At 63.5% G+C, this 56610-nt stretch carries 53 protein-coding genes, 5 tRNA genes and 1 pseudogene (2 of these 59 only partly in view); 37 read left to right on the top strand and 22 right to left on the bottom strand.

Going from position 1 to position 56610, the window contains the following annotated elements; translation table 11 throughout:
* Positions 1–133: the 5' portion of a GNAT family N-acetyltransferase gene (locus AC3G7M_RS14355; RefSeq protein ID WP_489212793.1), read on the bottom strand. 470 nt of this gene lie to the left of the window's left edge; the window shows 133 of its 603 coding nt (coding positions 1–133); its start codon is at positions 131–133; the stop codon falls past the left edge of the window.
* Between the two features lie 31 nt (positions 134–164).
* Entirely contained in the window at positions 165–1277 is a 1113-nt protein-coding gene (locus AC3G7M_RS14350) for an ABC transporter substrate-binding protein (RefSeq protein ID WP_489212792.1), read from the bottom strand.
* A gap of 187 nt (positions 1278–1464) precedes the next feature.
* Between AC3G7M_RS14350 and AC3G7M_RS14345 the strand changes: the two genes are divergently transcribed.
* Positions 1465–2055, top strand: coding sequence for a tyrosine phosphatase family protein (locus tag AC3G7M_RS14345; protein WP_489212791.1), 591 nt, complete (start codon positions 1465–1467; stop codon positions 2053–2055).
* 36 nt (positions 2056–2091) lie between these two features.
* Here the strand turns inward: AC3G7M_RS14345 and dgoD are convergent, their stop codons facing one another.
* Positions 2092–3243: a galactonate dehydratase gene (gene dgoD, locus AC3G7M_RS14340; protein ID WP_489212790.1), complete on the bottom strand. Its 1152-nt coding sequence runs from the start codon at positions 3241–3243 to the stop codon at positions 2092–2094.
* 298 nt (positions 3244–3541) lie between these two features.
* Between dgoD and AC3G7M_RS14335 the strand changes: the two genes are divergently transcribed.
* The 3 genes from AC3G7M_RS14335 to AC3G7M_RS14325 are packed head-to-tail and all read left to right on the top strand — an operon-like array spanning position 3542 to position 6680.
* Entirely contained in the window at positions 3542–4261 is a 720-nt protein-coding gene (locus tag AC3G7M_RS14335) for a class I SAM-dependent methyltransferase (protein ID WP_489212788.1), read from the top strand.
* Positions 4258–5262 carry a glycosyltransferase family 2 protein gene (locus AC3G7M_RS14330; RefSeq protein ID WP_489212786.1) on the top strand — a complete coding sequence of 335 codons (1005 nt, stop codon included), beginning with the start codon at positions 4258–4260 and terminating at the stop codon, positions 5260–5262. Before AC3G7M_RS14335 ends, AC3G7M_RS14330 begins: the two co-directional genes overlap by 4 nt.
* Before the next feature lie 2 nt (positions 5263–5264).
* The gene (locus AC3G7M_RS14325) at positions 5265–6680 is read left to right on the top strand and encodes a hypothetical protein (RefSeq protein ID WP_489212784.1); all 1416 of its coding nucleotides are present in this window, start codon (positions 5265–5267) and stop codon (positions 6678–6680) included.
* 77 nt (positions 6681–6757) lie between these two features.
* Here the strand turns inward: AC3G7M_RS14325 and AC3G7M_RS14320 are convergent, their stop codons facing one another.
* The 11 genes from AC3G7M_RS14320 to AC3G7M_RS14270 form a co-directional block, all read right to left on the bottom strand.
* Positions 6758–7339: a hypothetical protein gene (locus tag AC3G7M_RS14320; protein WP_489212783.1), complete on the bottom strand. Its 582-nt coding sequence runs from the start codon at positions 7337–7339 to the stop codon at positions 6758–6760.
* 276 nt (positions 7340–7615) lie between these two features.
* On the bottom strand, positions 7616–8578 hold the full coding sequence (locus AC3G7M_RS14315) for a hypothetical protein (protein ID WP_489212782.1): 963 nt from the start codon (positions 8576–8578) through the stop codon (positions 7616–7618).
* Between the two features lie 8 nt (positions 8579–8586).
* Positions 8587–9534, bottom strand: a complete 948-nt coding sequence (locus AC3G7M_RS14310; RefSeq protein WP_489212781.1) for an MvdC/MvdD family ATP grasp protein — start codon at positions 9532–9534, stop codon at positions 8587–8589.
* Positions 9534–9707, bottom strand: a complete 174-nt coding sequence (locus AC3G7M_RS14305; RefSeq protein WP_489212780.1) for a hypothetical protein — start codon at positions 9705–9707, stop codon at positions 9534–9536. The genes AC3G7M_RS14310 and AC3G7M_RS14305 overlap by 1 nt, the downstream gene beginning before the upstream one ends.
* Positions 9708–10277: 570 nt before the next feature.
* On the bottom strand, positions 10278–11012 hold the full coding sequence (locus tag AC3G7M_RS14300; protein ID WP_489212779.1) for an aspartate/glutamate racemase family protein: 735 nt from the start codon (positions 11010–11012) through the stop codon (positions 10278–10280).
* Between the two features lie 6 nt (positions 11013–11018).
* Complete coding sequence (locus AC3G7M_RS14295) at positions 11019–11843, bottom strand: ABC transporter permease (RefSeq protein ID WP_489212777.1); 825 nt, start codon at positions 11841–11843, stop codon at positions 11019–11021.
* 3 nt (positions 11844–11846) lie between these two features.
* Complete coding sequence (locus AC3G7M_RS14290; RefSeq protein WP_489212776.1) at positions 11847–12758, bottom strand: ABC transporter permease; 912 nt, start codon at positions 12756–12758, stop codon at positions 11847–11849.
* A gap of 24 nt (positions 12759–12782) precedes the next feature.
* Positions 12783–14066 (bottom strand): ABC transporter substrate-binding protein, encoded by a 1284-nt coding sequence (locus tag AC3G7M_RS14285; RefSeq protein ID WP_489212775.1) that lies wholly within the window; start codon positions 14064–14066, stop codon positions 12783–12785.
* A 30-nt stretch (positions 14067–14096) separates the two neighbouring features.
* Complete coding sequence (locus AC3G7M_RS14280; RefSeq protein ID WP_489212774.1) at positions 14097–15086, bottom strand: ABC transporter ATP-binding protein; 990 nt, start codon at positions 15084–15086, stop codon at positions 14097–14099.
* Between the two features lie 224 nt (positions 15087–15310).
* Positions 15311–16993 carry a 3-dehydroquinate synthase gene (gene aroB, locus AC3G7M_RS14275; protein WP_489216054.1) on the bottom strand — a complete coding sequence of 561 codons (1683 nt, stop codon included), beginning with the start codon at positions 16991–16993 and terminating at the stop codon, positions 15311–15313.
* Positions 16994–17187: 194 nt separating this feature from the next.
* Positions 17188–18051, bottom strand: a complete 864-nt coding sequence (locus tag AC3G7M_RS14270) for a DMT family transporter (protein ID WP_489212773.1) — start codon at positions 18049–18051, stop codon at positions 17188–17190.
* Positions 18052–18158: 107 nt separating this feature from the next.
* On the opposite strand from AC3G7M_RS14270, the gene AC3G7M_RS14265 reads away from it, so the two are divergent.
* The 3 genes from AC3G7M_RS14265 to AC3G7M_RS14255 are packed head-to-tail and all read left to right on the top strand — an operon-like array spanning position 18159 to position 20380.
* Positions 18159–18878, top strand: coding sequence for a helix-turn-helix transcriptional regulator (locus AC3G7M_RS14265; protein WP_489212771.1), 720 nt, complete (start codon positions 18159–18161; stop codon positions 18876–18878).
* The gene (locus tag AC3G7M_RS14260) at positions 18875–19807 is read left to right on the top strand and encodes a tyrosine recombinase (RefSeq protein ID WP_489212769.1); all 933 of its coding nucleotides are present in this window, start codon (positions 18875–18877) and stop codon (positions 19805–19807) included. Before AC3G7M_RS14265 ends, AC3G7M_RS14260 begins: the two co-directional genes overlap by 4 nt.
* Positions 19808–19852: 45 nt before the next feature.
* Positions 19853–20380: a DUF3833 family protein gene (locus tag AC3G7M_RS14255; RefSeq protein ID WP_489212767.1), complete on the top strand. Its 528-nt coding sequence runs from the start codon at positions 19853–19855 to the stop codon at positions 20378–20380.
* Here the strand turns inward: AC3G7M_RS14255 and AC3G7M_RS14250 are convergent.
* The 7 genes from AC3G7M_RS14250 to AC3G7M_RS14220 all read right to left on the bottom strand — a co-directional run bounded on the left by AC3G7M_RS14250 (position 20367) and on the right by AC3G7M_RS14220 (position 26913).
* Positions 20367–21542: an acyltransferase family protein gene (locus AC3G7M_RS14250; RefSeq protein ID WP_489212766.1), complete on the bottom strand. Its 1176-nt coding sequence runs from the start codon at positions 21540–21542 to the stop codon at positions 20367–20369. The genes AC3G7M_RS14255 and AC3G7M_RS14250 overlap by 14 nt on opposite strands.
* Positions 21543–21701: 159 nt before the next feature.
* Positions 21702–22916: a GGDEF domain-containing protein gene (locus tag AC3G7M_RS14245; protein ID WP_489212765.1), complete on the bottom strand. Its 1215-nt coding sequence runs from the start codon at positions 22914–22916 to the stop codon at positions 21702–21704.
* A gap of 115 nt (positions 22917–23031) precedes the next feature.
* The gene (gene proB / locus AC3G7M_RS14240; protein WP_489212763.1) at positions 23032–24183 is read right to left on the bottom strand and encodes a glutamate 5-kinase; all 1152 of its coding nucleotides are present in this window, start codon (positions 24181–24183) and stop codon (positions 23032–23034) included.
* Complete coding sequence (gene obgE, locus AC3G7M_RS14235) at positions 24180–25226, bottom strand: GTPase ObgE (protein ID WP_489212761.1); 1047 nt, start codon at positions 25224–25226, stop codon at positions 24180–24182. Before obgE ends, proB begins: the two co-directional genes overlap by 4 nt.
* Before the next feature lie 101 nt (positions 25227–25327).
* Positions 25328–25594 carry a 50S ribosomal protein L27 gene (gene rpmA, locus AC3G7M_RS14230; RefSeq protein ID WP_489212760.1) on the bottom strand — a complete coding sequence of 89 codons (267 nt, stop codon included), beginning with the start codon at positions 25592–25594 and terminating at the stop codon, positions 25328–25330.
* A 28-nt stretch (positions 25595–25622) separates the two neighbouring features.
* Positions 25623–25940 carry a 50S ribosomal protein L21 gene (rplU, locus tag AC3G7M_RS14225; protein ID WP_489212759.1) on the bottom strand — a complete coding sequence of 106 codons (318 nt, stop codon included), beginning with the start codon at positions 25938–25940 and terminating at the stop codon, positions 25623–25625.
* Between the two features lie 211 nt (positions 25941–26151).
* Positions 26152–26913 carry an SDR family oxidoreductase gene (locus tag AC3G7M_RS14220; RefSeq protein ID WP_489212758.1) on the bottom strand — a complete coding sequence of 254 codons (762 nt, stop codon included), beginning with the start codon at positions 26911–26913 and terminating at the stop codon, positions 26152–26154.
* A 225-nt stretch (positions 26914–27138) separates the two neighbouring features.
* Here AC3G7M_RS14220 and AC3G7M_RS14215 point away from each other — a divergent pair, with 225 nt between their 5' ends.
* The 30 genes and pseudogenes from AC3G7M_RS14215 to AC3G7M_RS14070 all read left to right on the top strand — a co-directional run bounded on the left by AC3G7M_RS14215 (position 27139) and on the right by AC3G7M_RS14070 (position 56365).
* Positions 27139–27699 (top strand): type 1 glutamine amidotransferase domain-containing protein, encoded by a 561-nt coding sequence (locus AC3G7M_RS14215; RefSeq protein ID WP_489212757.1) that lies wholly within the window; start codon positions 27139–27141, stop codon positions 27697–27699.
* A 75-nt stretch (positions 27700–27774) separates the two neighbouring features.
* On the top strand, positions 27775–29208 hold the full coding sequence (locus AC3G7M_RS14210; RefSeq protein ID WP_489212756.1) for an NAD(P)H-hydrate dehydratase: 1434 nt from the start codon (positions 27775–27777) through the stop codon (positions 29206–29208).
* Between the two features lie 87 nt (positions 29209–29295).
* Positions 29296–29380, top strand: a tRNA-Leu gene (locus tag AC3G7M_RS14205).
* A gap of 120 nt (positions 29381–29500) precedes the next feature.
* Positions 29501–30826 carry a trigger factor gene (gene tig / locus AC3G7M_RS14200; protein WP_489212754.1) on the top strand — a complete coding sequence of 442 codons (1326 nt, stop codon included), beginning with the start codon at positions 29501–29503 and terminating at the stop codon, positions 30824–30826.
* Between the two features lie 215 nt (positions 30827–31041).
* The gene (gene clpP / locus AC3G7M_RS14195) at positions 31042–31686 is read left to right on the top strand and encodes an ATP-dependent Clp endopeptidase proteolytic subunit ClpP (RefSeq protein ID WP_489212753.1); all 645 of its coding nucleotides are present in this window, start codon (positions 31042–31044) and stop codon (positions 31684–31686) included.
* Positions 31687–31944: 258 nt separating this feature from the next.
* Positions 31945–33198 (top strand): ATP-dependent Clp protease ATP-binding subunit ClpX, encoded by a 1254-nt coding sequence (gene clpX / locus AC3G7M_RS14190; protein ID WP_489212752.1) that lies wholly within the window; start codon positions 31945–31947, stop codon positions 33196–33198.
* A 107-nt stretch (positions 33199–33305) separates the two neighbouring features.
* Positions 33306–35684 (top strand): endopeptidase La, encoded by a 2379-nt coding sequence (gene lon / locus AC3G7M_RS14185; RefSeq protein ID WP_489216053.1) that lies wholly within the window; start codon positions 33306–33308, stop codon positions 35682–35684.
* A 199-nt stretch (positions 35685–35883) separates the two neighbouring features.
* Positions 35884–36204 (top strand): HU family DNA-binding protein, encoded by a 321-nt coding sequence (locus AC3G7M_RS14180; protein WP_489216051.1) that lies wholly within the window; start codon positions 35884–35886, stop codon positions 36202–36204.
* Positions 36205–36370: 166 nt separating this feature from the next.
* Positions 36371–36445, top strand: a tRNA-Val gene (locus AC3G7M_RS14175).
* Between the two features lie 290 nt (positions 36446–36735).
* Positions 36736–36812, top strand: a tRNA-Asp gene (locus AC3G7M_RS14170).
* A 255-nt stretch (positions 36813–37067) separates the two neighbouring features.
* The gene (ndhC, locus tag AC3G7M_RS14165; protein ID WP_489212750.1) at positions 37068–37433 is read left to right on the top strand and encodes an NADH-quinone oxidoreductase subunit A; all 366 of its coding nucleotides are present in this window, start codon (positions 37068–37070) and stop codon (positions 37431–37433) included.
* Positions 37434–37438: 5 nt separating this feature from the next.
* Entirely contained in the window at positions 37439–38011 is a 573-nt protein-coding gene (locus AC3G7M_RS14160; RefSeq protein WP_489212749.1) for a NuoB/complex I 20 kDa subunit family protein, read from the top strand.
* Positions 38004–38651, top strand: coding sequence for an NADH-quinone oxidoreductase subunit C (locus AC3G7M_RS14155; protein ID WP_489212748.1), 648 nt, complete (start codon positions 38004–38006; stop codon positions 38649–38651). The genes AC3G7M_RS14160 and AC3G7M_RS14155 overlap by 8 nt, the downstream gene beginning before the upstream one ends.
* A gap of 3 nt (positions 38652–38654) precedes the next feature.
* The gene (locus AC3G7M_RS14150; RefSeq protein WP_489212747.1) at positions 38655–39878 is read left to right on the top strand and encodes an NADH-quinone oxidoreductase subunit D; all 1224 of its coding nucleotides are present in this window, start codon (positions 38655–38657) and stop codon (positions 39876–39878) included.
* A 2-nt stretch (positions 39879–39880) separates the two neighbouring features.
* Positions 39881–40492: pseudogene (locus AC3G7M_RS14145) on the top strand (complex I 24 kDa subunit family protein); the annotation flags it as partial.
* A 176-nt stretch (positions 40493–40668) separates the two neighbouring features.
* Positions 40669–41991: an NADH-quinone oxidoreductase subunit NuoF gene (nuoF, locus tag AC3G7M_RS14140; protein ID WP_489216050.1), complete on the top strand. Its 1323-nt coding sequence runs from the start codon at positions 40669–40671 to the stop codon at positions 41989–41991.
* Positions 41992–41996: 5 nt separating this feature from the next.
* Positions 41997–44051 carry an NADH-quinone oxidoreductase subunit NuoG gene (gene nuoG, locus AC3G7M_RS14135; protein WP_489212746.1) on the top strand — a complete coding sequence of 685 codons (2055 nt, stop codon included), beginning with the start codon at positions 41997–41999 and terminating at the stop codon, positions 44049–44051.
* Between the two features lie 6 nt (positions 44052–44057).
* On the top strand, positions 44058–45065 hold the full coding sequence (gene nuoH / locus AC3G7M_RS14130; RefSeq protein ID WP_489212745.1) for an NADH-quinone oxidoreductase subunit NuoH: 1008 nt from the start codon (positions 44058–44060) through the stop codon (positions 45063–45065).
* Positions 45066–45110: 45 nt separating this feature from the next.
* The gene (gene nuoI, locus AC3G7M_RS14125) at positions 45111–45599 is read left to right on the top strand and encodes an NADH-quinone oxidoreductase subunit NuoI (RefSeq protein WP_489212744.1); all 489 of its coding nucleotides are present in this window, start codon (positions 45111–45113) and stop codon (positions 45597–45599) included.
* Positions 45600–45608: 9 nt separating this feature from the next.
* Entirely contained in the window at positions 45609–46325 is a 717-nt protein-coding gene (locus AC3G7M_RS14120) for an NADH-quinone oxidoreductase subunit J (protein ID WP_489212743.1), read from the top strand.
* 1 nt (position 46326) lies between these two features.
* On the top strand, positions 46327–46635 hold the full coding sequence (nuoK, locus tag AC3G7M_RS14115; protein ID WP_489212742.1) for an NADH-quinone oxidoreductase subunit NuoK: 309 nt from the start codon (positions 46327–46329) through the stop codon (positions 46633–46635).
* A 3-nt stretch (positions 46636–46638) separates the two neighbouring features.
* Positions 46639–48561 carry an NADH-quinone oxidoreductase subunit L gene (gene nuoL / locus AC3G7M_RS14110; protein ID WP_489212740.1) on the top strand — a complete coding sequence of 641 codons (1923 nt, stop codon included), beginning with the start codon at positions 46639–46641 and terminating at the stop codon, positions 48559–48561.
* Positions 48562–48566: 5 nt separating this feature from the next.
* On the top strand, positions 48567–50144 hold the full coding sequence (locus AC3G7M_RS14105) for an NADH-quinone oxidoreductase subunit M (RefSeq protein ID WP_489212739.1): 1578 nt from the start codon (positions 48567–48569) through the stop codon (positions 50142–50144).
* Positions 50144–51568, top strand: a complete 1425-nt coding sequence (gene nuoN / locus AC3G7M_RS14100) for an NADH-quinone oxidoreductase subunit NuoN (protein ID WP_489212738.1) — start codon at positions 50144–50146, stop codon at positions 51566–51568. Before AC3G7M_RS14105 ends, nuoN begins: the two co-directional genes overlap by 1 nt.
* Positions 51565–52344, top strand: coding sequence for a biotin--[acetyl-CoA-carboxylase] ligase (locus AC3G7M_RS14095; RefSeq protein WP_489212737.1), 780 nt, complete (start codon positions 51565–51567; stop codon positions 52342–52344). The genes nuoN and AC3G7M_RS14095 overlap by 4 nt, the downstream gene beginning before the upstream one ends.
* Positions 52345–52350: 6 nt before the next feature.
* The gene (locus AC3G7M_RS14090) at positions 52351–53160 is read left to right on the top strand and encodes a type III pantothenate kinase (protein ID WP_489212736.1); all 810 of its coding nucleotides are present in this window, start codon (positions 52351–52353) and stop codon (positions 53158–53160) included.
* Between the two features lie 17 nt (positions 53161–53177).
* Positions 53178–54830, top strand: a complete 1653-nt coding sequence (locus AC3G7M_RS14085; protein ID WP_489212735.1) for a ribonuclease J — start codon at positions 53178–53180, stop codon at positions 54828–54830.
* Between the two features lie 209 nt (positions 54831–55039).
* Positions 55040–55114 (top strand) — tRNA-Val (locus tag AC3G7M_RS14080).
* A gap of 340 nt (positions 55115–55454) precedes the next feature.
* On the top strand, positions 55455–56195 hold the full coding sequence (locus AC3G7M_RS14075; protein WP_489212734.1) for a response regulator transcription factor: 741 nt from the start codon (positions 55455–55457) through the stop codon (positions 56193–56195).
* A gap of 80 nt (positions 56196–56275) precedes the next feature.
* Positions 56276–56365, top strand: a tRNA-Ser gene (locus AC3G7M_RS14070).
* Between the two features lie 31 nt (positions 56366–56396).
* Here the strand turns inward: AC3G7M_RS14070 and AC3G7M_RS14065 are convergent.
* A protein-coding gene (locus AC3G7M_RS14065) for a type II toxin-antitoxin system PemK/MazF family toxin (RefSeq protein WP_489212732.1) crosses the window boundary here: on the bottom strand, positions 56397–56610 show its 3' portion. It continues 140 nt past the right edge of the window; only the last 214 of its 354 coding nucleotides appear in the window; its start codon lies off the right edge, out of view — the gene reads right to left on this strand; its stop codon occupies positions 56397–56399.

Genomic DNA, 56610 nt, shown 5'->3' with positions numbered 1-56610 from the left:
CGCCGAGATAGCGCATCGTCTCGGCGTCGGCATTCTGCGCCGCGAAGGCATCGTGATCGCTGTCCCGCCAGAAGCGGAGGTGCAGGCGCTGCGTGCGCAGTTCTGGCCAGGGACCGGGTGCTGACTCCGTCATTACCCTGTCTTGCCCTGGCCTGATCCTGGGATCAACCGACCTTGACGTCGCGCGTCCAGATGTCCGACAGGGCTTTCTTGGCGGCATTGGTCTGCGCGAGGCTGGCGAATTGCACGGCCTTATAGGCGTCCGGCGAGGGCAGTTTCGCCAGCATCGCCGGCGGAATGCTGCCGGCCGCCAGCAGGGCATTGAAGCGAATCGGATGGGCGTATTGCGCCAGGAAACCCAACTGCCCCTCGTCACTGTACAGGAATTCCTGCCACAGCCGGGCTGCCTGCGGATGCGGCGCGAAGGCGCTGATGGCCTGGGCATAGAAGGCGCCGAAGGGCGCGGCGTCTTCCGGCACCACCACCTCGATCGGCGCCATTTGGGCGGCATTGTCGCGCGAGGTGAGATTGAGATAGTCCCAGCGCAGCACGATGGGCGTCTGACCGCTGACGAGCGAGGGCTCGGTCACCGCGATGGGGTTCAGATTGCCGGCGCGGGCCAGGCGGGCGAAGAAATCGACGCCGGGTGCGATGGTCTTGACGCTGCCGCCGGCGGCCAGGTTCGCGGCCATCACGGCCGCAAACGCGTCCCCCGAGCCGAGCGGGCTGCCGTCCATCGCCACCATGCCGCGATACTCGGGCTTCAGCAGGTCGCGCCATGTGCGCGGGACGCGGGCGACGACCTTGCGGTTGACGGCGAAAGACATGATACCGAAATAATCGCCCACCCAATGGCCCGCGGGGTCGCGCGCATCGGCCGGAATGTCATGCCAGGTCGATACCTTATAGGGCGCCAGCAGTTTTTGCTGCGTGCCGAGCACGGCAAAGGTCGGCGACAGATCCATGCAGTCCGGTGCGCGTGCGGCCCCGCGCAGGCTGCGCACGGCCTGCAGCTCTTCGGCCGAACTGCCCTCGGAATTGCTGTCGTCGATGGCGATGCCGTAGCGCGCCGAAAAGGTCTTCATCAGCGGCTCGAATGCCCAGTTATGAGACAGGGCGACAAGGTTGAGCGCGCCTTCGCGCCGGGCGGCAGCGATCAGTGCGGGAGAGATCGGGCTTGCCGCCGCCCGGGCACGATCTGAGAACGGCACGGCACCGGCAGCCAGAGCAAGGAAAGAGGCGCTTGCGCCGAACAGGTTGCGCCGGGATATCGCCATGAGGTCGGTCCGTCCGTCAGAGATGAGGGCGGACTTATGACCCTAAGATGATGACGGCTCGGTGATGGTTATGCGTCGGGCGTGAGTCGTCTCGATGCCGTGATGGCGGCTGACCGCCGCTGCTCTGGCGCCCGACGCGAAATCGCCCCATGCTTCGGCCATAGAGACCGGATAGAGACGCTTGGCGATGACTGGAAACCCTTCTTTTGGCATTACCCTCTGCGGCATCGCGGAACTGGGCGATCACGCGGCTTTGGGCGCGACCCATGTGCTCTCGATCCTCGATCCCGATTATCCCGAGCCTGAGGCTTTCGGCCAATATGGCGAACATGCCCGGCTGGAGCGGCGCTTTCATGACATCATCGACCCGACGCCGGGGATGGTCTTGCCGGATGCGGCGGATGTCGCCGCGATCCTCGGCTTCGGGCGACAGCTGCAGGCCGAGCCGTCACCGGCCACGCTTCTGGTCCATTGCCATGCCGGCATATCCCGCTCCACCGCGTCCATGGCGCTGATCCTGGCCCAGGCCATGCCTGACCGCTCGGCTGTGGACATCCTGACGCTGGTTCACAGCATCCGGGAAAAGGCCTGGCCCAATCTTCGCCTGATGGAGCTGGGCGACCAGGTTCTGGGCCGTCAGGGCAGTCTGGTCGAGGCGAGCTTCGCCTTGTACCACCTGCAGATCGAAAAGCGCCCGCACCTGGCGGAATTCATGGCGAAGGATGGACGAGGACGAGAAGTGGCCGGGGCCGGGTTGCGCGACCCCTTGCAAGCGTGACAGCGCCCCGTCTCGGCGGGGGTGCTCAGGCCGGGTTTACCATTCGGCGAAATTGCCGTCGGGCAGGCGGAAGATCGGATTGCGCCAGCCCTTGAAGTCCCGCGCCAGTTCGCGGATCAGCGCTTCGTCGACGTCGATACCGAGACCGGGGCCGGTCGGCGCCTGCACGAAACCACCCTCCAGCGCAAAGACGGACGTGTCGGTGAGATAGGTCAGCAGATCGAAGCCCCCGGTATTGTAATGGATGCCGAGGGACATCTCCTCAATGACGAAATTGGGCGTGGAGACCGCCACCTGCAGGCAGGCGGCAAAGGCGATCGGTCCCAGCGGGCAATGGGGGGCGAGGGCCACGTCATAGGCTTCCGCCTGGGCCGCGATGCGGCGCACCTCGGAAATGCCGCCGGCATGGGACAGGTCGGGCTGGATGATGTCGACGATGCCGCGTTCCAGGAAGGGCTTGAAGTCCCAGCGGGTGAACAGACGCTCGCCCAGAGCGATCGGAATCGTCGTCATCCGCGACAGCTGCTCCAGCCCCTCGATATTCTCGGAGAGCAGCGGCTCCTCGATGAACAGCGGCTCGATCTCCTCCAGCCGTTCGGACAGGCGGCGGGCCATCGGCTTATGCACGCGGCCATGGAAGTCGAGGCCGATATCCAATCCTTCCGCCTTGACCGCGGCGGCGCGCTCGACCACGGCATCGAGATCGCGGGGCGAGGCGAGCCAGTTGAGTTCCGAGGTCGCGTTCATCTTCAGCGCGCGAAAACCCTGCGCCTTGCGGGCGCGGGCGGCTTCCCTGACTTCATCGGGCCGGTCACCGCCAATCCAGGCGTAGCATTCCACCTTGTCACGGACCTTGCCACCCAGGAGCTGCCAGACCGGAACGCCCAGCGCGCGGCCCTTGAGATCCCAGAGGGCCTGATCGAGACCGGATAGAGCGCTCATCAGCACCGGACCGCCGCGATAGAAGCCGCCGCGATAGGCAACCTGCCAGATATCCTCGATATTGGCGGCGTCGCAGCCGATGAAGCGGTCGCGGAAGGAGGCGAAGACGCCTTCGACCGCTTCGCCATGGCCTTCCAGGCTCGCCTCACCCCAGCCGACGGCGCCGTCGCGCGTTTCCACGCGGACAAACAGCCAGCGCGGCGGCACGGCGAAGGTCTCGATACGGTCGATGATCAGGGGCTGCACGGATCGGCACTCCATATGGTCCGACCATTCCTAGCGTGAGCGACGATCCCAGCCAAATGGTCATCTTGGATGGCTTGGCCTTATCGCCGGCATAGGTTGCCGGCTGCGGGTCGACCGCGGCTGAGCGGCAATACGGCCGGGACGGGGACGGGCCGGCGTTAAAAGAGGAGAATTGCCAGGGCAAAATAAAATAACGGCCTTGCATCATCAATCATTGCATGAGAGTGAGACATTCTGCAGCTGTAAATAAACTCGCATCGCAAGCGAGGATGATCTGAGGGAAAGGCGCGGTCTTTTAATGCTGAGGCGAGTGTTCGGACGGTCCGCTGCCACGGCGCCGCTGGCGCTGCAACCAGGCAGCGTTCCCGATTTGGCGCCCTTGCTGGCCGCAACAGGGCCGTATCGCCCTGTCTTCGCGGTGCCCGAGAGCGCCGGGCACCGTCTGATCGCGCAGTGGCCTGTCGTCGGTGATCTGGTGCAGACCGAACCCAAAGGGTTCCTGCGGCCGGCCGACGCCCTGACGCTCTACGATATTGCCCGTTACACGGCGGGGACTGTGCTTGAGGTCGGCAGCGCCTGGGGCCTGTCGGCCACCATCCTGTGCCTGGCGGTGAAGGCGCGCGGCCATGGCAAGGTTGTGTCGATCGAAATCGATCCGGCGTTCCAGCGCCTGACCGGTCAGGCTTTGCGCAGGCTCGGTCTGCATCGCTGGCATGAGATGCGCGGCGGCGACGGAACCGCCCTCTTGCAGCAGGCGGCAATGCGAGGCGAGCGGTTCTCTGCCATTTTCATCGATCACGATCATGGCGCCGAAGCGTCGCGCCAGGCCTGCGCGCTTCTGCCTGATCTGCTCGCGCCGCGCGGTTTCATGCTTTTCCATGACTTCAACGACACCCTGAATGAAACCGGGGAATATGGCGTCTATGACGCCGTGTGCCGCATGCTGCAGGATAGACCCGACCTTGCCCTTTACGGCACGCCGGGGTGCTGCGCGCTCGTCGGCTGGAGGCAGATGTGAGCCTGAGCGTTTCGATCATCATGCCGGTTTACAATGGCCGCGCCTATCTCGAGGATTCGATCGGTAGTGCCGTCATCCAAAGTCTGCAGCCTGACGAGATTATCATCGTCGATGACGGCTCCTCGGATGGATCGGCGGATTTTGCAGAGACAATCGAGACGCCATTTCCCAAGCATGTCCTGCGGGTCGCCAATGGCGGCCAGTCGCGCGCGCGCAACATTGCGGCCGCACAGGCGAAGGGCCAGCTTCTCGCCTTCCTCGATCATGACGATATCTGGCATCGCCGCCATCTTGAGCGTCTGGCAGCCCCTTTTGACAGCGATCCCGATCTTGGCTGGTCTTACAGCGATATCGACGAGATGGATCACGACGCGCAGCTCGTCCATCGCCAATTGCTGCGGGTGCTCAATCCTGAAGCGGAGCATCCCAAACGCAGTCTCTACAATCTTCTCGCCGATGACATGTACATTTTCCCCAGCGCTGCGGTGGTGCGGGCGGATGCCTTCAGGGCGGTCGGCGGGTTCGATGAGCGCCTGGCCGGCTATGAGGATGATGATCTCTTCCTCAGGCTGTTCCGGGCCGGCTGGGGGAATGTCTTCCTTCCTGAGAGCCTGGTGCGCTACCGCCGCCACACATCGAGCAGCGCCTTCAGTGACCGGATGTGGAAAAGTCGCGACATTTACGCGGCAAAGCTCATGGAGGCATTTCCAGACGATCGCGACTTGTCGCGCTTCTGGGTGCGGGACCTCATCGCACCACGGTTTTTCAGGGCGGGCCAGTCGGAATATGTGCGCCACATGGCCCGTGGCCGCTATGAGCTTTGTGCCTTGGCGCTGGATGTCGTGCGCCGATACTCGGCCCTGTCGAAACCAGGTTTGCGCCGACGCTTCCGTCAGGCACTGATCTTGCGGCTGATGGAGCATCCGAAGCTTTTTTCGATCCTGTTTTACCTGCTCCGGCGCGACCCCCGTTTCCGCAGGCGCCGGACACAGGTGGTTTGAGTGTGGAGGCCAATGCTGTGCCAGACCGCGTGACGACGACGACGACCGCGACACGGCGGATTGCCTTTCCACGCGGTCGTTGGATTCGGTTCTCGTTTGAATGCGATGCGCGCACCAGGGCGACGCTTACCCGGCTTCATCACCGTCTCAGCTACGTCTGCGGCCTATCGGCCGTCCGTGTGCTGGCGGCGCTGGCCGGGCTGATAGGGCTGGTATTGCTGCGCTGCCCGACCGTGCTGACGCGAGCGAGCTTCTGGGGCGAAGATGGCTGGGTTTGGTACCCAAGCTGCTACATCCATGGCTGGCGCTGCCTGCTCATCGACCATACCGGGTATCTGCAGACGATTTCGATGCTCGTGGCGCTGCTAGCGCAGCCGTTTCCGCTCTATGCCGCACCGACGATCTTTGCCCTTGCGGCGCTTATCGTGCAGGCCGCGCCCGGCGCTTTCCTGATGTCATGGCGCATGGCCGAGGCCATCCCATCCGGCTGGGTCCGTTTCCTGCTCGCGATCCTGCTCGTCGTCGTCCCCGGGATGACCGAGGTCTATGTCAATCTGACCAATGCCCAGTGGCATCTGGCACTTTTGGCGCTGCTTGTGCTGACCGCAACGGTGCCGACCAGCAAGGCAGGGCGGTTGTTCGATACTGCCATCCTTGCTCTGAGTGGGTTAAGCGGTCCCTTCGCTGTCTTTCTGGCGCCGGTCGGCTGGCTGTGGTGGTTCGGCCACCGTAACCGCTGGTCTTTCTGGCGGGCCTGCATGATCAGCGCTGCGGCTTTGATCCAGCTGAGTCTGATCCTGCTGCATGGCGCAACGCGCAATCCCGGCGGCCCAGGCCTCGGCGTAAGCCTGCGTGATTTCGAATCGATCATTCTCAACACGATTCTGGTCGGCACCATTGGCTGGCACAGCCTGTTGCGCAACGGCTGGGGGCCGGGCTTTGGCTGGCTCTATGGAGACAATGCGGCAGCGCTTGGCCTGTCGACGCTGATCCTGCTCGCGGCCTTCACCCTGGCGGTTTTGGCCTGCCGCCGGAGCCGGCCGGTTTTGCCGGCCTTCCTGCTCTTCGTCGCGCTCGAATGCGTGGCGACCCTGATCGACGGCCTGCCGGCCAATCGGGAGCCCCTGTGGCACGAAATCGCCACCTCGCTGACCAGCCGCTATTCCTTTCATCCAATTCTCGCCTGGATCGCAGTCCTGGTCGCTCTGGCGGGCGACCGTTCTCTAGGGCTGCGCAGTCTCGGGCGCGTCGGACTTGCGACGGTGCTGCTCTTTGCCGTGCCCGGGGATTTCCTGTTGCAGCCGCTGCCACCACTGGGCTTTCCGCAGGAAGCCCGCGCCTTCGAGCAAGCGCGGCCCGGTACCGTCATGCGCTTTCCGACGCGGCCCTTTCTTTATATGCAGCTGACGAGACACTAGAGGCAGGCTGCTGAGTCGCAGGTGCAATACCGGCCATCACGCCGCTATTGAGCCTGCGGGTCGGTCGTTGGCGCGCCTCAGCGCCCGACCCGCGCCTGGAGATGCGCCGGATAGCGGTCGCCCTGCACCGTGATCTTGGCCAGGGCAGTCTCGATATCGCGCAAATCCTCCGCGCTCAGTGCGACGGAGGCGCCACCGATATTCTCGGAGAGCAGCGGCTCCTCGATGAACAGCGGCTCGATTTCCTCCAGCCGTTCGGCCAGGCGGCGCGCCATCGGATTATCGCCGCCGATCCAGGCATAGCATTCTGCTTTGTCACGGACTTTACCGCCGAGGAGCTGCCAGACCGGAACGCCCAGCGCGCGGCCTTTGAGATCCCAAAGTGCCTGATCGAGCCCCGAAAGCGCGCTCATCAACGCTGGGCCGCCGCGATAGAAGCCGCCGCGATAGGCGACCTGCCAGATATCCTCGATATCGGCGGCGTCACGGCCGATGAAGCGGTCGCGGAAAGAGGCGAAGACGCCTTCAACCGCTTCGCCATGGCCTTCCAGGCTCGCCTCACCCCGGCCGATGGCGCCGTCGCGGGTTTCGACGCGGACAAAGAGCCAGCGCGGCGGCACGGCGAAGGTCTCGATACGGTCGATGATCAGAGGCTGCACGGATCGGGACTGCTTATGGTCCGATCATTCCTAGCCCGAGGGGGCGACCCGGCGAAGAGCGGGGCGGGATGGCGGGGCCGAAGGTGGCGCATGGCGGGAGGGCAATCGAGAGGCCGGTTTCGACCCAACCAAGACATTGTGGGGGGCACCGCCAATGTCTGGTACGGCTGGGAGCGGAAGGACTGTTTTGGACGCGAAAGTGGACCTTCTTCCATAGATTTTGAGCTGCGCAGAAGTAGCGCTTCCTAGCCGAGTACTAACGAGGTGACTAGATAACTATCGTGAGGTGCAAGCGTCACTACTGCTCGACGCGGGTAATCCAGACCATGCTCCCTTCTTCGGCACCTTTCGGTGTTCCGGCTTGCGCGGCTGGTGAATATTTGCCGCAGAAGCCGGCGCTGCTTTCGGTTCTAACTGTGCAGCCTCCAGAGCATCCACACGGGAGATCAGGCCTTTGATCGCCGTGGCATCGGCATCTGCCTTTTGCTCCGCGCCGATAGCCCGCGTGAGGGAGGTAAGAGCGTCGCGTAAAGGGGCGAGGCCCAACCCGTCCAATTGCGGAAAGCGGGTAACATCCACCCTTACTAAAGCCTCTGTAGTTCGTCCGGACCGAAACGTTGTCGAAACCGCACCGAACGAGAACAGAATGATTGCGAGGGCTGCGAGAACCTGCGCTCCCCGAACAAATTGCGCCACATGGTCGTTGTAGGCGGTATTCATCGAGGCGCAGTACAGAAAACCGCGCGCCCGTTCCGCAGCATTGTAGGGTTTGAACTCCCCAGACGTGAGGTTGATGACCGCACCAAGATGGAGGGCCTCCCTCTCCCGGACCCACAAGGCTCTGGCGGCAGACACATAGCTTAACAACATGAGGGTTGCCGAGAGTGCCAGGAGGATGATCGGAATAGTACGCTCGACCCGTGTGAATGCCTGACCGTGTAGGACAAAGACGAAAATGGACGCGAGCGACGGCGTGATGAGCCCGATGGCTGTGAATGTCCACTGCGCCTTCTGCTCCAGCTGGCCCCGCCGCTGCTCCGCCGCGTCGAAGATCGCCTGGCAGAACTTGACGCAGTGCTCCTCTTCCTCTTTCTTCAATCTTTTGGTTGGAAAGACGCTAAGCGGGGCGCCAATTGTACCGAAGGGAACTAACGGCTGCCAGAAATATCTGAGTAATTTTCTTCCAAATGTTTTACTTCCCTTCGACGTTGGCCAATCAGGCGCGGGGGGCGTCGCCATGAAACTCATTACTCACCTTCGGCGTCGTAAAGCACCTCGACAAGAGCCGACCTAATCGGGAACCCCAACGCATTTTCGAGCCAGGCCCATTCCCCGGTTGGGTTCACCTCGAGGAAGACATAGTCGTTGTCAGGTGTCTTGATGAAGTCGAAGGCGCCATAGACCAGGCCTAGTTGCGCAAGCATTTTTCTGCACCGCATCTCTATACTGGCAGGAAGGACCGAGGAAGCATAGGTTACGGGCAGATTTGGATCTCTCCAATCCACTGCGTTCCCAATTCCTCCTATATTCGCGACGTAGAGGTGGCGGCCCACGAACGTTGCACGCACGTCTGCACGTCTAGGTATCTCCTCTTGTAGCAGAAGCGGACAAAGACGCACCGCCTCTGCATCCAATTCTTCGGCAAGAACCCGGCGGGTGAGGATTGAATGCCGCGCCTCTCCATCATAAAACAAGCCATGATAGATCGGTTTGCATATCGTCCCGTGAGGATTAGATGATGCAAATTTTCGGAGAACGTCGACGTCAGCCGACACAACCGTACGGGGGACTCGGAAGCCGAGCTCATGGGCCACTCGTAGCTGCAACAGCTTGTGCTCGGCCACGCGGACATTCTCGATCGGGTTAACCCAGGTAATTCCAGGGTTGAATACCAACCCAGAAAAAAAGTGGCGCATCTCGCCAGCCACAAACGCCTGCTCAGAATGCGTCATCTCGGCGGCGGCCGACGGACAGATCGAACGCCTGTACCAGACGGAGCTGACGTCGCGCAAGCATACAGACCTTTCGCCTGCACTCAGGCGGCCTTCGATACCGTTACTGCTTAAGGTGAACGTGGCGGCTGACGGTGACAGCTCCTCTGAGTTCATCCTGAAATATGGAAGTTCCCTGTTCAGCAACTCTACGATCAGAAAGTCAGCGGTCAGATCCTGATTGGACGTAACGATTAGGAGCATCAGGCGGTCTTGGAAATCTCGGAGTGGTCGGTCCCTTCACGGGTGGCGGTCACCGCGGTCTCTCCGAATCGGCTGGACAAGCGGTAGGCGCTTTCCCCTTGGTCGGTCCCCTCCATGGTCTTGCTCATACTGGTCTCGCCGAAGCGCGAAGCTTGGATGCCTACAATCTCCATCTGGTCGGCTCCCTCCCTCGTTTCGGTGAGCGAGGTTTCCCCGAACCGCGAGGCGCCTATCTGACGTGCCGCCTCTCGAGAGACCACAGGTTCGCCAGTATCGGTCTCGATCCAGATCTGCTTTTCGGCGTGGTAGGAGTGATTCGGGGCCGGTCCCGAATCCGCAGGGAGTTGCGTGGCGCCTCGCAGTATGAACGGCTTCACTAACATTATCCTGACCTCTGGTCTGAAATAGCAAATGCTAAGGTTGGCTTGGCGCCATATTACAGTCATTTGCAGGGCAGTGCGATGGGTCTCGGACTCGTCGGTGAAGGTGGAGCGTTAACGGGCAAAGTCGATCTGCGCCTGCCAATTAAGCGACATTTCAAAACCGCCAGAATGGCTCAACCAAACGGTGTGTGGGAAATCCTTCACCTCTGTGATCGGTTGTGCCTCACGAAAGTCATCCCGGGCGAATGTCCGCTATCTCGAGCGACAAAGGTCCGCCCGTATGACAGGCTTGGGCGCTAAGCGGACCTCGTCCGGCTTATGCCCAATGACCGCAATCCCCCCATCTCAGCCCTTCCCGCCCTAACCCCCCGGCGCGAAACCTTCCAGCATCCCCGTATAGGGTTTCGCACCCGGCCGGGCGTAGCCCGCGACTTTGGAGGTGGTGAGGCCGAGGCCGATCAGCCCCTCCGCCATCTTCACGGCCGCCGCCACACCGTCGATCACCGGCAGGCCCATCTCGGCCGTGAGCGCGCGCGCAAGGTCCGCCATGCCGGCGCAGCCCAGCAGGATGCATTCGGACCCGTCTTCGGCGATGGCGCGGCGGATTTCCGCGCGCACCTTCTCAACCGCGCCGCTGGCCGGGTCTTCCAGCGCCAGCACCGGCACGCCGGCGGCGCGCGCGCGGCCGCGCCCGTCCATGCCGTAGCGGCGGATAAGCCCGTCCATGGCGGGCAGCGAGACGGGCAGGGTGGTGACGATGGTGAAGCGATGGCCCAGAAAGCCGGCCATGCGCATCGCGGCCTCGCAGATGCCGATGACGGGCATCGCGGTCACGGTCCGCGCGGCGTCGATGCCGGGATCATCGAAACAGGCGACCACGACCGCCTGCGCGCCGCGCTTTTCCCCCGCCAGGATTTCCGTGATCAGACCCGGCACGCAGAAAGCCTCGTCGTAAAAGCCTTCGATGCTGACAGGACCCATCGCGGGGTTCACGGCGTCGATCTCGGTGCCGGGGCTCGCCACTGATCGCGCGGCCGCACCGATCTTCGCGGTCATCGACGCGGTCGTGTTCGGATTGACGACAAGGATCTTCATGGCAGGTCAGCCGAGCTTGGCCGCGCGGCGGCGGCGGATGATGGCCATGCTGGTCATGGCGATGATGATGACGAGGGCTGAGAAAGCCGTCGTCAGCGTGCCCAGGGCATAGATCACCGGCGTCGTCACATTGGCGGTCATGGCGAAGATTTCGAGCGGCAGGGTATTGCTGTCACCGGCCGTCATCATGGTGCGGGGAAACTCGTCATAGGACAGCGAGAAGCCAAACAATGCGATGCCGACCACGCCCGGCAGGATAATCGGCAGGATTACATTGGTGAAGCTGCGCCACGGGCTGGCGCCCAGATCGCGCGCCGCCTCTTCCCAGCTTTTGTTGAAGCGGTTGAAGACCGCGAACATGATGAGCAGGCCGAAGGGGATGGTCCAGGTCAGCTGCGCGCCGAAGGCCGAGCTGTACCAGGCGGGGTCCAGCCCCAATTGGCTGAAGAACAACCCGATGCCGAGGCTGACGAGAATGGAGGGCACGATCAGGCTGGCGATGACGAGATAGAAGAGCACGGTCGAGCCCGCGAAGCGGCGGCGGAAGGCCATGCCGCCGGCCACCGAAATCACCACATTGGCGACCATCACCATGAAGGCGAGGATGAGAGAGCGGGTGATCGCGCCACCGAAATCGCCCACCATCTGCTGCTGGAACAGGGCATGGAACCAGTGGAAGGAGAAACCGTTCATCGGGAAGGTGAGACCGCCATTGGGCCCCTGGAAGGACAGGATGACGATGGTCGCGATCGGCCCGTACAGGAACAGCACGAAGGCCGCGAAAAGGGCCGCCAGGATATAGAAGGATTTGCCGCGGCTATCCCGGTTCATCGCTCACAGCTCCTTGCGGATATCGACCACGCGCAGGATCAGGAAGACCATGATCAGCACGATGGCGAGCAGGATGACGGCGTTCGCCGCCGCCGCCGGATATTGCAGCTGCGACATCTCATTCTGGATCATGATGCCGACGGACGCACTCTGTCCGCCGCCCATGATGCTGACGCTGACGAAATCGCCCATCACCAGGGTGATGACGAAGATGGTGCCGATGCCGATGCCGGTTTTGGACAGCGGCAGAATGACGTTGAAAATCGTCTGCCAAAAGCCCGCGCCATTGTCCCGCGCCGCTTCGATCAGCGTGCGGTCGATGCGCATCATCGAGTTGAAGATCGGCGTCACCATGAACAGCGTGTTCAGATGCACGAAGGCGAGGATGATGGCGAACTGGCTGTAGAGCAGGAAGGTCAGCGGCTGGTGGATGAGATGAAAATGCAGCAGCACGCTGTTGACGATGCCGTTGCGGCCAAGCGCCGGAATCCAGGAAATGGTGCGGATGATGTTGGACGTCAGGAAGGGGATCGAGCAGACCAGAAACAGCCCCATCTGCCAGGCCGCGCCCCGCACCTCGAAGGCCAGAAAGTATGACAGCCAGAAACCCAGGACCAGGGTGATGGCCCAGGTGATGACCGCATATTTGATGGTGACGGCAAAGGTCTCCCACGTCACCGCGGATGTCAGCGCATCATGATAGTTCTGGAGCACGAAGCTCCAGAGGATTTGCACGGAATTGTAGTCAAGGAAGCTCACCACGACGAGCATGAGGATCGGGATGACCAGAAAAATCCCGAGCACGAGGGCAAGCGGCGTCGCCAGCAGCCAGGGGCCGGCGGACGCGCCGCCGGCCCTCGCTTTCTTCACAACGACCGCCGGTTTGACAGCGGCGGTATCGACCGTGGTGCTCATCAGACCGCCCTTATGCGCCCGTCGTTACGCGACCGAGAACTCATTCCATTTCTGGATCAGATAGCGGTCGTTATCCATCACCGAATTCCAGCAGGCGATATGGCCGATGCGATCGTAGTAGGAACCGCCGTCGCGCGTATCGCCGGCCTTCGCGATCTGCTGGCCCTGCGGGCTCATGATGGCGGCCGTCGCCGGCTTGCCTTCCATCCAGTAGCCCCATTCGTTCGGCGACATATACTTCTGCGCCGTGGTCAGCACCGCCGAGTAATAGCCCTGGCGGTTGAGGTAGGCGCCGGTCCAGCCCGACAGATACCAGTTGATGTATTCGTAAGCCGCGTCGCGCTCGAGACCCGTAAGATGCTTGGCAATGCCAAGACCGCCGCCCCAGCCGCGATAGCCTTCGGCCAAAGGCTGGAAGGTGCAGGCAATGCCCTTGGAGCGCACGGCGGTGACGGCCGGCGACCACATCGACTGGATGACGACTTCGCCCGAGGCCATCAGGTCGACGCTTTCCTCGAAGCTTTTCCAGAAGGCGCGGAACTGGCCGGCCTTCTTCTGCTCGATGAGGAAGGCGATGGTCTTGTCGATTTCGGGCTTCGTCATATTGCCCTTGTCGCCATATTTCATCATCCCCAGGCTTTCGATCGTCATCGCCGCATCCATGATGCCGATGCCGGGGATGTTGATGATCGCGGCCTTGCCCTTGAAGGCCGGGTCCACGAGTTCCTTCCAATGGGTGATGGGCTTGCCGACCAGATCAGGCCGGATGCCAAGCGTATCGGCATTGTAGATGGTCGGGATCAGCGTCATCCATTCCGTCGGCGCGCTGGCAAATTTGGTGGAGGACGCACCCTCGACATAGCTGACGCGGCAGGGCGCGGTGCCCTGGCCGACGGAGGCGGTCGGCGTCACCTTGCCGTCTTTGAACAGCGGCACGATCTCATCGTAATACTTGATCTTCTTGATATCGAGCGGCTGCAGGCGGCCGGTCGGGAAGACCTTCTTGACGGTGAAATATTCGATGTCGGCGACGTCGTAGCTGTTGGGCTGGGTGATGGCGCGGATGGCGGCGGCGTCCGTATCCATCGCGGTCATCGAAATGGTGATGCCGGTATCGGCCTTACACTTGGTTGCAATGTCATTGAGGTTCGAGACGCCCGTGCCGAACTGGCGGAGCGTGATGTTCTTGATGTTCTGCGCCCAGATGGTCGGGAAGCCGGTGATGGCGCCGGACCCGGCAGCGGTGCCGGCGACCGCGGCGGCCCCCTTGAGCAAGCCACGGCGGCTGATGGTCGTCTTCTTGGTCATGCAAAAAGATCCTTATGTTGCGATGGACGTTCAGAGCGTGACGGGATGGGCGTCGGCGGTGGCCCAGGTCAGATGTGCCGTTTCACCCAAGGTGAGAGGCGAGGCGAAGAACTGGTCATCGGGGACCAGGGCCACGACCTCGCCGGTGGTTGCCGTCTCGATCCCGACTTTGACGACGGTGCCGAGATATTCGATGGAGGAGACAGGGCCGCCGATGCCGGTATTGGCGCCGGGGGCCGCGATGCGGCAGCGGTCTGCGCGCACGGCGACCGCACCGCCATCCTGACGAATGACATTATGCCCGCCCATGAAGCGCGCCACGAAGGCGGTGGCGGGGCGGTTGAAAATCTCCTGCGGCGGGCCGCTTTGGACGATGATGCCGTGATCCATCACCACCACGACGTCCGCCAAAGCCAGGGCTTCCTCCTGGCTGTGGGTGACATGGATGAAGCTGATGCCAAGCTCGCGCTGCAGGCGTTTCAACTCTTCCCGCATTGTGCCGCGCAGAAAAGGATCGAGCGCCGATAGCGGCTCATCCAGCAACAGCACCTTGGGCCGGGTGATCAGCGCGCGGGCCAGGGCCACGCGCTGCTGCTGGCCGCCGGACAGCTGCGCCGGCAGGCGCGCCGCATATTTCTCCATCTCCACCATGGCGAGCAGCTTGCGGGCTTCCGCCCGGCGCTCGTCACGGCCCACACCCCGCATCTTGAGGCCGAAGGCGACATTGTCGATACAATTCAAATGCGGAAACAGCGCGTAGCTTTGAAACATCATCGCCGTGCCGCGTTTCACCGGCGGCAGGTTGCCGACATTCTGCCCGGCAATGATGATATCGCCCTCGCTGATATCCTCATGCCCCGCGATCATCCGCAGGGTCGAGGTTTTGCCGCAGCCGGAGGGCCCGAGCAGGCAGCAATAGGAGCCGCGCGGAATCCGCAGATTGATATCGCTGACGGCGGTGGTGCTGCCGTAGCGCTTGCTGACCGCGATCAGCTCGACATCCAGAACCGTCGTCACCATGATCCGTCCTGCGGCAGTGGGAATAACCGCCAAACCACGCCCCTCAGCGCGCGTATGCCGGCCTCACGCAATCTCACGCAAAGGTCATGCCAAAGGCAGGGTGTCGGTTTTTCTGGAGTGGACATGGCGGGACAGCGCGGCTTGCCGCGCTGTCTGCATCGAAAATATCAAACTGTGTACAGTTTGTAGGCGGTCAGATTTCCGCCCAGGCTGCGGAAGGCCCTTCAGGCCTCGCAGCCCGCGCCCCGCAGCAGGTCTGCGACCGCATCCGCCGGCACATCGCGCGAGGTGAAGGCCTGTCCGATGCCGCGCGCCAGCACGAAATGCAGGGCGCCATCGCGCATCTTCTTGTCTTTGCGCATATGGGCCATCAGGCGCGCCGCCGAAAAGCGGCGGTTCAGCATGGCGATCTCGGACGGCAGGCCGACACTGTCCAGATGCCGTCGGATGCGCGGCGCCAGATCCGGCGGGCAATGGCCCAGCCTGGCGGAGAGGTCGAAGGCAAGGCCCAGGCCGATCGCCACAGCCTCGCCATGCAGCAGCCCGGCGCCATAGCCGACCTCGGCTTCCAGTGCATGACCGAAGGTATGGCCAAGGTTGAGCAGAGCCCGGCCGTCATTCGGCTTTTCCTCACGCTCGTCATCGCCAACCACGGCCGCCTTGAAGGCGCAGGCAATCTGGATGGCCTTGGCCTGCAGCGCGCGATTGCCGGCGATGATGCCGCCGCCATTCTCCTCGCACCAGTCATAGAAGGCGGCGTCGCCGATCAGCCCGGTCTTGACGATCTCGGCATAGCCGGCGCGCAGCTCCCGCACCGGCAGGGTCGCCAGCGTGTCGGTATCCGCCAGCACGATGCGGGGCTGATAGAAGGCGCCGATCAGGTTCTTGCCGTGGCGGGTGTTGATGCCGGTCTTGCCGCCGACGCTGGAATCGACCTGGGCGAGGAGGGTGGTCGGCACCTGCACGAAGGGCAGGCCGCGCAGCGTCGCCGCCGCCGCGAAGCCGGCCAGATCCCCCACCACGCCGCCGCCCAGCGCGATGACGGCGGTGCGCCGCTCCACCCCCTGTTCGAGCAGCTGATCCACTACGGAGGCCCAGTTCTCGACGGATTTTGAGGGTTCGCCGGATTCGATCGCGATCGTACCCGTGGTGAAGCCGGCCGTTTCCAGCCCGGTCAGCAGGGTCTGCAGATGCAGCTCGGCCACGGTCTTGTCGGTCACCACCACGGCGCGGCGCTGAGGCAGGATCTGGCCCAGCAAGCCGCCGGCGCGGGTGATGAGGTTGCTGCCGATGACGACCTCATAGCCGCCCCCCGCAAGCTCTACCGGAACCGACAGCGCCGGCAGATGCCCCAGCATTGTCTCGGCCATGCGGCCAGCCATGGCATCCACAGATTCGTCGCGGGAGTCGATCACGATATCAGCCTCGGCATAGATGGGATGGCGGAGCTTCATCAGCCCCTGCAAGATGGTGCCCGGATCGCCGCTCATCAGCAGCGGCCGGTGGGTGCGTCCGGCGACGCGTTTCAGTAAAAGCGGCAGCGTCGCCCTGATCCAGATGGACAGGCCCATGGCCCGGATGACGGCGCGGGTCTCGGCATCCATGAAAGCACCGCCGCCGGTCGCGAGCACGATTCGGGGGCCGTCCAGCAGCCGGCGGATCACCCGCCGCTCGACATCGCGGAAGGCGGCTTCGCCGAAACGCTCAAAAATTTCGCTGACCGTATAGCCCGATGCGGTTTCGATTTCCTGGTCGGCATCGATGAAGGGCAGACCCAGAGTCGCGGCCAATCGCTTGCCGACAGCGGTCTTGCCCGCCCCCATGATGCCGACAAGCACAATGCTGCGATCGGCCAGATCGCGTGGCACGGGATTGGCCTTCGGGGCATCGTCGTTATTGCGCATCATCAAGCCAGAGGTTAGCACAGCCGCAGTTTCCACGGGCAGGCCCAGCTGATGCGTAGTTTTTTGTTAGTCTTCATTGTCGTCCTGTTGGTCGTGCTCGGCGGCGGGTTCGTGGCTTTGGGCATGTTTCCGCTGCCTCTGCACCAGCATCAAGTCCATCAGATCCTGCCAAACAGCGTGATTGACAAGAGCTAGGCTTACGCCACGGCGTCCTGGCGGGCCCGGCCGGGGCGCAGGATCGTCCAGCAGACGGCGGCCATGATGATGGCGCCGCCGAGCAGCGTCATCAGAGGCGGGGTTTCGCCGAAGGCCAGCCACACCCACAGCGGCGCCAGCGGCGTATCCAGCAATCCGATCAGGGCAGCCTGGGTTGCCTGCACCCGCCGCATCCCGAGCGTGAGCAGAATGAGCCCCAGACCGAGCTGGCAGGTGCCGAACAGCACGAGGTCCAGTATCGGCAGGTGGCTGATGGGTCCAAGCTGCGCGAAGGGGGCCGCCGCCAGGGCACTGACCAGACATTGAATGGCAACCGCCGGCATCATCGAAATATGCCGGCCGCGGCGGATCAGCACCACCAGCGCGGCATAGGTCAAAACCATGCCGAAGGCGAGCAGGTCGCCGGCCAGATGCCCGGCGCGGAGGGCGCCATTCGCCATGATGGCAACGCCCAGCAAGGCCGCCAGACTGCCGATGAGGACATGGGCGCCTTCCCGTTCGCGCAATACCGCCCAGGCAAGGGCGGCGGTCACGAAGGGCAGGGTGGCGTAGATGACGGCCGTATCCGCGACTGAGGTCAGGCGCAGCGACGAAAGATAGAGATAAGACGACAGCGAGCCCATCACGCAGATGGCAAGGCCGGTCCAGCCCACCGCCCGCGTCATCGTCCAGGCGTGCCGCCCGTAGCGGATGAACAGAACCAGGAAGATGAACAGGCCGGCCACGAGACCGCGCCAGAACAGCAGGGTCACCGCATCCAGCGGGATCAGCCGCGTGAAGAACCCGGCCATGCTATAGGCGACGGCCGAGGCCGAAAGAAGTCCAATCCCCAGCCACCGCTGCATGTTGCTATCCGTTTCCTATCGCGTGATCGGGATTATAGTGAGAGCGGTCTGACAGCGTGGTGTCAGCAACCGGTGTTGCGCGCCAGTGGCAAAAGGAACGGGCTATCATGCGGCCTGCCGATCGTCTGTTCGACATCATACAGCTTCTGCGCGGGAGCCCCCGCGCCCTGACGGCCGCGGCCATCGCCGCCCGGCTGGAAGTCTCGACCCGCACGATCTACCGGGATATCGCAACGCTCCAGGCAAGCGGCCTGCCGATCGATGGCGCCAGCGGCTTCGGCTATGTGCTGGGGCCGGGCTATGACCTGCCGCCGCTGATGTTCACCGCCGAGGAATTCCAGACCATTGCGGTGGCGCTGGATCTGGTCAGCCGCACCGGGGATCGCGGCTTGCAGGAAGCCGCGTCCGCCGTCCGCGCCAAGATTGCGGCGGTGGTGCCGTGCAGCACCACGCCGTCTGTCGAAACGCCCTTTTATGTGTGGAGCCGGGGTGCGTCCGTCGCGCCCGTCGTCTGCATGGGCGCGGTGCGCGAGGCCATTCGCGGGGCCCGCAAAATCCGCCTCGATTACCGCAGCCGCGAGGGGGTTGAGAGCCGGCGCGTCGTCTGGCCGCTGGCGATCGCCTATTTCGCGGAATCGACCCTGCTCGGCACCTGGTGCGAATTGCGCCAGGACTACCGGCATTTTCGGACCGATTGCGTGCAGGATCTGGTCATTCTGGATGAGACTTATCCAGCCAGCCAGCCTGAGCTGCTCGCCGGCTGGCGCGCCCTGCAAAAGGCGTATGAGGCGCGCGAACCTGAAACAAGAGCCACAGCAGGCGTATGAACCGATACCTCGAAGCCTTTCTGGAAATGATGGCGGCGGAAAAGGGCGCGGCGCGCAATACGCTCGCAGCCTATCGCGCGGATCTCGAAGATCTGCTTGCCTTCCTGGCCGCCCGCGGCAGCGATATCCTGACCGCCGATACGCGGGCTCTGCGCGCCTATCTGGCCTCGCTCGCGGATCTCGGCCTGTCCGAGCGGACCCAGGCGCGCCGGCTGGCGAGCCTGCGGGGCCTCACCAAATTCCTGCTGCGCGAAGCCATCCGCACGGACGATCCGGCCCGGCTGCTCTCATCCCCCAAGGCGCGGCCAGGGCTGCCGAAGAACCTGACCGAGGCCGAAGTCGACCAGCTGCTGACGACGGCCGCCGCCGAAGCGCAGACCGGGCCACGCGGCCTCATGATGCAGGCCGGGCTGGAAATCCTCTATGCCAGCGGGCTGCGTATTTCGGAGCTGCTGTCGCTGCCGGCGGTCGCGCTGACGCGGGATGCCGAGATGGTCATGGTGCGCGGAAAGGGCGGCAAGGACCGCGTGGTGCCCTTGTCGAATGCGGCCCGCGAAGCCGCCCGGGCGCTCCGTGCGACCCATGCCAAGGGCAGCAAATGGCTGTTTCCAGGGCGGGACCCGCGCCAGCCGCTGACGCGGCAGGCTTTTTTCCTCGCTTTGAAGGATCTGGTGCTGAGAGCAGGGCTGGACCCGGCCCGCGTCTCTCCGCATGTGCTGCGGCATTCCTTCGCGTCGCATCTGTTGGGGCGCGGCGCCGATCTCCGCAGCCTGCAGATGCTGCTGGGCCATTCCGATATCGCCACGACCCAGATCTACACGCATCTTCTGTCCGAGCGTCTACAGAAACTGGTTGATGACCATCATCCGCTCGCCACCGCCCATCCCGACAGTGACCGCGCGGTGCCGCATCTAGAAGCACAGGAGTGACGTTATTTAAGGGAAACCCGTGACATGAAGCCAGGAGACTCCCTTATGCGCGTGCTTGCCATTGCTGCCCTGGGCGCGCTCGCCGCGCTGTCGGCCTGTGCGCGACAGCCGGTCACGGCCTTCACGGGCCGCACGCCTGTCTTCAAGGTCGAGGATTTCTACAACGGCCATTCGCGCGGCTACGGCTTCTTTTTCGACCGTAACGGCAATGTCGTGAAGCAGTTCACGGCCGATGAAAACGGCACCTGGGACGGCACCACGCTGCGGCTGCACGAGCATTACCTGTTCTCAGACGGCAAGACCCAGGACCGGGACTGGACCTTCACCCGCGATGCCGATGGCACCTGGATCGGCCATACGCCGGACGTCGTGGGCGTGACCCGCGGCCAGACCGCGGGCAATGCCTATCGCATGCACTACGCGTTCAGTTTCAAAAGCAGCGGCTCGGACCATACGCTGACCTTCGATGACTGGCAGTGGATGGTCGCGCCCAAGATCATGATGAACCGCGCCTGGGGCACCAAGCTCGGCTTCGAGTTCGGTGAGATCGAGGCGACCTTCATCCACGACTGAGGACGCGCGGACGCATCCAGTGGGCCGCGTGATCGGCCAGGCGGCGGACGATGGTCCGGCCGGGCACTTCCACCCAATGGTGCAGGGCGCTGCCCACGCCATACAGGCTGCCGATGAGGAAGACCGCGGACATGGTCTGTGCCACCGCCGTGGGCATCGTGCTGGGCAGATGCGTGATCAGCCAATGCACAAGACCGATCCAGACATTGTGGATGACGTAGATCGTGTAGCTCAGCACCCCGAGCTGCAGCAGCGGCTTCCAGGAAAACAGCCTGGCGAGTGAACCGCGGTCGCAGGCCAGGCACAGGACGAGAAGCGGGAAGGCGGGATAGATGGCCTGGTCGGGCAAATGCAGCACCAGGCAGAGCATGATGTAGCCCAGTGCCGCCCAGCCGAGGCCCGATCCCGCGAACCGCCGGGCCGGGGGCCATTGATACAGCCGGTAGGTCAGGAGGCCGAGCGTGAAGCCGCCCAGACAGCGCAGCATCGGAACCAGGGTACGGCCGTCATAGGCATCCAGCGCCCCATTGTGATGCAAGCCGTCAAACTGGGTCAGGATGCTGGCGGTTATGATCAGCGCCATCGCCAGCAACAGAGACAGGATGGCAAAGGCTGCGCGGCGGAACAGAATGCCACCGACGATGAAGGGGAAGAAGAAATAGGCGCCCCATTCGGTGCTGATCGACCAGGTAGGCGTCGTCACCGCTTTCGCGACACCCCAGGACTGAATCATGAAGATATTGGCGATGACGTCCTTGACCGGCATCGGCAGGTTCATGGCGAACCAGCCATTGGGCACCTGCAGGCTGCCATAGACCGATAGCGAATAGGCGATTCTGAGGGCCAGGAAGATGATGTAGAGCGGATAGAGCCGGGCGACCCGCCGCATCAGGAAGGTGAAAAACGCGGGCAGGGTGACGCGGTCGCGAAACATCTTGCCATAGGTCAGGGCCATCACGAAGCCGCTGAGCACGAAGAAGACATCGACCGCCAGATAGCCCCGCGCCACCAGATGGCTGAGCCCATAGGGGAAATCCCCGGCCGGGTAGGTGTGATAGGCAATGACGATCACCGCCGCTGCGCCGCGCACGCCCGTCAGAGCGTCGATTTCGTCCCTTCCCTTGGGGGCGATCCGGTCATCCCGGATGGCATCTCGGTCCATGACCGCCGTATTGCTCTCCATAGAAGGCCATAAAGGGGCAATGCTGGAGATTTGCACCGCTGATGATCAGGCGCGCATGAAAAACGGGGACAAACCGTCTTCAAGCTTTGGCGAGCGGTCCGGGGCGCGTCGTCCGGGACGCGTCGTCCGGGGCGCGTATCAGATCAGCTTGGTGGCGGGCGATCCGACCTGGTTGCGCCCGGCCCGCTTGGCGCGCAGCAGCGCATCCTCGGCGGAGGCGAGCACGCGCGCGGGTTCGTCGAAGCCGATGATGCCGGCGACCCCGATGCTGACCGTCACCGGTGCGATGCGCGTGCCGACCATGAACGGATAGCTTGCGATCACCGCCCGCAGCCGTTCCGCCACCATGATCGCATCATTCATCGGCAGAGCCGGCAGCAGCAGCGCGAATTCCTCTCCGCCGATGCGGCAAAGCAGATCACCCTCGCGCAGCGTCGTCATCAGGCAGGTGGCCATTTCCTGCAGGCACCGGTCCCCCTCGGTATGACCGAAGAAATCGTTGAAATCCTTGAACCAGTCGATGTCGATCATCAGCAGGCTGCCGCAGGTATCCTCCTGATCGCAAATGCGCCCGAGCGTCGCCTCAAGCAGGCGGCGGTTGCCGACGCCGGTGAGCGGATCGGTCAGGTAGGGATCGTCCGATTGGGGGGCTGCGGCGGCCGCTGCCGCCTGGGTTTTGAGCCGGCTGGCTAAAGCGAAAAGATAGGCCTGACGGGCTGCCTGCTCGCGCTGGTAATGGCCGGTCAGCATCGGGATCGCGAGAACGGCGAGGGCGGCGGGCAGGACGGCACGCTCGGCCATGCCGAAGGCTGGCTGCAAAAACAGTGCGGTACCGAGGGCCAGCACGGTGACCACGGCCAGCGTGACGCCGGCGCGAAAGCCGGGGCGCAGCAGAACCAGCAGCAGATGCAGCGGCACCGCCGCAAAGATCAGCGCGGCCAGAGTATGCGAGGCCGGGGCGGTGGCGCCGAGGTCGATGACCGAGACGGTCAGGCCGAGGCTGAAAGCGAGCTGCGCCGCCTCCCGCTTCCAGAAGATCATGCCGGCCCGGAAATAGGGCATGGCCGCCAGGGTGAGGACGATCATGCCGACCGCTTGCAGCGCGATCGCGCCCCAATGCGGCCTATGGCTGGGCACCAGACTGACGATCAGCGCGATCGCCAGATAGCCGATCAGAAAATACTGAGAGCGCCGGCGCAGCAGCCGCGCGCGGAAGGGCGCCATATCGCGCCGGAAGCGCGTTTCCAGCGCGCCGTCAAAGCGCAGGCCCAAGCCAGTGCGGCGAAGCGCTGTTTCGATCAGGGTCAGCGGTGGTGCGGGGGCGTCGGTCTCCGACGCTGTGTCTACCCCCATGAACGGACGGTCCCAGACGGTCATAATCCGCCGTAAAAGCGCCCGTCTTCCTCAACATGGGGTGAACCGAGAGGCGTGCTTCCTTCACCCCTGCCTTGCAGCAGGTGAGAAGAGGTTAAAGCAGTACGAGATCGTCGCGGTGGATCAGCTCATCGCGGCCGCGCCAGCCGAGGATCGCCTCGATCTCTTCCGAACGGTGGCCCGCGATGCGGCGAGCATCTTCGCTGCTATAGGCCGAGAGGCCACGCGCGATCTCATCGCCACTGGGGCCCAGCACGCGCACCGCGTCGCCGCGTGCGAAATCGCCGCCGATGCCGCGCACGCCGGCCGGCAATAGCGAGCTGCCGCCCGCCAGCGCGCGGGCCGCGCCGGCATCGACCGTGACCGCGCCGAGGGGCGACAGGCTGCCGCCGATCCAGCGCTTGCGGGCCGAGCGTCCGTCCTGGCTGGGCAGGAACCAGGTGCAGCGGGCGCCGTCCGCCAGGGCCTGAACGGGATGGGCGCGATGGCCCAGCGCGATCGCCATGGCGCAGCCGGCGCTGGTCGCGATCCGTGCGGCCACCAGCTTGGTGCGCATACCGCCCGAGGAATAGCCGGGCGGCGGCTCGCCGCCCATGGCGTCGATCTCGGCCGTCATGCCCGTCACCACGGGAATATGCTGGGCGTCCGGGTCGCGCCTGGGGTCGGCGGTATAGAGCCCGTCGATGTCGGAGAGCAGAACAAGCTGGTCGGCCTGCACCATCTCAGCCACGCGGGCGGCCAGCCGGTCATTGTCGCCGAAGCGGATTTCGGCGGTCGCCACCGTGTCATTCTCATTGATGACCGGCACGCAGCCGAGCGACAGCAGGGTGGTCAGCGTCGCCCGCGCATTGAGGTAGCGGCGGCGGTCCTCGGTATCTTCCATCGTCAGCAGCAGCTGCGCCGCCGTGATGTTTTGCGCCGACAGCGCCTCGGTCCAGGCCTGGGCCAGGCGGATCTGCCCGACAGCAGCGGCCGCCTGCTTTTCCTCCAGCCGCAGGCGCGGCTGCGTCAGGTTCAGCGTGCGGCGGGCCAGCGCGATGGCCCCGGAGGAGACGACGATGACCTCGGTCCCCTGTGCGCGCAGCGCCGCGATATCTTCGGCGACTTCATTGAGCCAGACCTGACGCGGGGTGGCAGCCTCTGCATCGACGACGAGGGCGGAGCCAAGCTTGATGACCAGCCGGCGTGCCTGCTTCAGCACCGGCACGCCGGTCGCGGCATCAAGCCGGGCAGCCGTGACGCTCACGCCCGCGCGGCCCGTCTGGCGGCCGCCCGCTGGGCCTCCATCCGCTCGGCGCGGGCTTCGTTGACGAAGCCCATCAGCGCGCGGAGCACCTCGGGCAGGCCTTCGCCGGACACGCCGGAGGCGACGAAGACCGGGCGGCCGGAGGCCTTTGCCAGCGCGGATTTGCGGGAGGACAGCTCGCGCGGGGTCATGGCGTCGGATTTGTTGAGGACGAGGATTTCCGGCTTGTCGAGCAGGCCGCCGCCATAGGCTTCCAGCTCGTCGCGCACCGTGCGCCAGGCATCGACCACGCTGCCGGCCGCGCCGTCAATCAGATGCACGAGCGCCGCGCAGCGCTCGACATGGCCGAGAAAGCGGTCACCCAGGCCCACACCCTCATGCGCGCCTTCGATGAGGCCCGGAATATCGGCGAGGACGAATTCCTCATATTCCGTAGGCCGCACGACGCCGAGCTGCGGCACCAGGGTGGTGAAGGGATAGTCCGCGATCTTGGGCTTGGCGGCCGAGACGACGGACAGGAAGGTCGACTTGCCGGCATTGGGCAGGCCCACCAGCCCGACATCGGCGATCAGCTTCAGGCGCAGCCAGACCCAGCGTTCCTCGCCCGGCCAGCCCTTGTCGGCCCGCCGCGGCGCGCGGTTGGTGCTGCTTTTGAAATGGGCATTGCCGTGGCCGCCGTCGCCGCCGCGGCAAAAGACGACCCGCGCCTCGGGGTGGTCCAGATCGGCCAGCAGCGTCTCCCGGTCATCGGCCAGGATTTCGGTGCCGACGGGGACGCGGATGGTGATCGATTCGGCGTCGCGTCCGGTGCGGTCGCTGCCCGAGCCGTTGCCGCCCTTGGGCGCCTTGAAATGCTGGGTATAGCGGAAGTCGATCAGCGTATTGAGGTCAGCCGAGGCTTCAAAAATGATATCGCCGCCGCGCCCGCCGGTGCCGCCGTCGGGTCCGCCGAATTCGATATACTTCTCCCGGCGGAAGGCGATCGCACCATCCCCGCCGTCGCCGGAGCGGACATAGATTTTGGCTTGATCGAGGAACTTCATAAACGCACCAGAAAAAGAAATAGGGGCCGACAGAGCCGGCCCCTTGAAAGTCTCATGAGGCGGACCCGAAAACCGGGTCCGCGAAAGCCTCGGGGCCGGTGTTACTCAGCAGCGAGGGGCAGCGGGGTCACCGAAACATGGACGCGGTCGGCCTTCTTCTGGAAGGCGACGTGGCCGTCGATCAGGGCGAAGATCGTATGATCCTTGCCGAGGCCGACATTCGCGCCCGGCTTCATCTTCGTGCCGCGCTGGCGGATGATGATGTTGCCGGCAATGACGCTCTCGCCGCCGAACTTCTTGACGCCAAGGCGGCGGCCCGCGGTATCGCGACCGTTCCGGGATGAGCCGCCTGCTTTTTTATGTGCCATCTGTGTATCTCCTGCTTACAGCGCGGGGTCAGGCCGCGACGATGTCGGCAATGCGCAGCACGGTGACATGCTGGCGATGGCCGTTCTTGCGTCGGCTGTTCTGCCGGCGGCGCTTCTTGAAGATGATGATCTTGGCCAGGCGATCCTGGGCCACGACCGTCGCCGTGACGGTCGCACCGGCCACGAGCGGCGCGCCGACCTGGGCCGCGATGCCTTCGCCGCCCACGGCGAGGACTTCGTCGAAGGTCACGGTGCTGCCCTCTTCGACCTCAAGCTTTTCGACCTTAAGGATCGCGTTGGGGACAACGCGATACTGCTTTCCGCCAGTGCGGATCACTGCAAACATAGTCTCAATCTCTTTCATGCTGCGCCCTCGTTGGGGCGGCTTCTTTTTTTGAGGCCGACATAGCGGGACGGACCCGCTTCCTTTGCAGGAGGCCAGCGGCTGGGGTCTATCCAGCGCCCCTGCCCATGTCAATCTGATTGCGCGGAACGGGCCCTGCGGCCAGGGCGGGGCAGCGCCCCTGAAACGCCGGGGTGCCCGCGGGGTCCGGCCGTCAGCCCTCTGACTTCACCACCTTGATGCCGCCATAGGCCTGCACCACGGGCATGATTTCGATCGTATTGACGTTGAAATGCGCCGGCAGGCTGATGATCCAGCGCACTGTCTCGGCGACGTCTTCCGCCGTCAGGGGCGTCGTATTGGCATAGACATTGGCCGCCTTGCTGTCGTCCCCCGCGAAGCGGACGGTGGAGAATTCGGTGCCGCCGACCATGCCGGGCTCGATATTGGATGCGCGCACCTTCGTGCCCAGCAGATCGGTGCGCAGGTTCAACGTGAACTGGCGGACGAAGGCCTTGGTCGCGCCATAGACGTTGCCGCCGAAATAGGGCCAGGTGCCGGCGATGGAGCCCATGTTGACGACATGGCCGCGGTCGCGCTTGACCATGCCCGGCAGCACGGCGCGGGTGACGTAGGTCAGGCCCTTGATATTGGTGTCGATCATCCGCTCCCAATTCTCGAGGTCTGCGTCCTGGGCGGGTTCAAGGCCAAGCGCGAGGCCGGCATTATTCACCAGCACGTCGATCTCAGCCCAGTCAGCCGGCAGGCCGGCGAGGGCGGTCTCGACGGCGTCGCGATCCGTCACATCGAAAACGAGCGGCAGGACGCGGTCACGCCCCAGTTCCTGGGCCAGTTCCTCCAGCCGGTCGGCGCGGCGCCCGGTTGCGATGACCTTATGACCGAGCGGGACGAGGACGCGCGCAATGGCCGCGCCGAACCCGGCCGAAGCCCCCGTAATAAGAACGATCATCCGCATCTCCTTCCCAACCGGCCACCGCGACCATGCGCCGCCGCCTACCTGCTGGGTTCTGCCACCCTGTGCCGGGGCGGAAAAGCCCGAAAACTCCAGGATCTCGCGCGCGCATGCCGAAGGTGAGGTCACATTGCCGGGGGAGCGGTTGAGACGGGCGCCGGTGCTGCCACGTTCAGACCCGAGCCTGTGGACGGTTTCCGTCCGTGGCAAACGACAAGGAGCAGGACAATGCCTGTATTGAACAAGAAAATTGCCGTGCTTGTGACCGATGGGTTCGAGCAGGTGGAACTGACGGGGCCTGTCGAGGCGCTGCGCCGTGCCGGGGCGGAGGTGAGTATCGTCTCCCCCAAAACCGGCAAGATCCAGGGCATGAATCACGACGAGAAGGGCGATACCTTCACGCCGGACCGCGCGCTTTCCTCGACCAAGCCCGAGGAATTCGACGCCCTGCTGCTGCCGGGCGGGGTCGCCAATCCCGACTATCTGCGCGTCGACAAGACCGCCGTCGCCTTCGTCTCGTCCTTCGTCAAATCCGGCAAGCCGATTGCGGCTATCTGCCATGGTCCCTGGACGCTGATCGAAGCCGACGCCGTGCGTGGCCGGAAGGTGACGTCCTGGCCGTCCTTGCGGACCGATCTGACCAATGCCGGCGCCACCTGGCTTGATCAGCCCGTGGTCCAGGATGGCGCGCTGATCACGTCCCGCAAACCCGATGACATTCCGGCCTTTTCGGAAGCGTTCATCGCTTTGCTGCAGGCACAAGGCGGCCCGGCGCACCGTGGTGCCTGAGCTGCCTGGGGTGCCTGACTGGTGCAGACCAGGGCCGGGGGCCATGATCGGCGCCAGTCAAGCTGACGAGGATCGATGATGGGCTTTCCCCCGGAACTGCTGACGCCCGATGAGATGGCCGTGGTGGATCGCACCGCGACGTCCTTTGGTGTGGCGGGCGTGACGCTGATGGAAAATGCCGGCCGGGCGGTGGCGCGGGCGATAAGGCGCCGTATCGCGCCCTGCCGGACGCTGGTTCTGTGTGGCCCGGGCAATAATGGTGGCGACGGCTATGTCATCGCGCGTCATCTGGCTGACTGTGGCTGGCCGGTGACGGTGGCCGGGCTTGGTGAGCCGCGCGCGGGCACGGATGCCGCTGTCATGGCGGCGGCCTGGCGCGGTCCATCGGCCGGATTCACCGCCGATGCGGTCGCGCGCGCCGAGCTGGTGGTCGATGCCGTCTTCGGAGCGGGTCTCAGCAGAGACATAGACCCATCTGTTTCTAAAGTATTATCTTCGGCCAAAAGGATCGTGGCGGTCGATGTGCCGAGCGGTCTGGACGGCGCCACTGGCCAGGCCCGTGGTGCGGTCGCACATGCCGAGCTGACGGTCACGTTTTTCCGTCTCAAGCCCGGTCATCTGCTGCTGCCGGGTAGGGATCTGTGCGGTGAAATCGTGCTCGCTGATATCGGCATGCCGGCCGGGGTGTTGATCAGAGATCAGGTGAAGACTTTCGCCAATGGTCCTGATCTTTGGGCATTGCCTCAGCTCACTATGACGGGCCAGAAATATACCCGCGGCATGCTTTCCGTGCTCGCGGGCAGCGAAATGGCCGGTGCGGCGCGTATGGCTTCGCTCGCCGCGCGCCGGGCCGGGGCAGGGCTGCTCACGCTCATCGTGCAAGGCAATGGCGATGTGCTGCGCGCGACCGAGCCGGGTTTGATCGTCACCGAAAAACCCGTTGATGAATTGCTGCAGGATCAACGCCGTAAGACATGGCTTTGCGGTCCTGGATTAGGGATCGAGCGGGCGCGTGACGTGCTGCCGCAACTGATCGCGGCGAAGCGGCAGATCGTGGCCGATGCCGATGCTTTGGGCGCCTGCGCCGGCGCGCCGGACAAGCTGCGCGGCGTCTCTGTCATCACCCCGCATGGCGGCGAATTTGCGAAGCTCTTCGGCCCCATCGGCGATGACAAGGTCGCGGCCGTGCGGGCGGCGGCCGCGCGGATTGATGCGGTGGTCGTGCTCAAAGGGGCCGACACCGTCATTGCGGCGCCGGACGGGCGCGCTGCCATCAACCACAATGCGCCGCCGTCGCTGGCGACCGCCGGGTCCGGCGATGTCCTTGCGGGCATCATTGCCGGATTGCTGACCCAGGGGATGGAACCCTGGGATGCCGCCGCCGCCGGCGTCTGGCTGCATGGGGAGGCCGCCACTCTGGCGGACCCCGACAGCGGCGGGGCCGGGCTGATCGCCGAGGATCTGGCGGACGGGCTGAAGCGGGCCCTTGCTGCGTTGCAGCGCCCGTAAGCGCCGTTTTTCAGGCAAGCTTTGTGACACCTGCGCTTGTGGGGGTGGCACTTCTCCTGTAAAGCGCCGCCCCTACGGCTATGGCCTGCGGGCGTGGTGAAATTGGCAGACACGCCAGATTTAGGTTCTGGTGGCGCAAGCCGTGGGGGTTCAAGTCCCTCCGCCCGCACCAGTCTTGCGGGACTGCGGGCCGCTCGGCCGCGGGCCTGCAGGACTGTCTCTGCCCGGCTGTCCTTCGCCTGCACGGATTAACCCTAACGCCTTTTCGTTCGACCGGAGCCCAGACTTTACCATGCAGATCAACCAAACCCAGTCCGACGGGCTGAAGCAGGCTTTCACTGTCACGCTGCCCTTCGCTGATCTCGATCAGAAGCGGCAGGCGCGGCTGGTTGAACTGGGCCGCACCATTCGCCTTCCCGGATTCCGTCCGGGCAAAGTGCCGATGAGCCTGCTGCAGAAGCGCTATGGCTCCGCCGTGATGGCTGAAATCGCCGACGAATCGGTGAACGAGGCGACCCGCCAGCTGCTCTCCGAGCGCGGCATCCGCCCGGCTTTGCAGCCGAAAGTGGACCTCGTCTCCGCGGGCGAGGACAAGGACCTGGAATTCACCCTCGAGCTGGAAGTCCTGCCCGAAATCACTGTGCCGAACCTGGGTGAGATCACGCTGACCCGCCTGAAGGCCGAGCCGACCGACGAGGCCGTGGGCCAGGGTCTCGACAATCTTCTCAAGAGCCGCCGCAAGGAAATCGAGGTCACCGAAGATCGCCCGGCAGTGTCCGGTGACGCCGTTGTGGTTGACTTCGTGGGCAAGATCGACGGCGTGGTCTTCGAGGGCGGCACGGCGCAGGATGTGCCGGTCGAAATCGGCGGCACGGGCTTCATCCCGGGCTTCGCGGAGCAGCTCGAAGGCATCAAAGCCGGCGAGAACCGCACCATCAACGTGACCTTCCCGGCCGAATACGGCGCGGCCGAGCTGGCCGGCAAGGATGCGGAATTTGAGATTACCGCCAAAGGCCTGAAGACCTTCGAATCCGCCGTCGCCGACGATGCGCTGGCGACCGAGCTGGGCTTCGAGGATCTGGAAGACCTCAAGAAGTTCATCCGCGACCGTCTGCAGCGTGAACTCGACTCGGAAGCGCGCCAGAATCTGAAGCGCCAGCTGCTCGATGCGCTGGCCGAGCGGATCAGCTTCGACGTGCCGCCGACCCTCGCTGCCAGCGAATTCAAGCAGATCTGGGATCGCCTGGACGAAGAGCGCAAGGCCGGCCGTCTCGATGAGGCCGACAAGGACAAGGACGAGGAGACGCTAAAGACCGAATATCAGGCGATCGCCGATCGTCGCGTTCGCCTCGGTCTTCTGCTCGCCGAAATCGGCCAGAAGAATGGCATCACGGTCACCAATGAAGAGCTGAACCGAGCCATTTTCCAGCACAGCATGATGTACGGCGCGCGCCAGAAGGAGGCGCTCGACATGTTCCGCAAGAACCCGCAGGCGGCGGAATTCCTGCGCGGACCGATCTTCGAGGAGAAGGTCGTCGACTATGTGCTCGAACTCGCCAAGGTCGAAGACAAGAGCGTTTCCCAGGAAGAGCTGGCCGCGGCTTCCGCCGAGGCCTGAGACTCCCCTCTTTTAATTTCCGATCAGCGGCCTCACATTGCGTTGAGGCCGCTGGTCGCCTCTGGCTGAAAGCCCGTCGCCATCTTGGGACGGCAAACGCCAGGGCCGGCTTTGGGCCGAGACCTCTTGCGATACGGACAGGTTCATGAGGAAATGTCCCCCTATCGCATCGTGACGCTGCGGGGCTGAAGCCCGAGCGGGGAAAGGACTGAGCAATGCAAGACCGGGACCCCTTAACCGTCTACAACAACACGCTGGTTCCGATCGTCGTCGAGCAAACCTCGCGGGGTGAGCGGTCCTACGACATCTATTCGCGCCTCCTGAAAGAGCGGATCATCTTCATGACCGGCCAGGTCTTCGATGAGATGAGTTCGCTGATCTGCGCCCAGCTGCTGTTCCTGGAGAGCGAGAATCCGACCAAGGACATCGCCTTCTACATCAACAGCCCCGGCGGCGTGGTGACCTCAGGTCTCGCGATCTACGACACCATGCAATATATCCGCTGCCCGGTCAGCACCGTCTGCATCGGCCAGGCGGCGTCCATGGGCAGCCTGCTGCTGACGGCGGGTGCCGCCGGCAAGCGATTCGCGCTGCCGAATGCGCGCATCATGGTCCATCAGCCTTCGGGCGGCGCGCAGGGCCAGGCGACGGACATCCAGATTCAGGCGCAGGAGATTTTGCGTATCCGCCAGCGCCTGAACGAAATCTATGTCCGCCATACCGGCCAGACGCTGGACACGATCGAGAAGAAGCTGGAGCGTGACAGCTTCATGTCTGCCGATGAGGCACGGGACTTCGGCCTCATCGATCAGGTCGTTGATAGCCGGCCCGCGATCGGCGACGAGACGAAGCCGAGCTAACGCTGGTCCGGGTGTGAGGGCGGCCACCGGGCAATCCGGCTGTGTGGTCCCCTGAAACCGGGATAGCCTGACTTTCGTATAGTTCACTGATAGCGCGCCTGGGCGCAGGCTTCCCCTGATTTGCGCCTGGGCGGTACGGTCTTTGATGTGGCGGCGGGTCTGACTGTCGGGGCGATCGGCCCACCACCTTGTTTTTTAACGCTTCCGGGGCGTAGTCTGATAGATCGACGCCTGGGCGACCCGGGAGAGGAGCCTGCCATGAGCAAGACCAGCGACTCAAAAAACACCCTGTACTGCTCGTTCTGCGGCAAGTCCCAGCACGAAGTGCGCAAACTGATCGCGGGACCGACCGTCTTCATCTGCGACGAATGCGTTGAACTCTGCATGGATATCATCCGTGAGGAGAACAAGACGCATCTCGTGAAGTCGCGTGATGGCGTGCCGACACCGCGCGAGATTTGCAAGGTGCTGGACGATTATGTCATCGGCCAGACACATGCCAAAAAGGTCCTGAGTGTCGCCGTTCACAATCATTACAAGCGCTTGGCCCATGGCCAGAAGCATAATGATGTCGAAATCGCGAAGTCCAACATCATGCTGATCGGCCCGACCGGCTCCGGCAAGACGCTGCTCGCGCAGACGCTGGCCCGCATGCTCGACGTGCCCTTCACCATGGCGGACGCGACGACGCTGACGGAAGCCGGCTATGTCGGCGAGGATGTCGAGAACATCATCCTCAAGCTGCTGCAGGCGGCCGACTACAATGTCGAGCGGGCGCAGCGCGGCATCGTCTATATCGACGAGGTCGATAAGATCAGCCGCAAGTCGGACAATCCCTCGATCACCCGCGACGTGAGCGGCGAGGGCGTCCAGCAGGCGCTGCTGAAGATCATGGAAGGCACGGTCGCCTCCGTGCCGCCGCAGGGTGGCCGCAAGCATCCGCAGCAGGAATTCCTTCAGGTCGACACCACCAATATCCTGTTCATCTGCGGCGGCGCCTTCGCCGGTCTGGACAAGATCATCGGTGCCCGCGGCAAGGGGTCGGGCATTGGCTTCGGCGCTTCGGTGAAGGACCCGGACGAGCGCCGCACCGGCGAGCTGCTGCGTGAGGTCGAGCCTGAGGATTTGCTGCGGTTCGGCCTGATCCCGGAATTCATCGGCCGCCTGCCTGTGCTCGCGACGCTCGAAGACCTGGATGAGAGTGCCCTCATCGAGATCCTGACCAAGCCGAAGAACGCCCTGGTCAAGCAATACGGCCGCCTGTTCGAGATGGAAGGCGTCAAGCTGAACTTCACCGATGACGCGCTGAAATCCGTGGCGTCCCGGGCCATCAAGCGCAAGACCGGCGCGCGTGGCCTGCGCTCCATCATGGAGCAGATTCTGCTGAGCACGATGTATGAGCTTCCCGGCCTGAGCAATGTCGATGAAGTCGTCATCAATCGTGAAGTGGCGGAAAGCCGGGCCGAGCCCTTGTTCACTTATGGCAAGGAACGGGCTGAAGAGAGTGCCTGAAAGTCGGGTGCCGCTGACGGGCCCGCAGAGAGAACGACTGTCCTTGAAAGGAGGTCATCGTGAGTAAGACTGAGGTAAAGGAAGAGCCCGTGGCAGTGGAAGGGCGGATGCCCGTCCTGCCGCTGCGCGACATTGTGGTCTTCCCGCATATGATCGTGCCGCTATTCGTGGGCCGTGAGAAATCCGTCCGCGCGCTGGAGGCAGTCGCCAAGGAAGGCAAGCAGATCCTTCTGGTCGCGCAAAAGAACGCGGCTCAGGACGATCCGACGGCGGATGACATCTACAAGGTGGGTACCGTATCGACCATTCTGCAGCTGCTGAAGCTGCCGGACGGCACGGTCAAGGTTCTGGTCGAAGGCTCCAGCCGCGCGACCGTGACCCGCTTCACGGAGGTCGACAATTTCTTCGAGGCCGAGGTCGAGCCTCTGCCTGAGGAATTGGGCGATCCGAAGGAGCTGGAAGCCCTCGGCCGTACGGTCGTCGGTCAGTTCGAGCAGTATATCAAGCTCAACAAGAAGATCGCTCAGGAAGTCCTGGTCTCGCTGAACCAGATCGACGATCCGGGCAAGCTCGCTGATACGGTCGCGAGCCATCTGACCCTGAAGATTGCCGAGAAGCAGGAACTGCTGGAAACGCCGATCGTTGGCGACCGTCTGGAACGTCTCTTCGCCCATATGGAGAATGAGATCGGCGTCCTGCAGGTGGAGAAGCGCATCCGCAACCGCGTCAAGCGGCAGATGGAAAAGACGCAGCGCGAATACTACCTGAACGAGCAGCTCAAGGCGATTCAGAAGGAGCTGGGCGAGGGCGAGGACGGCAAGGACGAGACGGCGGAGCTGGAAGAGAAGATCCGCAAGACCAAGCTGTCGAAGGAAGCCCGCGAGAAGGCCGTGGCCGAGCTGAAGAAGCTCCGCACCATGAGCCCGATGAGCGCGGAAGCGACCGTCGTGCGCAACTATCTGGACTGGATTCTGTCCATCCCCTGGAAGAAGCGCAGCAAGATCAAGTCTGACCTTGGTGCCGCCGAAAAGGTGCTCAATGACGAGCACTACGCCATGGAGAAGATCAAGGAGCGTATCCTCGAATATCTGGCGGTGCAGGTGCGCAGCCAGAAGGTCAAGGGTCCCATCCTGTGCCTGGTGGGTCCGCCGGGCGTCGGCAAGACCTCGCTCGCCAAGTCCATCGCGCATGCCACGGGCCGCAATTTCGTGCGCATGTCGCTCGGCGGCGTGCGCGACGAGGCCGAGGTGCGCGGCCATCGCAGGACCTATATCGGCTCCATGCCGGGCAAGGTCATCCAGGGCATGAAGAAGGCCAAGACCTCCAATCCGCTGTTCCTGCTCGACGAGATCGACAAGCTGGGCGCCGATTGGCGCGGTGACCCGAGTTCGGCGCTGCTGGAAGTGCTGGACCCCGAGCAGAACGGCACCTTCGCCGATCATTACCTGGAGGTCGATTACGACCTCTCGGACGTGATGTTCGTGACGACGGCGAACAGCCTGCGCATGCCGCAGCCGCTGCTGGACCGCATGGAGATCATCCGCATCCCCGGCTACACAGAGGATGAGAAGATCGAAATCGCCAAGCGGCATCTGATCCCGAAACAGGGTCAGGCTCATAACCTGAAGAAGGATGAGTGGTCGGTGGCCGATGACGCGATCCGCGACCTCGTCCGCTACTACACGCGCGAAGCGGGCGTCCGTAATCTGGAGCGGGAAATCGCCAATCTCGGCCGCAAGGCGGTGAAGGAGATCGTCACCGGCAAGGCGACCAAGGTCGATTTCACGGCCGAGAATCTCGAGACCTATGCCGGCGTCAAGAAGTTCCAGTATGGCGAAGCCGAGTCGGAAGACATGGTCGGCGTCGTGACGGGGCTGGCCTGGACGGAAGTCGGCGGCGAGATCCTGACCATCGAAAGCGTTCTGCTGCCCGGTAAGGGTGGCGTGAAGCAGACCGGCAAGCTCGGCGACGTGATGCAGGAGAGTGTGGCGGCGGCGATCAGCTACGTCCGCAGCCGCTCCATCACCTTCGGCATCAAGCCGACGCTGTTCGAGAAGCGGGACATCCATGTTCATGTGCCTGAAGGTGCCACGCCCAAGGACGGTCCGTCCGCGGGTATCGCGATGGCAACCTCCATCGTCAGCGTGCTGACGGGTATTCCGGTGCGGCGCGATGTCGCGATGACGGGTGAAATCACCCTGCGCGGCCGCGTGTTGCCGATCGGCGGGTTGAAGGAAAAGCTGCTCGCGGCGCTGCGCGCCGGGATCACCACGGTCTTCATCCCGAAGGATAATGAGAAGGATCTGGCTGAAATTCCCGAAAACGTGAAGAAGGGGATTAAAATCATTGCCGTCTCTCATGTGGACGACGTGATCAGCCAGGCACTGGCGCGGAAGCCTGAAGCTATTGAATGGGCAGAGCCTGAAGAGGACGCGATCCCCGCGAAGTCCGAATCAGGCGCCAAGGCGCCGTTATTGCCGCATTGATCGGCGGATTTTCTACAGAATCGTGACTGAAAAAGGCGGCGGGTGACTATCCGCCGCCTTTTTCCTGCCCTATGGCATCTTTAGGCACGAAACATGGCTTGTGAGCTGGTGCTGCAAGCCCGGAAAGCGTCGGGTTTGTGTCGGTGTCGGCACAAATCTGAGGCCGGTAGCCAGCGAACGCCCCGGACGCTTTGCCGTCATGGTGTCTGCGTCGCGGGTTTGGGATTTTTTGAGAACAGGGAGTTCGAGCGTGAACAAAAATGATTTGATCGCAGCGGTTGCCGAAGCGACTGATCTCTCGCGTGCAAAAGCTGGCGAAGTGGTCGATGCGGTTTTCGCGAAGATCACGGAAGGCCTGAAGTCCTCCGAAGTGCGCCTGGTCGGCTTCGGCAATTTTGTGACGGCGCATCGCAAGGCCGGCACGGGTCGCAATCCCCGCACGGGTGAGGAGATTGCCATTCCGGCCTCCGTCTCCGTCCGTTTCAAGCCCGGCAAGGCTCTGAAAGACTCGCTGAACTAATAACGGCATCGCCGCCGGCCCCTTGTGCCAGGGGTCGGACCGGCTGCCGTGCCTGGCCCATAGTGTCCTGGGCTCTTGCGCTTTGCGCATCTGGACGCTACCCGGTCTGCCGCATCGTCCGCCTGTCCGGGCACCATCAGGTGACGATGTCCAGCTTGCCTGGATCGGGCGGTTAGCTCAGCGGTAGAGCGTCTCGTTTACACCGAGAGGGTCGGCGGTTCGAAACCGTCACCGCCCACCAGTCTTCTCCTCCTATGCCTCTTGGTCGTTGGGATCGCCTCGCTGAGATGGCGGTGAGGGCGGCCCATGGCGCGGCCGCCACCCGCGCTGTGCGTGCCGGCCAGCCGCAGCGCCGCGCCAAAGATGCGCCGAAAATCCCCGGCTTCCCGAATCACGCGAATTACGACAACTTGGTGTCAACGCCCAAAGGCGGGATGGCGGCTATCCCGGGGAGCGTGACAGAATGGCGTTTTTGCGGGATTTGCGCGCTTGACGGTGGCAGGCCACCGGGTTACTTCCCCTCCCGTCGCTGCGGGTGTAGCTCAGTTGGTTAGAGCGCCGGCCTGTCACGCCGGAGGTCGCGGGTTCGAGCCCCGTCACTCGCGCCAGTAGCGATAAACTTCCTCTTCATCCCTCTCTCTGACATCATCAAAAAAGCCACGCTTTGTCGGGGTTTTTTGGCGTTTGGATGCAGGCGATTGTCATGCCGTTTAGCCTTGGGTGCCATGATTACAAGTCTTTCATGACAGGGGCTTAAGGGGGGTGGCGCGCTGCGGGCGGAGGGATTAGGGTCCGCTCGCAGATGCGGAAAAACCCCGCAGCAACGCTTTGGCTATTCTGGCTGACCGACCAAGGAGATGAAGGTGCAACCTCTGCTTTCGCAGTACTGGCCCATTCTGATCTTTGGAGCGATCGCCGCCGTGATCGCCGGCGCCATGATGGCCGGTGCCATGTTCGCCGCCCGACAGAAGCCCTATGCTGCGAAGCTCTCCGCCTATGAATGCGGATTCGAGCCCTTCGATGATGCGCGCCGCCGTTTCGATGTGCGCTTCTACCTCGTCTGCCTGCTTTTCATCATCTTTGACCTGGAAGTGGCCTTCCTCTTCCCCTGGGCTGCCAGCCTCTCGCATATCGGCGTCATGGGCTTCCTCACCATGCTCGGTTTCCTGGCGGAACTCGCGGTCGGCTACGTCTACGCGTGGCGCAAGGGCGCCCTGGATTGGGAGTGACAGCGATGAGCGGTTCAATCTCGGGCGATACCGGAACAGAGCTGGTCTGGAATGGGCGTGAACTGCCGCCGGGACCGGATCAGGAGGCGGTGATGCGCGCCATTACCGGTGAAATCACCGGCAAGGGATTCATTGTCGGCAATCTCGACAAGATCGTGAACTGGGCGCGCACCGGCAGTCTGTGGCCGATGACCTTTGGGCTCGCCTGCTGTGCGGTCGAAATGATTCATGCCTATATGCCGCGCTATGATCTGGACCGCATGGGCGTCATTCCGCGTGCCAGTCCGCGCCAGAGCGACGTCATGATCGTGGCCGGCACGCTGACCAACAAAATGGCGCCGGCTTTGCGCAAGCTCTACGACCAGATGCCCGAGCCGCGCTACGTCATCTCCATGGGTAGCTGCGCCAATGGCGGTGGCTATTATCACTATTCCTATTCGGTGGTGCGCGGCTGCGACCGTATCGTGCCTGTGGACGTCTATGTTCCGGGCTGCCCGCCGACGGCTGAAGCCCTCGTCTACGGGATCATGCAGCTGCAAAAGAAGATCCGCCGCACGGGGACCATCCTCCGTGGCTGACCCTGTCGAGACTGCACCCGCCGATGCGCAAGTTCCGGCGCCGCTGAACCCGACCGAGGCGCTGGCTGCGGCTGTGGCCGGACTGCCGCGCGTCATATCCGCCGAGATCGCGCTGGGTGAGATCGTCATTCGCACCGACCTCGACTCCCTGCTGGAGCTGATGGGCGTGCTGAAGGATGATCCCCGCTTCGCTTTTGAGCAGGTGATGGATATCTGCGGCGTCGACTGGCCGGCCCGGCCCGAACGTTTCGATGTGGTCTACAACCTGCTCTCGGTCTCCCTGAACCATCGCGCCCGCGTTATCGTCACGACGGACGGTGTCACGCCGGTGCCATCCGTCTCGCAGCTCTGGGCGGTTGCCACCTGGTGGGAGCGCGAGGCCTGGGATCTGTTCGGCATTCCCTTCTCCGGTCAGCCCGATCTGCGGCGAATCCTGACGGATTACGGCTTCGTCGGCCACCCGATGCGGAAGGACTTTCCGCTCACCGGCTATGTCGAAGTCCGTTACGACGAGGAGCGCAAGCAGGTCGTCTATGAGCCTGTGAAGCTGGTGCAGGATTTCCGCCGCTTCGATTTCATCTCGCCCTGGGAAGGCATGACGACGCTGCCCGGTGACGAGAAAGCGCATCGGGAGGGCTGACATATGAGCGAGACCACGATTTCGGAACGCCCGGTCGTCAATCCCGAGACCAAGGTCATCGAGATTGATAGCCACGCGCTGAACTTCGGCCCCCAGCATCCCGCAGCCCACGGCGTTCTCCGTCTCATCCTGGAGATGGACGGCGAGGTGGTGGACCGTGCCGATCCGCATGTCGGCCTGCTCCATCGCGGCACTGAAAAGCTGATGGAATACCGGACCTATCTGCAGAACGTCCCGTATTTCGACCGGCTCGACTATGTCAGCCCGATGGCACAGGAGCAGTGCTATGTGATGGCGATCGAGAAGCTGCTCGGCATTGAGGTGCCGGAGCGGGCGGAATGGATCAGGACGCTGTTTGCGGAAATCACCCGCATCCTCAACCACCTGCTCAATGTCACCTCCTTCGCCCTTGATGTGGGCGCGACCACGCCCAGCCTTTGGGGCTACGAGGTCCGCGAGCAACTGATGGAATTCCATGAGGCGGCGTCCGGCGCGCGCATGCATGCGAATTACATCCGTCCGGGTGGCGTGAACCGTGATCTGCCGGCCGGGCTGGAAGAGCGCATCGCCGCCTGGTGCGACACCTTCCCGAGCTTCGTCGATGACATGGAAGGCCTGCTGACCGGAAACCGCATTTGGAAGCAGCGCACCGTTGATATCGGTATCGTGACGGCCGAAGAGGCCCTCAACTGGGGTTTCTCGGGTCCTAATCTGCGCGCCTCGGGCGTGCCGTGGGATCTGCGCCGCGCCCAGCCCTATTCCAAATACAATGACGTCGCCTTCGATATTCCCGTCGCGCGCAACGGCGATTGCTATGACCGCTATCTGGTGCGTGTGCAGGAAATGCGGGAAAGCCTGAAGATCATCCGCCAATGTCTGGCCAAGATGAAGCCGGGCCCCGTGCGCGTGCTGGACAATAAGTTCACGCCGCCGAAGCGGGGTGAGATGAAGCGGTCGATGGAAGCGCTGATTCATCACTTCAAGCTCTTCACCGAAGGCTTCCATGTACCGGCGGGCGCGACCTATACCGCCATCGAGGCGCCCAAGGGCGAATTCGCGGTCTATCTGGTCGCGGACGGCACCAACAAACCCTATCGCTGCAAGATCCGGCCGACGGGCTTCGCCCATCTGCAGGCCATGGACAAGATGGCGAAGGGCCACATGCTGGCGGACGCCGTCTCCATCATCGGGTCCATCGACCTCGTCTTCGGCGAAATCGACAGGTAATCATGAGCTTTTCCCACACTGCCGAGGTCGCGGAGCCGACAAGCTTCGCTTTTGATGCTGAAAGCCTCGCCGAAATCGAATCCATCCTGAAGCGCTATCCGCCTGAGCGGAAGGCGAGCGCTGTTATTGCCCTTCTGTATGAAGTGCAGAAGCAGATGGCGCGCCAGACCCATAGCGGCTGGATACCGCGGGTGGCGATGGATGTGGTGGCGGGGCTGCTGGATATGGCGCCGATCCGCGTCTACGAAGTCGCGACCTTCTACACAATGTTCAATCTCAAGCCGGTCGGCCGCTATCACCTGCAGGTGTGTACCACCACGCCCTGCTGGCTGCGCGGGTCTGACGATGTCGTGGCCGCCTGCAAGAAGGCCACGGGCCTCGCGCATTTCGGGGATGTCACGCCGGACGGCCTGTTCAGCATGGCCGAGGTCGAATGCCTTGGCGCCTGCGCCAACGCGCCCATGCTGCAGGTCAATAACGAGAACTATTACGAGGATCTGGACGGGCCGCGCACGGAAGCGCTGATCGCGGCCTTTCGCCGTGGTGAGATACCGGCGCCGGGACCGACCATCGCCCGTCTCGGCTCCCAGGCCGAGGGCGGGCCGACGACCCTGACCCACCCGGACGAATTCTGGTCGCCTGAGAAATATGAAGTGGTGAAGCGGCAGCGGGCCGAGGCTGCCGCGCGCGCCGCCGCCGAAGCCGCTGCCGCTGAGGCCGCCGCCGCCGCCCAGGCGGCTGCCAATCCGCCGTCCGATTCCGCTGCGAAGCCTGGAGCCTAGTCATGGTCATGGCGCTTGAAGACAAGGACCGTATCTTCACCAATATGCACGGTCAGCGCGACTGGGGGCTGGACGGCGCCCGGGCGCGGGGCGACTGGGACGGCACGGCCGAGATCATGGCGCGGGGCCGTTTCGCGGTCGTCGATGAGATCAAGGCGTCGGGCCTGCGTGGCCGCGGCGGCGCGGGTTTCCCCTCCGGCCTGAAATGGTCCTTCATGCCGAAGGACCGCGGCGAGAAGCCCGCCTATCTCATCGTCAATTGCGACGAGAGCGAGCCCGGCACCTGCAAGGATCGCGAGATCCTGCGCAACGAGCCGCATAAGCTGGTCGAAGGGTGTCTCATCGCCGGTTTCGCGATGGGGGCGACCGCCGCCTATTGCTACATCCGTGGCGAATACTGGCTGGAATATACCCGGCTGCAGGCGGCGGTGGACCAGGCCTATGCGGCCGGCCTGCTGGGCAAGAATGCCGCCGGCTCGGGCTATGATTTCGACGTCTTCGTGCATCGCGGCGCCGGCGCCTATATTTGCGGTGAAGAGACCGCGATGCTGGAAAGCCTGGAAGGCAAGAAGGGCATGCCGCGCTCCAAGCCGCCCTTCCCAGCGGCCATGGGCCTGTATGGCCTGCCGAGCACGGTGACGAATTGCGAGACGGTGGCGGTGTCGCCCACCATCATGCGGCGTGGTGCCGCCTGGTTCGCGAGCTTCGGCCGCGACAAGAACCAGGGCACCAAGCTGTTCTGCATTTCGGGCCATGTGAACCGGCCCTGCACCGTCGAGGAATCGATGGGCATTACGATGCGGGAACTGATCGACAAACATGCCGGCGGCGTGCGCGGCGGCTGGGACAATCTTCTGGCGATCATTCCGGGCGGCGTCTCGGTGCCGATGATCACCAAGGAGATGGCCGAGACGGCGCTGATGGACTTTGACTCCCTGCGCGAGATGCGTTCGGGCCTTGGCACCGGAGCGGTCATCGTGATGGACAAGTCAACTGACCTGATCAAGGCGATTGCCCGTATTTCGGCTTTCTACAAGCATGAAAGCTGCGGCCAGTGTACGCCGTGCCGCGAAGGCACCGGCTGGATGATGCGGATCATGAACCGCATGGTCGAAGGCCGCGCCGAGCTGGAAGAGATCGACATGCTGGAACAGGTCACCCGTCAGGTCGAAGGCCATACCATTTGCGCCCTGGGCGACGCGGCGGCCTGGCCGATCCAGGGTCTGATCCGACATTTCCGCCCCGTGATGGAGGAGCGCATCGCCGCCTATAAGGCGAGCCGCGGCGCCCCTGCCACGGCCACGCAACCCATGGCTATTGCGGCGGAGTAGGACGCATGACCAAGCTGACCATTGACGGGATCGAGGTTGACGTGCCCGCCGGCTTTTCCGTGCTGCAGGCCGCCGAAGCGGCCGGCAAGGAAATCCCGCGCTTCTGTTTCCATGACCGGCTTTCGGTCGCCGCCAATTGCCGCATGTGCCTGGTGGAAGTGGAGAAGGCGCCGAAACCCGTCGCCTCCTGCGCTTTCCCGGTGGGTGAGGGCATGGTGGTCAAAACCGACAGCCCGCTGGTGCGCAAGGCGCGCCGGGGTGTGATGGAATTCCTGCTCATCAATCATCCGCTGGATTGCCCGATCTGCGATCAGGGCGGCGAATGCGATTTGCAGGATCAGGCCATGGCCTATGGCCGTGACCATTCCCGCTACACCGAAGACAAGCGCGCGCAGCGCGACAAGGATCTGGGGCCGCTGGTCCGCACGGTGATGACGCGCTGCATCCAGTGTACCCGCTGCATCCGTTTTGCGACCGAAATCGCCGGCGTGCCGGAACTGGGCGGCGTCTCGCGCGGTGAAAGCCTTGAAATCACCACCTATGTTGAAAAAGCGCTGACCTCGGAACTGTCCGGCAATCTGGTCGATATCTGCCCCGTCGGCGCACTGACCTCCAAACCCTATACCTTCACCGCCCGCCCGTGGGAGCTGAAGAAGACCGACAGCATCGACGTGATGGACGCCGTGGGCTCCGCCATTCGCATCGATACGCGCGGACCGCAGGTCATGCGCATCCTGCCGCGCCTCAATGAGGATGTGAACGAGGAATGGCTGGCCGATAAGTCCCGCCATATCGTGGACGGGCTGACCCGCCGCCGGCTGGATCGCCCCTGGCTGCGCGTGAATGGCAAGCTGCAGGCCGCGACCTGGGAAGAGGCTTTCCTCGCCATCGCCGGCCGCCTGAAGGATGTCGCGGGTAGTCGCATCGGCGCTTTGGCCGGCGACATGGCGGACGCCGAAAGCATGCTGGCACTGAAGGACCTGCTCGCCTCGCTCGGCTCGGCCAATGTCGATTGCCGCCAGGGTGGTGCCGCGTTCGACACCAGCCGCCGCGATTTCTACCTCTTCAACACCACGATCGCTGGCATTGAAGAGGCCGATGCCGTGCTGCTCATCGGCACCAATCCGCGCCATGAGGCGCCGATCCTCAATGCCCGCATCCGCAAGCGCTGGCGCCAGAACCGCCTGCCGGTGGGCGTCATCGGCCAGGCGGCCGATCTCACCTACCCGTCTGAGATTGTGGGCAGCGGGCCGGACGCCATCACCGGGCTGCTGGACGGTCGCCACGCCTTCGCCGAGATTCTGGCGTCTGCGAAGAAGCCGATGATCGTGGTGGGTGAGGGGGCTTTGCAGGGTCCGGGTGGCGCGGCCGTACTCGCTGCAGCCTGGGCGCTGGCCGACAAGGTCGGCGGCTTTGTCGAGGGCTGGCACGGTTTCAATGTGCTGCATCGGGCCGCTGCCCGCGTCGGCGGTCTCGACCTCGGCTTCGTGCCGGGCACGGGTGCCAAGACCTGGGCCGAGATGGTCGCCGGTAGCGTCGATGTGCTGTGGCTGCTGGGTGCGGATGAATTCGATGCCGCGGCCATCGCGCCGGAAACCTTCGTGATCTACCAGGGCCATCATGGCGACCGTGGTGCGGCGCGCGCTGACGTCATCCTGCCCGGCGCCGCGTATACCGAAAAAAGCGGCACCTACGTCAATACCGAAGGCCGCGTGCAGCAGATTCAGCCGGCGACCTTCCCAGTGGGCGATGCGAAGGAAGACTGGCGCATCCTGCGCGCCTTCAGCGCCGTTCTGGGCAAGACGCTGCCCTATGACACAATCGCCGCGCTGCGCGCGCGCCTGGGCGCCGTTAACCCGGTCTTTGCCCAGGTGGATCACCTGGCCCGCATGGCGACGACCGATACGGCCGGCCCGGCCGATCGCGGCCAGTCGCTGCCTTTGACGCCCTTTGTTGCTGCCATTGCCGACTACTACCAGACCGATCCGATCAGCCGCGCGAGCCCGACGATGCAAGCTTGTACTGAGACCTATGCGCCCGTCCTGCAGGCGGCGGAGTAAGACACGGTGACGGGTTTCTTCTCCACCATTCTGGGCCAGATCATCCTCGCGGCCCTTGAGACGCTGGCGGTTCTGGTGCCTCTGCTCATGATCGTCGCTTATTCGACCTATGGCGAACGCCGCGTCATGGCGGCGATGCAGCTGCGCAAGGGGCCGAATGTCGTCGGACCCTTCGGCATATGGCAGCCCTTTGCCGATGCGCTCAAGATGATCATGAAGGAAACCATCGTGCCGACCGGCGCGAACCGGGTTCTGTTCCTTCTCGCGCCGATGCTGACCTTTGGCCTCGCCATGGTCGCCTGGGCGGTGGTGCCCACCGGCAACCATCTGGCGGTCGCCAATATCAATGTCGGTATTCTGTATCTCTTCGCGATCAGCTCGCTCGGCGTCTATGGAATCATCATCGCCGGCTGGTCGTCCAATTCCAAATACGCCTTCCTGGGCGCGCTCCGTTCGGCCGCCCAGATGGTCAGCTACGAAGTCTCCATCGGCTTCGTCATGGTCTCGGTCCTGCTCTGTGTCGGCAGCCTCAACCTGAATGACATCGTGCGCGCGCAGAACGGGCTTTGGTTCTGCATTCCGCTGTTCCCGATGTTCATCGTCTTCTTCATCTCGGGCCTGGCCGAATGTAACCGCGTGCCCTTCGACTTGCCGGAAGGCGAGAGCGAGATCGTCGCAGGCTTCATGGTGGAATATTCCTCCATGAGCTACGCCATGTTCTTCCTCGGCGAATACGCGAATATGGTGCTGATGAGCGCCATGACCTCCATCCTGTTCCTGGGTGGCTGGATGTCGCCGGTGCCGTTCCTGGCTTTCATCCCGGGGCCGATCTGGCTGATCCTGAAGATCTGCTTCGTCATGTTCGTCTTCATCTGGGTGCGCGCAACCTTTCCGCGCTTCCGCTATGACCAGCTGATGCGTCTGGGCTGGAAGATCTTCCTGCCGCTGTCGCTGGGCTGGATGGTGCTGACGGCCACTGCCCTCGAAATCTTCGGATGGCTGCCCCATGGCTGAGCGAGTAGCCGCTGTGACTGCGACGACAAAAAGGGGAATGGAATAATGGGTGTCCTCGATCGTGCAGCGCGCAGCCTGTTGTTGACGGAACTCGTCGGCGGCATGGCCATCACGCTTCGCTACATGTTCAAGCCGAAGGTGACGATCAACTACCCGTTCGAGAAGTCGCCGCTATCCCCGCGCTTTCGCGGCGAGCATGCGCTGCGCCGCTATGACAATGGCGAAGAGCGCTGCATCGCCTGCAAGCTGTGTGAGGCGATCTGCCCGGCCCAGGCCATCACCATCGAGGCCGAACCGCGCGAGGACGGCTCCCGCCGCACCACGCGCTACGACATCGACATGGTGAAATGCATCTATTGCGGCCTTTGCGAAGAGGCCTGCCCGGTGGATGCGATCGTCGAAGGCCCGAATTTTGAATACGCGACCGAGACGCGCGAAGAGCTGCTCTACAATAAGGAGAAGCTGCTCTCGAACGGCGACCGCTGGGAGCCGGAACTCGCGCGGCGCCTCGAACTCGACGCTCCGTACCGGTAAGCCAGCGCCATGATCTTTGCTCAAATCTTCTTCTATTTCTTCGCGGCTATCCTGATCCTGTCTGCGGTGATGGTGGTGACGTCGCGCAATCCGGTTCATTCCGTATTGTTCCTGATCCTGTGCTTCTTCAACGCCGCCGCACTCTTTCTGATCGCCGGGGCCGAGTTCCTCGCCTTCATCCTGCTCATCGTCTATGTCGGCGCCGTCGCCGTGCTGTTCCTCTTCGTCGTCATGATGCTCGACATCGACTTTTCGGAACTGCGCGCGGGCGTGCAGCGCTATGCGCCGATCGGTGCGGTGGTCGGCATCATCCTGCTGCTGGAACTGGTGATGGCGGTGGCCGGCTGGAAGATCGCGCCGGCTGCGGCCGGGCTGCGCCTGTCGGCGACACCGCTCGGGCTCAGCAATACCGACGCCATCGGCCGCATCCTCTACACGCAATATGCGTTCCTGTTTGAAACCTCCTCGGTCGTGCTGATGACCGCCATGGTCGGCGCCATCGTGCTGACCCATCGTGACCGCACGCGCACCAAGACCCAGAATATCGCCCGGCAGAACGCCCGCCAGCCGGCGGATACGCTGACCATGATCGACGTCCGGGTCGGCGCCGGCGTGAAGGAACTCGGCATCCTTCGTCCCGATCCGGCGCTGGCAGCACCGGACGCGCGCATCACGCTGCCGGAGACGGATGCCGTCGCGGTCACCCACAAGCCGGGAGCGCAGTGATATGCCCATCGGTATCGGCCCCTATCTGGTGGTCTCCTCCATCCTGCTGGTGGTGGGCATCTTCGGCATCTTCATGAACCGGAAGAATGTCATCACCATCCTGATGTCCATCGAACTCATCCTGCTCGCGGTGAACCTTAACTTCGTCGCCTTCTCCGGCGCGCTGCATGATCTCACCGGGCAGATCTTTACGATGTTCGTGCTGACCGTCGCCGCCTCAGAGGCGGCCATCGGTCTGGCGATCGTCGTCACCTACTTCCGCAACCGCGGCTCGATCGCGGTCGAAGACGTCAATCTGATGAAGGGCTGAGACGTGATCTTCGCTATTGCCGTCTTCGCACCGCTATTCGGCTCGCTGATTGCGGGTCTGTTCGGTCCCTGGCTCAAGGACCAGGGCGCTCATGTGGTCAGCATCCTGGCCATGCTGATCGCCGCCGTCTGCGGCGTCATTGCAGGTGTCAGCCTGCTGTCGGGTTCGGTTCAGCCGGCCACCATCGCCATCGCGCAATGGCTGCATGTCGGCAGCTTCCAGGTCGACTGGGCGCTCCGCTATGACAGCCTTTCGGCCGTCATGGTGCTGATGGTGACGGTGGTCTCCACCCTCATCCACATCTATTCGATCGGCTATATGCACGGCGACCGCTCGGTCTCGCGCTTCTTCTCCTATCTCTCGCTTTTCACCTTCGCGATGCTGATGCTGGTGACGGCGAATGACCTCGTCCAGCTCTTCTTCGGCTGGGAAGGCGTGGGCCTCGTCTCCTACCTGCTGATCGGCTTCTGGTATGAGAAGCCCTCGGCCAATGCCGCGGCCATCAAGGCCTTCGTCATGAACCGCGTCGGCGACCTCGGCTTCGCGCTCGGCATCGGCCTGGTCTTCTTCCTGTTCGGCTCAGTGCGTTTCCCGGAGATTTTCGGCGCGGTGGCGGCGCAGAACCATGCCGTCTACCACCTGTTCGGCACCAACCTGCATGCGCTGGATGTGATCGGCATTCTGCTGTTCATCGGTGCAATGGGTAAGTCGGCCCAGATCGGTCTGCATCCCTGGTTGGCCGACGCGATGGAAGGCCCGACGCCGGTGTCCGCCCTCATTCACGCGGCCACCATGGTGACGGCCGGCGTGTTCCTGATGGTGCGGATGTCGCCCCTGCTGGAATACGCCCCTGTGGCGCTCGCGGTGGTCGGCGTCATCGGCGGCACCACGGCGCTGTTCGCGGCGACGATCGGCTGTGCCCAGACCGATATCAAGCGCATCATCGCCTATTCCACCTGTTCGCAGCTCGGCTACATGTTCGTCGCCGTCTCGGTGGGCGCCTATCAGGCCTCGATTTTTCACCTCATCACCCATGCCTGTTTCAAGGCGCTGCTGTTCCTCACCGCCGGCTCGGTCATCCACGCCATGTCGGGCGAGCAGGACATCCGCCGAATGGGCGGGCTCGCCAAGCTCATTCCCTATACCTATGCCATGATGTGGATCGGCAGCCTGGCGCTCGCCGGCATTCCGCCGCTGTCGGGCTATTTCTCGAAGGATGCCATCGTCAGCGCGGCCTTCATGGGCCATGGCGGCGGCTATGCCTGGTTCTGCGTCGAAGCGGCGGCGTTTCTGACCGCCTTCTATTCCGGGCGCCTGCTCTTCGTGACCTTCCATGGCCCGCGCAACGGTGACCCGCATGTCATGAGCCATGTCCACGAAAGCCCGCTGGTGATGACCGGCCCGCTATTCTTTTTGGCCCTCGGTGCGATCTTCGTGGGCGGCGTCTTCGCGCATGACTTCATCGGCGCGGATCAGGCCAAGTTCTGGAACGGGGCCATCTCGGCCATCAACCATCCGTCGATCCTGCTGGATATCGACCGCGTGCCTTTCCTGATGGAGATTCTGCCGACCGTGCTCGGCGTACTCGGCTTCGCGCTGGCCTATGTGATGTATATCGCCAGGCCCGAACTGCCGGCGCTGCTGGCGACTCGCTTCGCGCCGGTCTACCGTCTTCTGCTCAACAAATACTATTTTGATGAGATCTACGGCGTCATCTTCGTGCGCCCCTATTACGCGCTGGCCCGCGTGCTGTGGCATGTGGGTGACGAGGACATCATCGATGGTATTCCTCGCGGCGGCGCCGGCATTGCGCGCTTCTCGGCGGGTGGCATCGGCCGCCTGCAAAGCGGCTCTCTCGCCCAATACGCCTTTGTCATGCTGATCGGACTCGTCGTCCTGATCAGCGTCTTTCTGATTTTCCGGTGAGCCCGATGAACCAAGCAGGCTTCCCGCTGCTCTCTCTGCTCACCTTCCTGCCGCTGGCGGGTGTGGTCGTCATCTTCTGCCTGCGCGGCGATGAAGAAGCGACCGCGCGCGCCGCGCGCTGGACGGCGCTTTGGACCAGCCTCATTGTCTTCGTCCTCAGCCTTCTGCTCTGGTTCGGCTTCGACAAGAGCGTCGCGGGCTTCCAGTTCCAGGAAGTCGTTTCCTGGCTGCCGCAATATGGCGTCGATTACCGCATGGGCGTCGACGGCATCAGCATCATGTTCGTGCTGATCTCAACGGCGCTGACGCCGATCGCCATCCTGTCCGCCTGGACTCAGAGCGGCGGACGCGCGCGGGAATACATGATTGCCTTTCTGGTGCTGGAAACCACCATGATCGGCATCTTCAGCGCGCTCGATTTCCTGCTCTTCTTCGTCTTCTTTGAAGCCGTGCTGATCCCGATGTTCGTCATCATCGGCGTCTGGGGCGGAGAGCGCCGGCGCTATGCCGCGATCAAGTTCTTCCTCTTCATGTTCGCGGGCTCCATGCTGATGCTGCTCGGCATTATCGCGCTCTGGGTTCATGACGGCACCACCAGCATCCCCGATATGCTGCATATGCCGCTGCCGCCGCATCTGCAGTTCTGGCTGTTCCTCGCCTTCTTCGCGGCCTTCGCGGTGAAGATCCCGATCTGGCCGGTCCATACCTGGCTGATCGACGCGCATCGTGAGGCGCCGATCGCGGGGTCCGTGCTGCTGGCCGGCGTGCTCGCCAATATGGGCGGCTATGGTTTCCTGCGCTTTTCGGTGGCCCTGCTGCCGCAGGCGTCGCAGACCTTCGCGCCGCTGATGTTCGCGCTTGCCGTCGTCGCCATCATCTACACCTCGATCGCGGCCCTGGTGCAGCGCGACCTGTTGAAATTCTGTGCCTATTCCTCGGTCGGCCATATGGCGATCGCGGTCGTCGGCATCTTCACCTTTTCGGTGCAGGGCATCGAGGGCTCGCTCTTCCGCATGCTGTCCCACGGCTTCATCACCGCGGCACTTTTCATCTGCGTCGGCGTGCTGATGGACCGCACCCGCAGCCAGAGCATGGATGGGTTCGGCGGCCTTGCCCGCAACATGCCCTTCTACGCGCTGCTCTTCATGATCTTCGCCATGGGCACCGTTGGCCTGCCGGGCACGGCCGGGTTCATCGGCGAAATCCTGGTCATCGTGGCGGCGCTGAAGGTCAACTTCTGGCTGTCGCTGCTGACCGGCACGACGCTGATCCTGAGCGCGATCTACACGCTGGTCATGTATCGCCGGGTCATCTTCGGCGGGCTGGAACGGCCGGAGCTGAAGGTCCTGCGCGATATCGGGCCGCGTGAAATCGCCATGCTGGTGCCGCTGGTGATCCTGACGCTTTGGATGGGCATCTATCCGTCCAGCTTCTCCACCTTCTTTGACGCGACGGCGACCGCCATGGCCCAGGCCCATACCGTGGCGCTCGCCGGCACATCCGCGCATCTCGCCTCAGCCGGCGGCGCCTCAGCCGGCGGCGCCTCTGCTGGCGGCACTGTCCTGGCCGGGGGGGCCAATTGATGAACTGGCTGATCGCACTCCCCGAACTCGCGCTGTCGCTGTGCGGGCTCGCTATCCTCATCGCCGGCGTCTTCTCGCCCAAAAAGCATGCCTTCCAGCTCGCCAGCATGCTGTCGCTGGGTGCGCTGCTTGGCATTGGCGGTCTGGTTCTGGTCTCACCGAGCGGCCTCGGCTTCGGCGGCCTGTTCATCGCCGACGCCTTCAGCCGCTTCGCGCAATTGCTGATCCTGGCGGGCGCCGGTCTCGCCATCATCCTGTCGCTCGACTTCAATGAGCGGGAGGAGGGGCTGGCGCGGTTTGAATTCCCCGTCCTGATCCTGTTTGCCGCCACCGGCATGATGATCATGGTGGGTGCCACCAATCTCATGACCCTTTATCTGGGTCTGGAGCTGCAATCGCTGGCGCTTTATGTGGTCGCCGCCTTCGCGCGGGATTCGCTGAAGTCGTCCGAGGCCGGTCTCAAGTATTTCGTGCTCGGCTCGCTCGCCTCCGGCATCCTGCTCTATGGCATGACGCTGACCTACGGCTTTTCGGGCAGCACGGATTTCCTGCAGATCGCCAAGGCGATCACCATCAGCACGCCATCCGTCGGCCTCGTCATCGGCATGGTGTTCGTGCTGGTTGGCCTGGTCTTCAAGATCGCCGCGGTGCCCTTCCATATGTGGTCGCCCGATGTCTATGAGGGCGCGCCGACCTCTGTCACGGCGCTGTTCGGGTCCGCCCCGAAAGTGGCGGCGCTGGCGCTGCTCATTCGCGTCATGGCCTGGCCCTTCGGCCATCTGTTCGGCCAGTGGCAGCTGCTGATCGAAATCATTGCCATCGCGTCGCTCGTCGTCGGTGCTTTGGCGCCGCTGGTGCAGACCAATATCAAGCGCCTGATGGCCTATTCTTCGATCGGCCATGTCGGCTACGCGCTGATGGGTCTGGCCGCCGGCAACGGCAATGGCGTCAGCGCCATGCTGGTCTATCTGGCGACTTACATCTTCATGACGCTCGGCGCTTTCGGCATCATCATCGCCATGCGCCGTCAGGGCCGCGCCGTGGAGAAGATCACTGACCTTGCGGGTCTCGGCCGCAATCATCCCGGCCTGGCGCTGGCCATGACCATCTTCATGCTCAGCATGGCTGGCGTGCCACCGCTCTCAGGCTTTTTCGGTAAGCTCTACGTTTTCCTAGCCGCAATCCAGAGCGGGCTGTGGCTGCTGGCCGTGATCGGCGTCATCACCAGCATCATCGGGGCCTATTACTATCTGCGCATCGTCAAGCTGATGTATTTCGACGCCCCGGAAGGGGTGTTTGACCGCCCGGCGCCGTCACTCTCCTTCGTCGTCGCGGTGACCGGCGTGGTGACCCTGCTCTTCATCCTGGTGGCCGGTCCCGTCACCACCGCGGCGCAGGCCGCGGCCATGGCTCTGTTGGGTTGACGGCAAGCATCGGGGGTCCGGCGGTTCAGCTCGCGGGAGGGTATCGGCTCGAGCATGTTGCGCTGATCCCCTCCACCTCGGATGCCTGTGTCGCCCGGGCCCGTGCCGGGGCGGCCGACGGGCTTGCGATCCTGGCGGAGGAGCAGACCGCCGCCCGCGGCAGCCGCGGGCGCAGCTGGGTGGCGCCGCGCGGCAATCTCTACGTCTCCGTCCTGCTCCGCCCCCGCAATGCGGCGGAAGCCGAGGGCGCCGGCCAATGGGCGCTGCTGGCAGGGCTTGCCTTCGTCGAAGCGCTGTCGGCTTTCGACGCCGAGCCCGCGCAGCTCACCGTCAAATGGCCGAATGACGTGCTGCGCGATGGCGCCAAGCTCGGCGGTGTCCTGGTCGATGCTGAAATGGACGGGGCCGGGCTTGCCTGGCTCGTCATCGGCGTCGGCGCCAATCTGGTCGTGGCGCCTGCAGTCGAGGGGCGGCGCACGGCGGCGATCCGGTCCCGCGCTGGGCTACAGCCTGAGCCGCGTGCGGTGGCGGAAGCCTTTATCGCCCGAATCCGCTATTGGCGCGATCAATTGGGGCGGTCGGGCTTCGCGCCGATCCGAACACATTGGCTGGAGCGGGCGCATCCGCGCGGCACCCCGGTCACGATCAAGGATGCCCGCGGCGTACGGGACGGATTATTCGCCGGGCTGTCTGAGCGCGGGGAACTGCTTTTGTCGGTCGGCGACGAACTTCACAGGATCTCCACCGGTGATGTGCTTTTGGGTCAGGGAGTATAGACGTCCATGCTTCTGGTGATCGATGCCGGAAATACCAACATCGTCATGGCCGTGCATGATGGCGCGTCCTGGCGCGGCTCCTGGCGCATTTCGACGGATGATCAGAGGACGTCGGACGAATATGCCGTCTGGCTGTTAACGCTGCTGCGCCATACCGGGCTGAACCCGAAGGACGTCAACCGCGCGGTGATCGGTATCGTGGTGCCGGCAGCCCTGTATCACCTGCGGCGCCTGTGCCGCGAGTGGTTCGAGGTTGAGCCGCTGATCGCCTCAGCGGAGCTGGACTGGGGTTTTGAAATCCGCAGCGATTCGCCCACCGAAGTCGGGGCGGACCGCCTGCTCAATACGCTGGCCGCCCATCAGATATACGGTGGTCCTTTGGTGGTTGTGGATTTCGGCACCGCCACCAATTTTGATGTGGTGGATCAGGATGGAAATTTCGTCGGCGGGATTATCGCGCCGGGCGTGAACCTTTCGATCGAGGCTTTGCACAAGGCTGCAGCGCGGTTGCCGCGCATTGCCATCGGCCGGCCTCAGGTCGTGATTGGACGTTCGACTGTACCCGCCATGCGCTCCGGTATTTTCTGGGGCTATGTCGGCATGGTTGAGGGGCTGGTGGCCCGCATTCGCGGTGAGTTCGGTGTGCCGATCAAGGTGATCGCAACCGGCGGCCTCGCCCCCCTCTTTGCCGAAGGCACCACGATTTTTGAATCGATTAACCCCGATATCACGCTGGAAGGGATGCGCTTGTTGGCGCTGCGCAATTCCGCTCCCAGCCTACCCAAGGACTGGAAGCGCCATTCCACAGGAGATTGACTAAGGATACCGGACTAATGACCAGTTTTGACGGCGATCTCGCTTTCCTCCCGCTTGGGGGAACTGGCGAGATCGGCATGAACCTGAACCTCTACCGCTGCAATGGGCAGTGGTTGGCGGTTGATTGCGGCCTGGGCTTCGGCGGCCCGGAACATCCCGAAGTGGATGTGATGGTGCCGGACGCGAGCTTCATTGCCGAGCGGCGGGACAAGCTGCTTGGCCTTGTCATCACCCACGCGCATGAGGACCATCTGGGGGCTGTCGCCTGGCTCTGGCGCAGCCTGCGCTGCCCGGTCTATGCGACGCCCTTCGCGGCCGCCGTCCTGCGGCGCAAGCTGACCGAGGCCGGCCTGCTGGCCGAGGTGCCGCTGCATGTGGTGCAATCCGGCGATACGCTGACGCTCGGTGATTTCGAGATCGAATTCGTCGCCATGACGCATTCGGTGCCGGAAGCGCAGGCGCTGGCCATCACCACACCCTATGGGCTGATCCTGCATAGCGGGGACTGGAAGCTTGACCCCGATCCGGTGGTGGGTCCCGTCTCGGACGAAGCGACGCTGAAGCGCCTGGGCGACCGTGGCGTGCTCGCCATGATCGGCGATTCGACCAATGCCCTGGTCGAAGGCCATTCCGGCTCGGAAGCCGAGGTGCGCCGCGCTCTGCCGGGCCTGATCCGCAATCTGACCGGGCGGGTGGCGGTGACCTGTTTCGCCAGTAACGTCGCGCGGCTGGAAAGCATCGGCCTGGCCGCCAAGGCCGTCGGCCGGCAGGTGGCGATCGCGGGCCGGTCTTTGCGCAATATCGAGGCGGCGGCGCGCGAATGCGGCTATCTGGCCGATCTGCCGCCCTTCCTGAGTGAGGATGCGGCGGCCGATGTGCCGGATGACAATCTTCTGCTGATCCTCTCTGGCAGCCAGGGCGAAGCGCGCAGTGCCATGTCGCGCGTGGCCGCCGACACCCATCCGCGTATCGCGCTGGGTGAGGGCGATACGGTCATTTTCTCCAGCCGCGTGATCCCCGGCAATGAGCGGGCGATCAGCCTGGTGCAGGACAATCTGGTGCGCCGCGGCGTGCATCTGATGACCGACGAGGACCATATGGTCCATGTCTCGGGCCATCCGGCGCGCGATGAGCTGCGGCGGATCTATGCTCTGGTGCGGCCACAATATGCGGTGCCGGTGCATGGCGAATGGCGGCATCTGACGGCCCATGCCAGCCTCGCCCGCGAGGCGGGGTCAAAGCCGCTGATGCTGGAAGACGGCGATATCCTGGAGCTGGCGCCCGCCACGCCGCAGATCATCGACAGCGCGCCGGTCGGCCGCTTTGCCGTGGACGGCAACCGTCTTGTGCCGATGACCGGCGGCGTGCTGGCCGCCCGCCGGCGGATGCTGTTCAACGGTGTCGTCATCGGCAGCCTGGTGGTGGATGAGCAGGGCCGTATCCGCGGCAATGCCCAGATCAGCGCGCCGGGCCTGTTCGATGCCGAGGACCCGGAGCGCGCGCGCATGGAGGCGGAATTCACCGCGGCCGTCGCCGACCTGCCGGCGCCCCTGCGCCGGGATGATTTTGCCCTGGCCGAATCGGCGCGGGCCTCTCTGCGCCGCACGATCGGCAAGCGCGTGCAGAAGCGGCCTTTGGTCGATGTGCATTTGATGCGGATCGCCGGTTAAACCGGCCAGCGGCTGAGGCGGTGTTCATGGTCCAGCGGGCCAGACGGCGCCGAATCAGCCGCGGAGTCGGCAAAGGCCCAGCCCTTATCGGTGAAGCCTCTGCAAACCGCAGAGCGCAGATCCGATCCCCGGAGGGTGAAGGGCTTGAGTGTGACAGGCCTCTTGCGGCTCCGAACAACAGCCGGTAGGAAGGCCTTCATCAGAACCGTGGGCGCATAGCTCAGCGGGAGAGCACCACCTTGACACGGTGGGGGTCACAGGTTCAATCCCTGTTGCGCCCACCACGGTTCTGAAAATCTCCCCCCTTTCTACAGATGATATGCGTTTTCTGATGTGGAGTTGCGCGCCATAGTTATGGCTGCGTAACTATTTCCATAATGCTTTGATTACAAAGTATTTTGTGGGGAAATAACCGGTTTCGCCCGACCCGGGGCCGTCCATAAATCTCGCGACCTCGTGATATCTGTGAAATGATACGTAATCATATTGATTCGTCATCGCAATAACTCACGGTTTCGCCAGCTGTCTTGCGTTGCCGCTAATAGACGACCCTGAGTTGTGGTTTTTATTGACTAATACACGCATAGGTAGCAATATCCGCCCACAACCAGAGGGTGTAGGCCAATGCGTGTGCTCCTTGTCGACAACGACGCCCAAGCCGCTTCGACCATCCAGCGGTCGCTGAAATCCAGCGGCGCGGTGCTGGAGCATGTCGAGACCGGGGAAGAGGCCTTCCAGCTCGCGAAGCGCTACGACTATGACGCGCTGATCATGGACCTCATGCTACCCGACACCGATGGCTACGAAGTTATCCGGCGCCTGCGATGGAGTTCGATCGCCGTGCCGATTCTTGTCCTCTCCAGCCTCACCCGGCCGCAGGCCAAGGTGAAAGCCTTCTCCCTTGGCGCCGATGATTTCCTGGCGCGGCCCTTCGATGAAAGCGAGCTTGGGGCCCGCATTCAGGCTCTCGTGCGTCGCTCCAAGGGGCTCAGCCACTCCAAGATCACCTTGGGCCCTATCGTGCTTGATATGGATTCCAATATCGTCGCGGTGAATGGCGAGACGGTCCATCTGACCGAGAAGGAATACCGCATCCTGGAACTGTTGTTCCTGCGCAGTGGCAGTATTGTCGCCAAGGAATCCTTCCTCAATCACCTCTATGGCGGTAATGACGAGCCGGATATCAAGATCATCGATGTCTTTGTCTGTAAATTGCGCCGTAAATTGGCTCAGGCCGGGGCAGGGGACGTGATTACGACTGTCTGGGGCCGCGGCTATATTGTGCGGGATGCAGCGCCCACGGCCCAGCCAGTCGTGCGCCCCATGGCCCAGCCTTTGGCCGCTCAGGCGATGTCGCTGGCCTGAAGGCTCAGAAAAGCGGAAATTGCGCCTCGGTGCTCTGGCGCCGGGGCGCAATGCGTTTTAGGTTGCGGCCGACCTTAAACGGACAGGTGGCCGAGCGGTTTAAGGCAGCGGTCTTGAAAACCGCCGTACGTGTGAGCGTACCGTGGGTTCGAATCCCACCCTGTCCGCCAATTCGGAACAGAGCTGGGCATACGGCAATATTCAGACTGCCGCCTTGGTTCTTGGCGAAACGGCCAGCCCAAGGAAGACGAGAACGGCCTGGTTGAGCCGGACCACGTCCTCGTCGTCCAGCCGCCCGATCCGTTCGCCGACCTTGGACTTCGGGACGGTGGTGATCTTGTCCACCATCAGCCGGCAGGAAGAGCGCAGCCCATTGTGCTCGTTCGGCTCGACCGGAAGCCGGAACAGGGGCGCT

It is taken from the genome of Acidisoma sibiricum, from assembly GCF_057837225.1.
Note: the sequence above shows the minus strand (reverse complement) of the source record. Positions and strands in the feature narration are given on the sequence as shown.

What these genes read in the sequence shown, in the direction of transcription:
- AC3G7M_RS14350 (WP_489212792.1), bottom strand. Translation starts at nt 1,277, where the DNA reads ATGGCGATATCCCGGCGCAACCTGTTCGGCGCAAGCGCCTCTTTCCTT.
- AC3G7M_RS14345 (WP_489212791.1), top strand. Translation starts at nt 1,465, where the DNA reads ATGACTGGAAACCCTTCTTTTGGCATTACCCTCTGCGGCATCGCGGAA.
- AC3G7M_RS14335 (WP_489212788.1), top strand. Translation starts at nt 3,542, where the DNA reads ATGCTGAGGCGAGTGTTCGGACGGTCCGCTGCCACGGCGCCGCTGGCG.
- AC3G7M_RS14315 (WP_489212782.1), bottom strand. Translation starts at nt 8,578, where the DNA reads ATGGCGACGCCCCCCGCGCCTGATTGGCCAACGTCGAAGGGAAGTAAA.
- AC3G7M_RS14310 (WP_489212781.1), bottom strand. Translation starts at nt 9,534, where the DNA reads ATGCTCCTAATCGTTACGTCCAATCAGGATCTGACCGCTGACTTTCTG.
- AC3G7M_RS14305 (WP_489212780.1), bottom strand. Translation starts at nt 9,707, where the DNA reads ATGGAGATTGTAGGCATCCAAGCTTCGCGCTTCGGCGAGACCAGTATG.
- AC3G7M_RS14300 (WP_489212779.1), bottom strand. Translation starts at nt 11,012, where the DNA reads ATGAAGATCCTTGTCGTCAATCCGAACACGACCGCGTCGATGACCGCG.
- AC3G7M_RS14295 (WP_489212777.1), bottom strand. Translation starts at nt 11,843, where the DNA reads ATGAACCGGGATAGCCGCGGCAAATCCTTCTATATCCTGGCGGCCCTT.
- AC3G7M_RS14290 (WP_489212776.1), bottom strand. Translation starts at nt 12,758, where the DNA reads ATGAGCACCACGGTCGATACCGCCGCTGTCAAACCGGCGGTCGTTGTG.
- AC3G7M_RS14285 (WP_489212775.1), bottom strand. Translation starts at nt 14,066, where the DNA reads ATGACCAAGAAGACGACCATCAGCCGCCGTGGCTTGCTCAAGGGGGCC.
- AC3G7M_RS14280 (WP_489212774.1), bottom strand. Translation starts at nt 15,086, where the DNA reads ATGGTGACGACGGTTCTGGATGTCGAGCTGATCGCGGTCAGCAAGCGC.
- aroB (WP_489216054.1), bottom strand. Translation starts at nt 16,993, where the DNA reads ATGATGCGCAATAACGACGATGCCCCGAAGGCCAATCCCGTGCCACGC.
- AC3G7M_RS14270 (WP_489212773.1), bottom strand. Translation starts at nt 18,051, where the DNA reads ATGCAGCGGTGGCTGGGGATTGGACTTCTTTCGGCCTCGGCCGTCGCC.
- AC3G7M_RS14265 (WP_489212771.1), top strand. Translation starts at nt 18,159, where the DNA reads ATGCGGCCTGCCGATCGTCTGTTCGACATCATACAGCTTCTGCGCGGG.
- AC3G7M_RS14260 (WP_489212769.1), top strand. Translation starts at nt 18,875, where the DNA reads ATGAACCGATACCTCGAAGCCTTTCTGGAAATGATGGCGGCGGAAAAG.
- AC3G7M_RS14255 (WP_489212767.1), top strand. Translation starts at nt 19,853, where the DNA reads ATGCGCGTGCTTGCCATTGCTGCCCTGGGCGCGCTCGCCGCGCTGTCG.
- AC3G7M_RS14250 (WP_489212766.1), bottom strand. Translation starts at nt 21,542, where the DNA reads ATGGACCGAGATGCCATCCGGGATGACCGGATCGCCCCCAAGGGAAGG.
- AC3G7M_RS14245 (WP_489212765.1), bottom strand. Translation starts at nt 22,916, where the DNA reads ATGGGGGTAGACACAGCGTCGGAGACCGACGCCCCCGCACCACCGCTG.
- obgE (WP_489212761.1), bottom strand. Translation starts at nt 25,226, where the DNA reads ATGAAGTTCCTCGATCAAGCCAAAATCTATGTCCGCTCCGGCGACGGC.
- rpmA (WP_489212760.1), bottom strand. Translation starts at nt 25,594, where the DNA reads ATGGCACATAAAAAAGCAGGCGGCTCATCCCGGAACGGTCGCGATACC.
- rplU (WP_489212759.1), bottom strand. Translation starts at nt 25,940, where the DNA reads ATGTTTGCAGTGATCCGCACTGGCGGAAAGCAGTATCGCGTTGTCCCC.
- AC3G7M_RS14220 (WP_489212758.1), bottom strand. Translation starts at nt 26,913, where the DNA reads ATGCGGATGATCGTTCTTATTACGGGGGCTTCGGCCGGGTTCGGCGCG.
- AC3G7M_RS14215 (WP_489212757.1), top strand. Translation starts at nt 27,139, where the DNA reads ATGCCTGTATTGAACAAGAAAATTGCCGTGCTTGTGACCGATGGGTTC.
- AC3G7M_RS14210 (WP_489212756.1), top strand. Translation starts at nt 27,775, where the DNA reads ATGATGGGCTTTCCCCCGGAACTGCTGACGCCCGATGAGATGGCCGTG.
- tig (WP_489212754.1), top strand. Translation starts at nt 29,501, where the DNA reads ATGCAGATCAACCAAACCCAGTCCGACGGGCTGAAGCAGGCTTTCACT.
- clpP (WP_489212753.1), top strand. Translation starts at nt 31,042, where the DNA reads ATGCAAGACCGGGACCCCTTAACCGTCTACAACAACACGCTGGTTCCG.
- clpX (WP_489212752.1), top strand. Translation starts at nt 31,945, where the DNA reads ATGAGCAAGACCAGCGACTCAAAAAACACCCTGTACTGCTCGTTCTGC.
- lon (WP_489216053.1), top strand. Translation starts at nt 33,306, where the DNA reads ATGCCCGTCCTGCCGCTGCGCGACATTGTGGTCTTCCCGCATATGATC.
- AC3G7M_RS14180 (WP_489216051.1), top strand. Translation starts at nt 35,884, where the DNA reads ATGGTGTCTGCGTCGCGGGTTTGGGATTTTTTGAGAACAGGGAGTTCG.
- AC3G7M_RS14160 (WP_489212749.1), top strand. Translation starts at nt 37,439, where the DNA reads ATGAGCGGTTCAATCTCGGGCGATACCGGAACAGAGCTGGTCTGGAAT.
- AC3G7M_RS14150 (WP_489212747.1), top strand. Translation starts at nt 38,655, where the DNA reads ATGAGCGAGACCACGATTTCGGAACGCCCGGTCGTCAATCCCGAGACC.
- nuoF (WP_489216050.1), top strand. Translation starts at nt 40,669, where the DNA reads ATGGCGCTTGAAGACAAGGACCGTATCTTCACCAATATGCACGGTCAG.
- nuoG (WP_489212746.1), top strand. Translation starts at nt 41,997, where the DNA reads ATGACCAAGCTGACCATTGACGGGATCGAGGTTGACGTGCCCGCCGGC.
- nuoI (WP_489212744.1), top strand. Translation starts at nt 45,111, where the DNA reads ATGGGTGTCCTCGATCGTGCAGCGCGCAGCCTGTTGTTGACGGAACTC.
- AC3G7M_RS14120 (WP_489212743.1), top strand. Translation starts at nt 45,609, where the DNA reads ATGATCTTTGCTCAAATCTTCTTCTATTTCTTCGCGGCTATCCTGATC.
- nuoK (WP_489212742.1), top strand. Translation starts at nt 46,327, where the DNA reads ATGCCCATCGGTATCGGCCCCTATCTGGTGGTCTCCTCCATCCTGCTG.
- AC3G7M_RS14105 (WP_489212739.1), top strand. Translation starts at nt 48,567, where the DNA reads ATGAACCAAGCAGGCTTCCCGCTGCTCTCTCTGCTCACCTTCCTGCCG.
- nuoN (WP_489212738.1), top strand. Translation starts at nt 50,144, where the DNA reads ATGAACTGGCTGATCGCACTCCCCGAACTCGCGCTGTCGCTGTGCGGG.
- AC3G7M_RS14090 (WP_489212736.1), top strand. Translation starts at nt 52,351, where the DNA reads ATGCTTCTGGTGATCGATGCCGGAAATACCAACATCGTCATGGCCGTG.
- AC3G7M_RS14085 (WP_489212735.1), top strand. Translation starts at nt 53,178, where the DNA reads ATGACCAGTTTTGACGGCGATCTCGCTTTCCTCCCGCTTGGGGGAACT.
- AC3G7M_RS14075 (WP_489212734.1), top strand. Translation starts at nt 55,455, where the DNA reads ATGCGTGTGCTCCTTGTCGACAACGACGCCCAAGCCGCTTCGACCATC.